The following is a 56,374-nucleotide window of genomic DNA, read 5'->3' on the forward strand; positions in this document are numbered from 1 at the left end:
AATACTTGTGGTAGTCTTTACAAAAAATAAAAAGGAATTGCCATGAAAAACCTAACTAAAGTTCTGTTTTTAAGTCTTGCCGCAAGTACCTTACTGGCTTGCTCAGAACAAGCGTCCGCAGATAAAAAAGACGGTATATCTCTAGAGAAGAAAATTCGTCAAACCGCGGAACAATCGCTGGAAGCTTTTAATATTCCGGGTTTGGCTGTTGTTGCGGTTAAAGACGGCGAAGTGATTTTAGCCGAGGGCTTCGGCGTTCGGGATATCGAGTCGCAGCAACCGGTTACGTCAACAACTCTGTTTGGTATAGCATCGCATACCAAGGCTTTTACTGCTGCGGCTATGGCCACCTTAGTTGAGCAGGGAAAAGTGGAATGGGACGATAAAGTCGTTGAGCATTTGCCGGGCTTTAAATTGGCTGACCCTTATATTACCCGAGAGCTAACTATTCGTGACTTGTTGAGTCACCGCTCTGGTCTTGGGTTGGGTGCCGGCGACTTGATGATTTGGCCGAACACCGACAAAACCACCGACGAGGTGATTGCCGGCTTAGCCAATGTGCCCATTGAGCATGGCTTTCGTGAGCGTTTTGACTACAACAACCTGATGTTCGTCACGGCGGGCGAAGTGATCAGCGAAGTTACGAATATGCCTTACCAGCAGTATGTGGAACAAACGTTGTTTGAACCTATGCAGATGGATGAGAGCACTATCGGCTTTTCGCGCATTGATGAGGGTTACAACAATGTGGCGGTAGGTACCATTGAAGTGGATGGTGAACTGCATCGTTTTCCGCTCGACTTTCTTGAGGACTTTTCGGCGGCTGGCGCAACAGCGGCAAGCGCAGATGACATGAGCCGTTGGTTGCTGACCCTGCTGAATGAAGGCAAGACACCCACAGGAGAGCGTTTGTTTACCGAAGCGTCGTTGCATAACATGTGGCAACTGACCACGCCATTGCCGGTATCAGGCGATGCGGCAGAGCAGGGCACCTATTTCAGAGGTTATGGTTTAGGTTGGTTCGTGAAAGATTATTACGGCGTTAAGCATGTGTCTCATAGTGGCGGTATTCTGGGAATGTTGTCCTTTACAACGGTCATCCCTGAGGAAGAGTTCGCCATTACGGTTATGAGTAACCAGCAGGCGTTCGGTGCCTTAACCGCTATAGTGCAAGAGTCTCTGGAAGAAATTCTGGGTGTGCCTGATCAGGACTGGGTGGCAAAGGAAAGCAAAAAATATCATGAGTTCATTCAGAAAAAGGCCGATTTTAAGGTAGAAGCAGTTGATGATCCGCAGCCTGCGTTGGCGTTGTCTACATACTCGGGAACTTATAAAGATGACTGGTATGGTGATGTCGTTATTTCTGAGCAGGGTGACGCTCTGCGTATAGATTTCACCCATACCAATATGCTGAAAGGTTCGCTGGAGCATTACAACGGCAATACCTTTATTGTGCGCTGGGACGAGCCGCTATTAGAAGCGGATGCCTTTATTGAATTCGATGTGAGTCAGAGCAATCAGGTAGAAGCCGCAACCATGGATGCCGTAGCCGATTTTACCGACTTTAGTTTTGATTTTCATAATCTAAAACTGGAAAAGCAATAGTCGGATAAATGTCGAATAACCGACAGGCAGCCAGAACTTTCTGGCTGCCTGTCTTCAGAAGCTTCAACCCTTACTCAATTCGTCATCAAGTTTCGTTGCTCGCTTGAAAGCGGGGCGCTTCTCAATGCGTTCAACATAACGTTTGAATGAGTCGCGCTCCTCCAGCGTTTTGAACTGCATGCCCCAGCTAATATGACTACCAACGTATACATCTGCCGCGGTAAACTGCTCGCCACAAATGTAAGGTCCTTTAGAAACGGCTAATTCAAGAGCTTTCAGAACATCGTCGTGACTACCAGAGCCAACCATTTGCAGGTTATCTTCAAGGTTCCAGCCACAGGCTTTGGCGCTGTTGGCCATTTCCACCGGGCCGGCCGCAAAGAATAACCAACGGTAGTAAGTTCCCCGTTCCGGGCTGTCCAGCGGTGGGGCTAAGTTTTTTTCCGGAAACTGATCGGCAAGGTAGGCACAAATCGCCGCGGTTTCCGTAACAACCAAATCGCCGTGTTGTATTGCCGGAACCTTCCCTAACGGATTAACTTTCAGATACTCGGGTGTTTTCATCTCGCCATTGTAGTTAAGTACTTTGACCGTATACGGCTCGCCAACCTCTTCCAGCATACGGCGAACAACGCGTGCTCGAGACTCAGGGTTAGTATAGAAAACGATTTCTTTGTTGTTTTTAGACATATTTTCTTTCATAGCTTAGCTCCTTTTTATTATGGGTTTTATTTCTGATAAGAACTATATTGGCTATATAGGTCATAATTAGGCCTATATAAAAATATTTATCTAAATTTATTTTCATCGCCTTTTATCAGGAAAATTATGACCGGCCCAACAACACGAGTACTCGCCTTACTGGAGTTATTGCAGTCCCACAAGCGCTTGAACGGTACTGAAATTGCAGAAATGCTAGGCGTGGATAAACGCACAGTCAGGCGCTATATCAGTGCGCTTGAGGAGTTGGGTATTCCGGTTACCACAGAGCATGGCCCACATGGAGGCTATATGCTGGTTGCCGGTTTTAAGTTGCCGCCGATGATGTTTACTCATGAAGAAACGCTGGCGCTTTCGCTAGGCTTGTTGGCAGCGAAAACTCTTCAACTAACCGATGCATCGCCGGCGTTGACCAGCGTTCAGGCGAAACTTGAGCGCGTTATGCCAGAGCATATTCAGGCAAGAGCTCGTTCCATTACTCAGCATACAAACCTGTTATTGCCCGACTCTGGGCTGCCGCAGGAGCAGTCGTTATTAATGCCGTTAATGGAAGCCATAGAGAGCCAGCGGCGGGTACAAGTTGTGTATGTGGGCAAAGCTGAGCCCGGGCAGCAGCGCGAGCTAGATCCATACGGTATGTTCTATAGGCCAGGGCACTGGTATATAGGCGGATTCTGCCATTTGCGCCGAGCGCTCCGTACCTTTCGATTAGACCGTTTAGCCGAAGTGACATTACTTAAAGCGACCTTTGAAAGGCCTTTAAACTACAACGCCGCCGAACAGTTCAAACAAAGCCTGTGTGCTATGCCAGGCAACCTGAAGGTGCGAGTTTTATTACATACCGACCTGGACACAGCGACCCGCGAGCTAGGCACAAGCGCCAGTATTTTAACCCAGGAAGACAACGCGATATTTATTGAAACCGTGGTAGACAGCACAGATTGGTTTGCCTGGTGGCTGGTTCGCTTACCTTTCGACTTCACCATTATAAGCCCCGACAGCTTGAAACAAGCCTTGCGGCGACGCGCCGAGCAGCTTATGGGTTATTGTTAGTGGTACATGCGCGGTTTGCAGCACTGGACATTGCAGCGGATATTCCCTAAAATCCACGCCTGCTCTGAAGACTCCTAACTACGCGCCCGTAGCTCAGCTGGATAGAGCGCCGCCCTCCGGAGGCGGAGGTCACAGGTTCGACTCCTGTCGGGCGCGCCATCTTTTGAAGTTCTCGCATTGATAGTAACTACTAACTAAATTTCTCTTGTGTCCAAACTGGTGATCTTAGGGGTGCGGCATAGTTATTTTGATCTCTACCTCCTCCTTTTTTATATCAAGCAAAAAGGCCCTATTCTCAAAAGCAGTAACTTCGTTAGTCATCTACAGTAAAATTTTTCTACGATGTCTTTTTTTGTCGTATTTATGAATTAACTGCCAAAGTCATTTCCCGTACATTGGGCCTGTGGAGGAGAGCAATGACAGTTCATCAAGTATTTTTTATCGCAAATGGTTTCCAGGCATTGGACTTATTCGGTCCGCTGGATGCTTTTATGGAAACAAACTCGTTTGTACCTAACGCATATAAAGCCAGCTTATTGGGCTTACAAAAAGGTACGGTGAAAACTGTTTATGGGCAGCAGATGGAAGCTGATTTGTGCTTAGATGACGAGTTTGAACTAGACGACCTGGTCATTTGCGGTGGGAACGGTATGCGTACGCTTTCTTTAAGCGTAAAGCAGCTTGAACAACTGCGTAAAATCGCCAGTAAAGCAAAGCGAGTGTTCAGTATTTGTACCGGTGCGTTTATCCTTGCGCAGCTGTTTCCAGAGCGGACTCTTACGATGACTTCTCATTGGCGGCACTGCAACGACTTGGCGCGTCGCAACCCCGAAATTGATATCCAAAGTGAGCCCCTTTTTGTGAATAGCGGCCACGTGTGGTCGTCGGCAGGAGTACTGTCCGGGGTTGATTTAGCGCTTGCTATCATTCGCCAAGACCATGGTAATGCAATCGCCGCTAAGGTAGCAAAAGAGTTGGTCGTATATGTCCAGCGTGCAGGGTCGCAGAACCAATATTCCGACATGTTACAGCTGCAATCGGGCGAGAGTCTCAAGCTCTCTCCTCTTCTTGACTGGCTCGCTAAAAATGTAGACAGGCCGATAAGAGTTAGTGATATGGCAAGCTTTATTAATCTTAGCGAGAGGCAGATTACTCGTATTTTCAAAGAACACCTGAACTGCACGCCAAGCTCTTTTTTTAAAAAGCTAAAGCTTAACTACGCTCGGGATTTGTTGGGCAATGAAAACATCAGTGTAGAGCAGGTCGCTTACCGTATTGGCTTTAACAGCTACGATAGTTTCCGTAGGGCATTTTATCGACAGTTCTCTGTTTCACCATCAACTTTCACAAAAGGAATTCACTCGTGAAGAAATTACTCAACCTGATGTGCCTATTTGCGATTTTGTGCTCTCAGGCTGTTGCATTGCCCAAGCATCAAGTGACGGAATGGGAAGAAGATATTGATTTTTACGTTGAGCAGGTGAAAACCAAACACATTAAGCCATTCCATACGCTATCTGAAAAAGAATTTGATCTGCGGATTGCAACATTAAAGGCAGAACTCGACACCCTTTCCGAAGTTCAAATAGAAACTAGGTTAATGGGTCTAACATCTTCGCTAAGTGACGGGCATAGTAATTATTTCATGATGTCAGGCCCTCACCGTCATTTCCCTTTGCGGTTTAAGTACTTTGGCGATGAGCTGCGGATAATTGCGGCAGCTGAAGATTATGAGCATCTACTGGGCAGTGAGCTGGTTAGCATCAATGGCGTGCCGACATCAGGCTTGTACAAGCGACTCAAACACTATCTTGCCGGAGTAGATAATGAATTTAGTGAAAAAGTCAGTTTTGAATTTCATCTGACCTTAGCTAAGCTTTTGACTGGTTTGGGAATTGTAGCCGATGGGGAGGAAGCTGAGTTTGTCACTAGAAGCGGTAGCTCACTTTCGACGCATTATATGGAGCCAATTTCGATGGAATTATTTGGCCAAATAGAACCTCCTTATCAAGCACGTAAACCCGCTTTGGCCATGAAGGACATAGCTATGCCGGGGATACAGCTCGATATAGTCAATGAAACCACCGCATATTTTCGCTTTCGGCGCTATCCTGACTTAGAGGATGTGCTTGATAATTGTGCTGCCCTGCAGTCAAAGCTTGAATCCAGCAATGCTCGGCACCTGATCATTGATTTCCGTGGTAACGGTGGTGGTAATTTTTACACGGGACTCGCTTTTTCATCTTGCCTGTTGCCACTGAAGCAATTTGACTGGCTTACTGGCGCTATTCTGCTGACAGATGGACACACTTTTTCAGCAGCTATGAGCAATGTTGTGCAATTTAAACAACTTTTTAATGCAACGATAATAGGTGAACCTACCGGCGGAGACCCAAACACTTTTTCTGAAAGTTACCGTTTTGAATTACCTAATTCTAAACGGAAGCTGAGCCTGTCAATTCGCTACTATCCCTTTTTAGAAAAGCCAACGGACGCGGTGTATCCTGAGGAGTTGGTTACCCAGTCCTGGGCAGAGTATGAAGAAGGCTTAGATATAGTTTTAATGAGGGCGTTGGAACATTTTTAGTTACCGATATAGTGAGTAAAACTGTAATACCCCGGGCACCATTGACACTCTGACGCCTCAAAATCAGTCCCTGTTGAATAACTTCGGCATAAGTTTTACTCTCTCAATTCCCAACGGCCTGAATTACTTACCACCCTATGGACAATTCTATACTGCTGACCCCTCTGCTGGTTGTGGACTTATTCAGTCGCTTTGCCGCTGTAGGCGTGCTATTCAGTTTGCTGCTGAACATCTGTCATCGTGCCGAGCCAAAAATAGCCTTGAGTTATGGGTTTCTGGTAGTTTGTTGTATCGCTTATCTGCTACTCACCGCACCGATAGCTAATCACCACTATGGCTGGCTGCGTCCTCCGCTGCTATTGCTCACAGATCTCACCCCGCTGGTGTTGCTGAACCTTTACTGGTTGCATACTAGAAGCAAATTAATTCTGTCCGCTGTGCCACGGTTGGTACAGCTGTTCGTCATTGTGTGGCTGCTATGGGTGAGTTACTTCTTCTTGTTTGAGGTTGGCAGGGGAATCTATCACGACCTGCATCACGTGTTGGGCTTGTCGATACTGGTATACACTCTTATCGATGCAATTAGAGGCTTTGAAGATGATCTAGTTGAAAGGCGCCGGAGACTTAGGTTGATTATGATCACCGCCATCAGCTTTTATATGGTGATCTTAACGCTGGTTGAGTTGAGTCAGTCGAACTTGAAGGATTACTGGCTTTTCAGTCTTGGCAATGCAATTACGGCGTTGCTGGTGAGTATTTATTTTACCTGGGGATATATCCAGACCTCAAAAGGCGTATCAACGAAGTCGCCGTCTGCGCCGAACAATTCTAGTGCAGCGCAGGAAGCTACTCATATTGAGGATAACCCCCTAGTTACAGTGCTTTCTGAAACCATGAACCGTGGTTTTTACACTCAGAATGGTTTGTCCATAAATCAGTTGGCAAGTGAATTGAAGGTACCGGCGCATCAGATGCGCAAGATAATCAATTCTGAAATGGGTTTTGATAACTTCACTCAGTTCGTGAATAGCTATCGCATACCGGCCGTACGTGAAGCTTTGTCGGATCCAAACCGTGCCAGAGAATCCATACTTACCATTGCGTTGGAAGCTGGGTTTAATTCTATTGCGCCTTTTAACCGCGCCTTCAAACAACAAATGAGCATGACTCCCCGTGAATATCGTGATCGATTTCAAAAATGATCATAAGTTTTCAGTATCAATAAGACATGAGCTTCTGATCTGTCTAGTTTCCTGAACCATCGTCAATTGAATGTTCAGGAGCATGCAATGCGCAAACTTGCCTTATTCACTGTTATTCTTATCGCTAGCTACATAATGTTCGCACCCGTTTATCAGTTTTATGCTCACCGGGGAGAGGCTCCAATGCCGCCGTGGGGCTATGTGACAATTCCAGTGGAAAGCCCCAGCTTTTCCGAGGTAGAAGATGACCGATACATACAAGCCGCAGAGAACGCGACAGACATACTCAAAGCGAATCGACAGAATATCAATAGTCCGGGGATTTCAGCGGCGGTTGCTATAGAAGGTAAGCTGGTTTGGGCGGGAGGCGCAGGCTGGGCCGATATAGAGGCTGACAAGCCGGTTAGCAAACAAACGCAGTTTCGTATCGGCAGTACCTCAAAAGCCCTTACGTCGACATTGTTGGCGCGTCTGGTGCAGGAAAATAATCTGGGTTTAGACACGCCTTTGGGCTCCTTCGATGTGGGCAACCTGAATCCGAACTGGAAAACGATTACTGCGCGGCAACTGGCCTCGCATATGGCGGGACTTCCCCATTACGGTGACAGTACGGAATGGACAGGACTCTACCGGTTTATGACTCTCAACACCCGTTATGAGGATGTACTGGATGCCGTCCATTTATTTGACGACAGCGAGCTGTTATTTGCTCCTGGCGAAGACTTCAGTTATTCCAGCTTAGGCACAGTGTTACTCAGCGCAGTAATACAGGAAGCCGGTAACGCCCCTTATCAGAAATTGATGCAAACCGAAGTATTTACGCCCCTCGGCATGGAGCAAACTTATCCCGAGCCGCCGATAAGTGAAACCACGGCAGATATGGCTCGCTTTTACTGGCGAAGTGACGAGTCGAAGCCTATTGTCAGACCATGGCGGAATGTGGATCTGAGTCATCGCCTAGCCGGAGGTGGTTTTATTTCAACGCCTTCAGATTTGGTTAAGTTAGGGATGGGATTTATCGATAATGGATTTATTTCGGCGGACGTTCGAAAGCAATTCTGGACAGTACAGACGCTCAACAACGGAGAAGAGAATGAGCAGCACTATGCCATTGGCTGGCGCGTGCCCGCATACGATTACGGTGAGGGTATCGGGGAATTGATGATTGCCAATCATGGTGGCGTGTCCCGAGGCTCACAAAGCTGGTTGATGGTTATCCCTCAATACAACATGGCAGTAGCGGTCAATATTAACGCCAAGACAGAGAACTTTTGGGATTTCGGCAGCGTTTCTACGGAACTTGCCCGGACTTTTATAAAGGCTCAGCAACAATTTCAGCCGAAATAAACTGGTATTTTCTCTGAATAGATTAGGCAGTCACGCTGGTATTCTGCATTGACTGCCTTTGCTCCTCATTCTTTACCAAATTTTCCGGCTATCCGCCCTGTTTACTAATTTACTTATTAAGTAAGCAACTAAGAAAAAAGCAGATGTCGCAAAAATGTCTGGATGTATAATCCAGGTTACCAGTCCTAGCAACACGCTTAAGTACTCGACCCAAACGAGCTTATTTCTTCTATTGACGCCAAACAAACTTAATTTGAACCAGACCGGTTGTTGCTTCCAGTATTTAGATTCTTTATCAATCACAGTAATTTCCTCTGTTAGCTTCGACACATCGATTTCGAACACAGAGGCCAGTGATTTAAGAGATTCCATACTTGCTTTATTACCGCTTTCTATACGTTGAATTGTTCTTACACTCAAGCCTGACATTATCGCTAATTGCTCTTGAGACCAATTCTTACGCTCTCGCAATTTTTTAATCATTTAAATTCTCCTGGTATCTGTATTCAGGCTCAATGATGAAGCAACAACGTCGGTGTCGGTCACGAAATATACACGACAGACGGACGACACTAACTGTAGTGGCCAAGAGAAGCTAACCACAGGTTTACGGTCTTCCTGTCCCTTTAGTTTGACTAATGCATTATTCACGTCGATAATTAACGTGTATAAATTATATTGTAAACCAAAAGAGCATCACATGTTAAATCATGAAGCAGGCAAAACGCTAAAGCAAAAACTTCCTCTCGGTATGATAGCAACGAAGCGTTGGCTACAAGAGCAGGGCTTGAGTTTGCACTATATCGACAACTCCGTCCGACGAGGAGCCTTAATCGTTGCTACGCCCGGGGTCTATTATCGCGAAGAAGCTTACCCAACCTGGCAAGGTGTTGTGGTTTCACTGCAGCGAATGGCGACGTTCCCGGTCAATGTGGGTGGCCTGACCGCTCTAGAGTTAAATGGTGTAAGCCATTACGTAAATCAAAGTGGAAAACCTACGATTGGTCTATATTGTCCTGAGAAGCTGCCTGCATGGGTTGATAAAACTGGTGTGGAAGCTACTTTCGAATGGCACGGAACGAAGCGATTGTGGCCAGAATCATTAATGTGCGACCAACGCGTTCTCCGTCATTATGGATGGTCAAAAGGTCTGCCGGAAATAACGTATTCGTGTGTTGAAAAAGCCTATCTGGAAGTGCTCAACGAGGTGCCTAAGCACGTCAGTTTCGAGCATGCTGACGCGCTTCTTCAGGGGTTACATAACTTGTCACCTCGTAAGTTGGATACGCTGTTAAAAGGCTGCCTTAATGTAAAAGTGAAACGGTTATTTTTTTGGTTAGCGGAGCGTAATCAACAGCCTTGGTTTAAATACTTGAGGCCAGAGGAATACGATTTAGGGTCAGGTAAGAGAGTCGTAGCGGTAGATGGGCGTCTGGAAAGCAAATGGCAAATCACGGTACCCAAGGAGATGTAAATTATCATGGATACTGGAGCAAATAGGTAAGAAGCTCACAGCCGAAATTCAGAATGTGACTGTCATACGCTCATTTGAAGTTAAAGAGGAGAGGGCGTTTCTTTTGACGTTTAAATCACGCTAACCGGATTGGTCATTACTCGGGCTTGATGGTATTGATCGGCTACCGGCGGTTAGCTGGAAGCTGAAAAAACTTGGAAAACTTTCGTTGACCTTAGATCCGATTTTGGATAGCTAAGTACGGGGAAGTTTTCATGTGTAAGATGAATAGAGTATCTATTTTATACGCGAATGCGTATAAATGTAAAGTTATACGCACTCGCGTATATATCTTGACTTATACGGAGTTGCGTATAATACTGGTTTCATACGAATTTGCGTATAAGAGAGGATGTAATGAAAATTACTGATCCCAAAGCATTATCGATCTACCTACGGGATGAACGAAGACATCGCGGCCTGAGTCAAGCTAAGGTTGGTGATTTAGTCGGACTTAGGCAGGGGACGGTCTCTAAGTTTGAATCAATGCCAGAGAAAATGCAGCTCGATACGTTGTTTCGCTTGCTGTCCGCTTTAGAGCTCGAGCTGGCAGTGAAACCTAAAGGCACCGTTCTGAAGAAGAACGTTGATTCGTCAACGCCTGGTGATGAATGGACTGAGGAGTGGTAATGAATACGCTCGACGTCTATATGAACGGCTACCGCGTAGGTCACCTGAGTCGAAATGATTCCGGCGCTCACACATTTCGTTATGATGAGATGTGGATTGATAAAGAGGGTGCACGGCCAATCTCTTTGTCTATGCCCTTACGCCATGACGCTTATTCAGGGCGCGAGGTTATTAACTTTTTTGATAACCTGCTGCCTGACAATGAGGAAGTTAGAGACCGGATTGTTGCCCGTTATCAAGCCGACTCCGATCAAGCATTTGATCTACTGGCGGCTATTGGGAAAGATAGTGTTGGTGCATTGCAGTTCGTCCCGGCAGGAGAAAAACCAGGGAATATTCGTGAACTGCGTTATGAAAAACTCACCGAAGAGAAGTTAGAACGTGTTTTAAAAGGCTACCAGTCCAAGGCACCTTTGGGCATGCTTCGGGAGTTGGATGATTTTAGAATATCAATTGCTGGGGCTCAGGAAAAAACAGCCCTGTTAAAAATAGATGGTGCATGGTGTATTCCAAATGGAAACACGCCGACTACTCATATCGTTAAACTTCCGATTGGTAAGATTCAAAGCCACGATCACACAATCGATTTAAGTGACAGCGTCGAAAATGAAATGCTCTGCTTAAAAATTGCACGAGCATTCGGTTTTGAAGCACCGGATTGTGAGGTAATTATCACACCAAATGTTAAAGCCCTCGCCATTGAGCGTTTTGATCGCACATATTCAAGTGATCACTCCTGGTTAATGCGACTCCCTCAAGAAGACTATTGCCAGGTGCTTGGCCTACCATCTGCACGAAAGTACGAATCGGATAATGGGCCATCGATTGCCAGTATTATGAAGCATCTTCAGGGGTCTGCTGAATCTACGTATGACCGTGAGGTTTTTATGGGGGCACAGGTTCTTTTCTTTCTATTAGGCGCGACTGATGGGCACGCAAAGAATTTCTCTGTACATATTGAGCCTTATGGGGCTTTCCGTTTAACGCCTTTGTACGACATTATTTCTGCTTATACTGCTGTGGGTGGAACAGGCCTCAATATTCGCGACTTGAAACTTGCGATGAGCTTGCGGGGGACGGGGGGTAAAAAGTGGAACATCTATCAAATTTTTAAGCGTCATTTTTTAAACGCGGCGAAAGAAGCTGAATTCAGTCCGACCAGAATGAGTGAAATTATCACTGGCCTTTGTGATCAGGTTGATGATGTTATTGAACGAGTAAAAGACGATTTACCCAATGATTTCCCGACAAGGGTTTCGACACCAATCTTTGATGGCATGCAAGAGCGTAAACGCCGACTACTCATCGAATTGTAGTGGTCACTGACCACGAGTTTAGCGGATACTTTCTGGGCGCTACTTTTTGACTTTTAGCCTAAATTTGTTGATATAAGCTATTGATGGTCCCCAAGATCTCTACGATTTTCCTAAGTAAGGCGTAAGGAACTGAGCCACCATTTCAGCACACAGGCCGACCTCAACTTTTATGCCTCCCGCTCTCAGTATTTCTGCTCCTTTACCATTGTTTCTTACGTCCGGGTCAAGCATGGCTATAACCACATGTTTTATACCCGAAGCGAGAAGCGTGCTCGCGCACGCAGCGGTTCTTCCGACAAAAGAACAAGGCTCGAGCGTAACGTAGGCAGTCACCTCGTTGAGGTCACCTGAATGAGCATTTAAAGCCTCTACTTCGGCATGACTTCCGCCAATGGCCTGCGTAAAGCCTTTGGATACTATCTGGTCATTTTTAACCAGTACACATCCGACAGGAGGGTTCGGTTCACAGTGGGGAAGCGCTTGTTTGGAAATTTTCAAAGCTTCCAGCATGAATTTTTCAGACATTTGAAACCTTCAAATTCAGTTTAAAAGACCGCTTTACTTAAGAGTTCCGTCATTAACAGCGGCCTCAAGTTTACCGCGCATGACAGACCAAAGCTCTTTGCTGCCGCTCTCAATCCGTTGGTTTACGGAAAACACCTTATCTTTCGTAATTCCATGTGCCTTCCAGCTGTGCCCGTCACCATGAATATTATGAAGCAGGGGTGGTACCCTATCTATCGCTTTTGCAAACCGGGCGTCTGGAGTTTCACCCGCTTCGAATTCATACCATAACCCCATGAACTCATGTTCCATGCCATCGGGCAAAATGCTCAGAATTCGTTTAATACCGGCTGCTTCCTCGCCTTTTAACTCGTTCGTTTCGCTGGCATAGATAATGGTGTCACCAGCGTCTATTTCACCAAGGTCGTGAATAAGGAGCATCTTGATAACGCGCTCGATATTTACCGGCTCATTGGCAAAATCTTTTAGCATCAAAGCGGAGAGACAAACGTGCCAACTGTGCTCCGCTGAGTTTTCGTAGCGTTCAAATCCCACAGGTTTCGTTTTGCGCTGCACGCCTTTTAGTTTTTCTATCTCAATTATGAAATTTAGGATTTCTTCTATTTTTTTCATTTTGTCACCTAATTGCCTTATGGTGCATGATAGCACCTCTAATTAGGTGACAAAATTAGTTAGCCACCGCACTTTGACTGCGATAGGTGTGAATTGCTTAGCTCTACTCACCGTAATGCCAATACGGTGGCGAGCCAAAAACTTCCACGAAGTAGTCAATTACTGCTCTTACATTGAGCGGTGGGTGCCGGGAGTCAGGATAAATAGCTGCAATGTATTGCGGTGTTGTTCTTATGGCTGTAGGGCGGTCTTTAAGTAGTTTCACTAGTCTGCCATTTTTCAGGTAGTCGCCAATTAGCCAGTCCGGGAAAAGCACAATACCTGTACTATTTAATGCAGAGGTGAGCAGAGTATCTGCGTTATTAGAAGCTAAAATAGGGGTGATTGCCTGTTGGTGCCAGTTGCCATCCGGTTCTTTGAAAAGCCAGCGGTTTGGTCCTGATGTTCCGCTATAGACCAAACAATTATGCTGAGTTAGATCTTCTGGAGTGTGAGGTTCGCCGTGTGTTTTCACATATTCCGGACTGGCTGCCAGATGATAAGTCTGGTTCCCTAAAACTCGCGCATGTAGTGACGAATCATTCAGAGTATCAATTCGAAAAATAACATCCGCAGGCTCCAGGTGCGGGTCAACGTAGTCGTCGGTTAGAGTGAGTTCAACACGAAGTTTAGGATGGCGCAGAAACAGTTCTGGTAACCAGGGTGCAATATGTCGTTGTCCGAAATAAACCGGCGCATTGATTCTGACTATACCTTCCGGCTCATCCTTTCTATCTTGCAGTTTATTGCGCACATCAAGAAATTGTTCCTTGGTTTCGCGAGCAAACTCAATGAATATGCGAGCTGACTCGGTTGGCATAATCGCCCGGGTATTTCGATAAAACAGCTGCTGGCCTAACGAATCTTCTAACTGCTGAATTACCCGCGAAACCATAGAGGGTGACACACCTTCCCGCCGAGCCACGACTGAGAAGCTTTTGCTGTCATATACGTCGATAAAAAACTGAAGTGCTCTGAGGTTTATTGCGTTAATTGAGTTCATTTGTGCAGAATTTGCAAAGGAGTTTAGTGAACTTTCCCATTTTTCGGTTGCTGAGTCTAGGGTAGGCTGCTGTTCTTGAAAAGTAAGAGGTAGCTTATGCAAATTATTATAGTTTTATTAACGGTACTTGCTGGCATGGGCCTTTCAGTTGAGGCTGGGCTGCTTGGACCGCTTGGCTCACAGGTTGGAAAGCTCTGGGCGACATTAAGTATTTTTGGAGTCGGCGCTGCGCTGACCTTCCTTCTCATGCTGTTTTTCAGTCCTCGCAATAGTCCTTCGTTCTCATCACAACCCGCGTGGACACTTACAGGGGGCTTGCTAGGTCCGGTGTATGTAGTTGCACTGACTCTGACCGTTCCGGTCATTGGCATTGCCATGACTATGATCGGAATCTTGGTCGGGCAAATTACCAAGAGCTTTATTATCGACCACTATGGTTTGTTTGGTACGCCATCTCGTAAAGTCGATGGTAGGCGCTTCATTGCACTTTTTTTTATTGTTGTCGCACTCGTTCTCATGGCGCTGGATTAAGGAAGTATTATGACATTATTAATGATTATTATCGCCATTGTGGGCGGTGCTGCACTGAGTATTCAGGCTGCCGTAAACGGTGAGCTTGGCAGTAAAGTTGGTGTTTTTAAAAGTGCTTTTTTGACTTTCTTGCTGGGCGCCATTATTACCGGGTTGCTCATTTTCTATTTCGAACCCAGCTACGCGATGACGCTAGCAGATGTTCCGAAATGGCAATTACTCGGTGCTTTATGTGGCGTTCCTTATATTGTCATTATGGTACTTGCAGTACAGAAGATAGGAACCGCGGTCGCGACTGTGGCGGTTATTTTTGGTCAACTCGCGATGAGTGTTTTAATTGACACCCTTGGTTGGTTTGATAACTCAGAAGTTACTCTCTCGGCCTCTCGAATTGGTGCCGTGCTTTGCCTGGGCGTTGCTCTGTTTTTCATACACTCGAGTATTAAGAACGAGAAAAAGCAACTGGCTTAGGGGGTCGGCGCGTTTCGACCAGGCAGGCCGTTACAGCGCATCAAAATAGCTGCGTAATACCCAGCAAAATAGCGTAGCGGCCAGCTTTACTAATGAAAACCAGAATCAAAAATTGCCAGAAGGTTAATCGCAGCATACCGGCTATAAAGGTGAGAGGGTCACCAATGAAGGGTGCCCAGGCCATCAGCAGCGACCACTTACCAAAGCGTTCAAACCAGCGATGACCACGGGCAAGAGATTTTGGTTTGAACGGGAACCAGCGGCGATCCTGATACCGTACCAAAAAACGACCCAGAACATAGTTGACCACTGACCCCAGCGTATTACCGATTGAGGCCAGCCACCAGATTATCCAGACATCGTAATCCATGCGCTGGGCTGCCACGACCACAAACTCAGACTGAGCTGGCAGTATTGTGGCGGCCAGAAACGCTGTTAGAAATATACTTAAGTACATAAAACCCTATTACGCGGCACAGCTTATAACGGATGTCATCAGCGTACTGGAAATAATGTGTTAATAATTGGATTTCACCTACTATTGGCTATTAAAATTTAAAATCTACCGTAGACTGAAATACTTAGTCGGTTCGTTTACTGAAGGTAATCATTATGGTTATTGATCTGCTGTTACTGCTTTTAGGTGTGGTGCTGTTAACTTTCGGTGGTGAAGCGCTCATTCGTGGTTCGTTGGCTGCGGCCAAGCGCTTCGGCATTTCGCCGTTGCTCAGCGGTCTGGTCATTGTTGGCTTTGGTACCTCCTCTCCGGAATTGGTGGTTTCTATTGACGCAGCTATGACTGGTCAACCTGATATTGCCATTGGTAACGTGGTCGGCAGCAATATCGGTAATATTCTCCTTATTCTGGGTGTTTGTGCGGTTATTATGCCAATGGCCGTTCAGCCTTTGGCGCTGCGCCGCGACGCCGTTACTGTGGTCGGTGCATCGGTACTATTTCTGGTATTAGTAGGTGGCAGTGCCCTCGGACGCACCGATGCCTTTATCCTTCTGATTGCTTTGTTCGCTTATTTGATCTGGGCTTACCGCTCTGAGCGTCAGCATGCTGGACCATCTGCTGACATGCATAAAGCAGAAGCAGAGGAATTAACGGCAGTTCCGAAAACCTCACTGTGGATAGTTATGGCCGTTCTGATTGGGCTGGTTTTTCTAATCGGTGGCTCGCGTGTGATGCTTTCAGGGGCTATTGGACTGGCGGAATCCTTTGGCGTTTCCGAAGCGGTTATTGGTTTAACTCTGGTTGCTGTTGGTACATCCTTGCCGGAGCTCGCTGTGTCGGTAATGGCTGCGCTTCGTCGTCATGCTGACGTCGCTGTGGGTAATATTCTTGGCAGTAATATATTCAACCTGCTTGGTATTTTAGGCATCTCCGCGCTACTTCAGCCACTTCCGGTGCCCGAGCGTATTTTGCAGTTCGATCAATGGATGATGCTGGGTACAGCCGTAGTCCTACTACTGTTCCTGTACACCGGGCGTCGCCTCAGCCGAATGGAAGGCGGTGTATTGTTGGCCGGTTATGTGGCTTATGTGGGGTTAAGTTTTACTGCTTTTGCGTAATTTTTGACTACACTAAACAATGAACACTCATCAATAAAACAGAGAGGTACCTCAATGGCATTTGAAAAATGTCCAAAGTGTGAAGATCAGGTACTGGATAATAACTATAGCTGTCCGGCCTGTGGTTTTGTGAAGAGTGAAAAGTCGGAACAAGAGAACCAACCTGGCGAAAACAGCACGATTACCTCCGAGAACACATCGAAAAGTTTGCAGATACAAGGCGTGTTATCGCTCGTTATTCTTATCGTGGGTGTGCTCTGGTTCTTTTTAACCTCTGAGGAATCTCAGCAAAGTAACGAAATCAATGTGATACCTCTGGTTATGTTTATCGGCGGTCTTATCTGGTACATAGTGACGCGCTTTCGAATCTGGCGTTCGCACTCTTTATCACGCAGCTCAAAGCCTGATAATTCTTAATGACTGCGCGCGTGGGGCTGCTATCCGTTGAGATATCGTTAGATGCTTGCGAAGAGAAAGGAAGAAATACGAAGTTATTTGCGGTAATGGACATACATATCTCTAAGAGCCGTCTACACTTTAAAATAGCGTCATAATTGAATGATGCTGACAAACTCTTTAAGGAGTTGACAATGGATACGCAAAAAAATAAAGGTTCACAAACGCCAAACAAACCAGGCGAACAGAAGCAGGCAGCACCCGGTCAGCAAAAAGACCAAAAGCAATCTGAGCATGCACCTGCTAAAAAAGCGTAATTAATTACGCAATCCCGAGCCCAGTGTGATTTATGCTGGGCTTTTTTGTAGGAGCTAATAAAGTTTTTAGCACAGAAGTTCCCAAGCCTGAATCATCTCTTTCTTCGTGGAACCCCAGCGATCCCCGCCCAAAGCACCACTTTTCTGAATAATGCGGTGACACGGAATTAGCATGGCAACAGGGTTAGAGCCAACAGTATTAAAGATCCTTCTTCTTGCTAATAAGTACTTCTATTTTAAGTTATATTGTAGGCCTTAAAGCTATTTAGAAAATTAGGCACGTTCCGGCGACGTAATTAGAGGTTCTATTAATGCAACTAACAAAAAAAGCTGCAAACAAACGCCAGCACATTCTTGAAACGGGGTACCGGTTGGTACTCAAAAAAGGCTTTGCTGCTGTCGGATTGCAGGAAATTCTTAAGAGTTGTGGTATCCCCAAAGGTTCTTTCTATCATTACTTCCCATCTAAGGAAGCCTTTGGTTGTGAGTTGTTGAAAGAGTATACCGATGATTACGGATGTAAGTTTGATCAGCTGTTTACGGCATCGGGTAGTGGCCGAGACAATTTAATGCGTTACTGGGATGCCTGGATAGCTGACCCTGATGACCCGACACGTGGTTGGGCGGAAGAATGTCTGGTGGTGAAGCTTGCAGCTGAGGTTGCGGATATGTCTGAGACTATGCGGCAAATCCTGGATGATGGCGTGCAGCAGCTCATAGTAAAGATTGCGACTTTGATTGAGAATGGTCGTAATGACGGCTCGCTAGCTGACGGAGTTCAGCCCCTTCAATTGGCTCGGATGCTTTACCAGATGTGGATGGGTGCGGCATTGCTCGCTAAGTTAAGCCAGGACAAGGAACCACTGCATCAAGCGCGGAATTCAACTCTTCTAATGCTGGATTGCAGCGATATCAAGGATTAAAAGCCAGTTATCCGCCATACCCGGGTCCCCGGGTCATCACTCTGAATCGATTTGACAGAATTGCTCATTGTCCGCTACAGTTAAGAATAGACCGGTCGTCTATAGCGCGAGGCGTTAAAACACGTCGATCTAAAACCTGATTGGTTTAGAGAATTTACCAATGTTTATTTATAGACAATGAACGGGAGATAGAATGAGTAACCAAATTACTACGATCAATCCCTCTAACGGCGAACAGCTGAAAAGCTATACGAAAATGGATCTTGCCGAGGCCACTCAAATAATTGAGGAGAGCCACGCTGCATTTTTACAATGGCGTCTTGAGTCGCTGGAGCAGCGTGCTAAGAGTGTGAAAGCTATCGGTAAGGCTCTGCAGGAACACAAGGAAGAGTTTTCCGACCTTATGGTTAAAGAAATGGGCAAGCTGCCGGAACAGGCGCGTCAGGAAATCGACTTATGCGTGGGTATATGCGACTACACCGCTGAACATGGCCCAGAAGAGCTGGCCGATGAAGAACGCAAGCCAAGCAATGGTCAGCGCGGTATTGTCACTTATTCGCCAATTGGTATCGTCTACGGCATTCAGCCATGGAACTTTCCCGCTTATCAAGTCGTGCGCTATTCGATAGCTAATATCATGGCCGGCAACACTGTGCTGCTGAAACATGCTGAAAACGTTACCGGTAGCGGCTTGTTGCTGGAGAAAATTTATCGCGAAGCAGGACTACCCGAAAACGTGTTCCGCACGTTGGTAATTTCCCACGAGACTTCCGATGAAGTCATTGCTAACTCACTGGTACGTGGTGTAACTCTCACCGGGAGCGACGGCGCAGGACGTAAAGTGGCGACTCAGGCTGCTAAGCACCTCAAAAAGACGGTGCTGGAACTTGGCTCTAACGATGCGTACCTGGTGCTCGACGATGCCGACCTCGAGGTTGCGGTGGATACCTGCGTTATGGGACGGGTATTCAACACCGGACAGACTTGTGTGGCTGCCAAGCGGTTCGTGGTGACCGAGGCTAACTACGAGGCATTCAAAGAGCGCTATGTTGAGAAGATGAAAGCTCTGAAAGTTGGTGACCCTACGCAAAGCGATACGGATGTAGGCCCTATGGCCCGTGTTGATCTGCGAGACCAATTGCATAAACAGGTTGAAGAAAGCGTGAGTAAAGGCGCCCGCATACTTTGTGGCGGGGAGAAACCAGACGGCGAAGGCGCTTTTTATCCGGTGACCGTGCTGGAAAATGTCGAGCCGGGTCAGCCCGCTTATGATGACGAGCTGTTCGGCCCAGTTGCCGCATTGATTCGTGCTAAGGATGACGAAGACGCTATGCGCATAGCTAACGACAGCCGTTACGGCCTTGGTGGTGGTATTATCTCAAAAGATGTGCAGCGTGCCACTGAGTTGGCGAGCAAATACTTCGATACCGGTATGGTTTTCATAAACGGCTTCGGCGTTGCAACACCAGAGATGCCCTTTGGTGGCGTTAAGGACTCAGGCTACGGGCGTGAACATGGCGGCTTTGGCATGCATGAGTTTGTTAATGTTAAGGCAATCAACGTGGTTAAGGAGTAACTCCACGCAGGGTTAGCTTTTAACTTTCCGGCCACTCTTCAATGAGTGGCCGTTTATAAACTCTCTTATCGCTTTTTTCTGGTATCAACTACTGCTGGGTCTGATTTAACGCCTGAATAGCAAAGCTGCCTAGCCAGTGACCACCTTCGTAGCTATCACCGATTAGATTAGGGTAGGAGTGCGCCATATGCTTATCGGCTATTTTGCGTAAATGCCTGTACTGCGGGTATTGGTTAGCCAGCGCATAAAGGTTCCAGGCGCGGCTAAAGTTTAATCCGTCCAGATGAACCAGTTTGCCATCGGTTCTGTCGCCAACTTCACCTACCGCCAGGCTGAATTCGGGATCAGCGAGTTGAGGCATAAAATCATCTAGCCAGATTAAAAACTGCTGCTTCGGCAGAACACGCTGCATTAGGCCAATTTCTTCCAGACACGGCGAAAGAAAGTCGTAGCCGCTTGGTTCCCAGCCTATGGGACAGTTTTTATCTTCCAGAAAATAGTCTTTCGCGCGTTTGGCAATTAACTGCTGTAGTTCGGTGTGCTGCTGGTTAACGGCATAGTCGTAGGCAAAACTTAAGCCAAAGGCTGTGTTGGTATGCTCGCCCACACGTACTGGGTAAACTAATCGAGGTAAGAAGTTGATATAGCGTTCAACGATTAAGTCGGCTAATGGCTGCAGATTATTGGCGAGCTCTTTCGCCATAGGGTCCTGCCATGAATGAAGCTCGTCAGAAAGCTTTAACAACCAGGCCCAACCATAAGTGCGCTCAAAGGAGTCATTAATATCTTTACTGAAAAAGTCGACTTCACGAGCCACTTTCTCGGCGGTTAAATTGCGTTTAAGGATGGCTTTGACTTCGTCCGCCTGTTCTAAGTTTGGAAACTGGCGCAGCAAAGTCACCATTGACCAATAACCATGAGCGGCGCTGTGCCAGTCAAAGCAGCCATAAAATACTGGGTGTATAACCGAAGGTTCTTTTAAATCTTCAGCACTACCCAAGGTTATTCCCGTTTTGTACGGATAAGGTGTCTCGACACAATGCAGTGGCAGGGTGACCAGCTTATTAGCCTCGGACAAAGTCAGGCTATGCGATGATGTGTGCTCGGTGTCGGCAGCCTGGGTGAACAGACTAACCGACATGAGTAGGGCGCTGCTTATAATGCCGCGAATATTCATAATGATGCCTTATATGATAGAGATAACACTGAGCTATCCGTTCTTCTGTAGGCCTGGGAAAAATTGTATTCCAGAGCCGTATTCTTTAAACGCTTAAAGATTCTGGTTGTCATGCGATCCAACTGAGGATGGTATTAAAATCTTACCTCGATCTAATCTAATTATACGATTTGCTCGTTCAATTGTAGAAGGACGGTGGCTAATTATTATTGTTGTACAGCCCTCCATAAGATGGTTTAGTGCGGTTTGTATAATATTTTCATTATTCTCATCAAGGGCACTTGTTGCCTCATCAAGAATTAAAATTTTAGCCTTTCTCAATAAAGCTCTGGCAATGGCTATGCGTTGTTTTTGCCCGCCAGATAACTGCATGCCTCGATCACCAAGATCAGTTTCATAGCCTTTAGGTAAAGCGCAAATAAAGTCATGTGCGTTTGCCTGTTTAGCTGCTTCTATGACCTCTTCATTACTTACTAAGCGGTCGGGTATTGCATAACGAATATTATCGGCTATCGATCCTGAAAATAAGCTTGGCTCTTGTTCAACGACGGCTATATTCTTTCGAATATTCGCCAAACTGATTTTTCTAGCGTCTATTCCATCAAACAATAGACTTCCAGAGTCGGGTTGATAGAATCCTAGAATCAAATTGGCAATAGTCGATTTACCAGCTCCAGAGGCTCCAACTAAAGCAACTCGCTCACCTTCCTTAATGTGTAAATTAAATGCATCTAATGCTTTTACATCGGGTCGCTCTGGATACATAAATGATATGTTTTTAAATTCGATTTCACCTCGAAAAACGATAGAATCTGAGGACTGAACATCACCGTCTTTCGTGTCATTGACTTTCAACAATTGAAATACTCGCTCTGTCGCCCCAACGGCCTTCATCCATTCGCCCCAGAACCAACTAACTCCTGTCGCAGACATGGCTACCATTGCCCCGTACAAAACGAAGCTTGTTAATCCGCCAATAGTCATCTCTCCAGATAAAACCAGTCGCCCTCCAAACCAAAGTGTAATTAATAACACCATATACTGAATAAATGTCGTGATACCTTGGTAGCCAGACAACAGCTTAGAACTAGACAAAGAAACTTTTTTCGCTTTCTCTGTGGCTTTTTCGTACTGTTTAATTGAATTTACTTGCTGATTAAATGTGTGAACTAGACGAATATTAGAGAAGTTCTCTTGTGCCATTTGATTGCAATTGGCTAGTTCTTCCTGTACTACTCTTGATTTTTCTTTAAGGTGTTTACCAGTAAAGCGAGCAGCAAGAAAAGACAAAGGAATTATAACAATCATTAATAAGCTTAGTGTAGGTGAAAGAATAAAGAGAAAAGCAACTCCACCAATACAGGTTATAAGCGAACGCAAACCGATTGCTAATCCCATAGTCATGGTGTCTTTTAGTATATCAACGTCGACAGACAGTCGGTTACTTAAGTCTCCGATACGATTCCGATCAAAAAAAGCTATGTTTTGAGAAATGATAGTTTGATACAAGCGTTGGCGAATTGAAGTGACAATAACAGTGCCTGCAGATTCAAATAAATATATACGAAGTGCTGTTGCAACTGCATGGAGAACCAAAACAAATATCATGATAATAGCGACAATTGTGAGCCAGTTATTATCATTCGCTTTGACAGAGTTATCAATGAAGTAAGCTATGGCGGTGGGAATGCTTAATTGTATAACAATTGTGACTATCATCATTATAAAACCAAGGGTCAATCGTCCGAAAGATGGTTTTAAAAATAATAGAGGCTTTACTAGGTAGCGTCGGAATATTCTATTCATGATGTTCAGCTTTGTTCTGTTTTAATATATTTTCCATCTGTTCAATAAAGCTGTTCCAATTGTCATCACCAATCATTCCGCTAGCCTGAAGTTCTTTTTTATGATCGATAAGTAAATAGAATGGCGATGCCGTTCTTGGATTTAGTGTCCTAATTATTTCTTTATCTATTGAAATAGCTTTGTTGATAAGGGGACTTTCAGAAAGGAAGCTATCTTTTGCAGAAACATTATCCACTAAATTGATCCAAAGAGAAACGTCGACTTTTTCGACTGCAGGTAACAAAAACTCTAACTGTGGAACTTTGCTACGACATAATCCGCATTTCTCAGATAAAAATACAATAACACTAGAGTTATTTTCTAGAGCTACTATCTGATTTCCATTTATTAGTCGGGCTTTAAAATCCTCAATAATATACCCTGGAGGTAGTGTTAATGGAGGAGCATCTTGTTTCTCTTTGTTTAGTAATCTAACGTATTTAAATAGGTGTAAGGTAAGTGATAAATTTAGAATTACAGATAGAATTAAACTAAATAAAATTAAGTGTAATAAAAAATAATCCATTAGCTAACCCTGTTAAAATTTATACGAAGGATAGAAGCTATTAAAGGGAGGTTGATTAAAAATTGAACCCAAATAAGCGAGCAGCCAATTACGAGCAGCTTAAGGTTGTAAGGCATGCTTAGGCCTGGGTTATAGTAGAATGCGACAACTAAACATAAACCCAAAATTATAGTATTTCTAATCAAATCCCACCAATTAACCGGATCTTCACTTCTACCGAAACAGTTACATTGTATAATTCTATTTTTTAGTAGGTTAAACAAGAGAAAAACAGAGAAAGCGAGAAATAGAAAAAACGTAGCAATGGATATAATAAAAGCATTTTCTGGCAAAGTTAGAAAAAATATAGCTAAAGCAAATTCTATTGCTATAACGCTAAATGCAAGGATTAAAGTTAACGAGTGTGGCATGTCAATTGAAGAGATTAAGGTTTCACGGAACTGTTTTACGTCGCTAAGTTTTCCGATAGCGCCTATTAAGAGTATTATTGTTACAATATACTTGGATAACAGTGCTATATAACTCATTGTTGGTGTGACTCTTTCCAATCGGCAGATATGTTGTTCTGGTTACGCCAACGACTCATCTGGCAATCTGAAATAGCTATAATGGCGTCGCACCAACTAGCCGTATCGCCGTTTCCTGGCCCTAAAATGCTACGAATTCTCTCAACTAGACGCCAAGCTAGCTCTTCAACAGTGTCGTCTCGCGATACATTTAGACCAAGCTGCAATAATTCTTCCCCGCATATTGCGTAACTATGCGAGTGATAACCATAAATTAAATTATTAACGATTGACGCACGAAACTCAGTAGTTTGCTTGGGTAATGAGAGAGTTAGAAGTTGCATTCCGATCTCCTCAAGCTCTCTTGTCGCACGGTAAAATGATGTCAAAGTTGTAGGAAAAATTCCTTGGCCTATCTGTTGTACGGCCTGAACGCTGGCCTCAGCGTCATTTAATTCAAACCAGTCGCTCATCACTTGGCGAAATAAACGAACATCCTGAGAAGAAATACTTACAGGTGTACTGTGCTCATCTGAACCTTGGCTTTGGAGTTGGGGATCTATGGGTGAAAAAATGGCGGTTGAATTAGCAATAATTTCGTCTCCCGCTAAGCATAGTAACGTCGCTGACGATTCACAGTAATGAGGTACTATAAAAGTCAAATGTTCACAGTACTCTCTTAAAATCATTGCCAGGCGGCGTACGCCATTAACAACACCTCCGCGGCTATAAATTAAAACGTCAAGTCTTTTGACTTTGTCGAGTGAGCGTAATACGCGATAAAGTTCTGGTAACAGTTCAATCTCTAAATTACTGGCGGCAAGCACCAGAACTCGGCTGTTGCGGGTTTTCTCTAACTCAAGTATCGATTCGTTGCTTAACATTCCAACCCTTTTATTAAGCTGTCTGCCAATGTTTCCATCATGTTTAATTCGGGCACTAATTGTTCAACAAACCAAAATTGGCCTCCCGGATTATTCTCCAGGAAGATGTACTCATTATCGTGAGTGACTAGAAAATCAAGTGCGCCGAAAACGAGTCCGTAACTTTTTAAAAATTGTAAACAGCGGTGCTTTATTTCGGCAGGTAAGTCCATTTCTTGATAAGGGATACTCACGCTAAAGTCGCGGTAATCCACTCGTGTTCTTGCATCCGTTTGAGAGTCAATTCGTGCCGCGAAAACGTTGTCTTCAATTACCGTTACGCGAACTTCAAAAGCTTTGTCGATGTACGACTGAAAATAACAAGGCAGTTGCGCTACGGCATCAAGTTCGCTTAAGTCCCCGTCTACAATTGTAGTTCTTAGACCATCAACTTCTCGGTTTTCTGAGGTGATTTTTTCCGCCCCTAGAAGAGGGGAGGATAATGTTTTGAAAACTATCTCACTTGTTGAACTGTTTTTAAAATCTTTTGCTCTGCTAGGGCTATTAGTAATAATTGATGGTGGAATCAGAAAGCCCACATCAACTGCACGCTTCATTTGTTCGCCTTTATATGAAGCATGACGATTGGCTAGTGGATGATTTATCCAGTAACAATCCAAGCCGTAGAATAGGCCAAACAGTGTATGATTAGTTTCTTCCTGAGAAAAAGCTCTTTCTTGTTCACTTAGTTGCTCGTCTAGATAAGAAAACTCGGCACTTTTTCTTAACCAGGCGGCGCCTATTTCCGCGATAGCAACCGAATCTCCGGTTATCAGATCTCTAATTTCACCAGTCCAGTCGCCATCATTGAATTGATGAAAAATTTCGTAATCCCGAGGAAAGGCGTCTAGTTTTAAGAAAAAAGGGGTATGCCCTTTTCGTTCTAATATTGGGGTTAGAATGTCAACGTGGAGGTCATAAGAATGACTGATAATAAGTATTCGTTTTTGACTCATCAAAAGCTCTTATTATTATTTTTTAAATTGTATAAAAAGCCCCAGAAATTACTGGGGCTTTTAAAGGCGTTTTTAGCAATACATACCATTATCGCTGTATCGGACAAGGAATCGTCCTGAAGGATCGGTACAGCCTGCAATAGCGACACCTTCACGAGCCTTAAATTGTTCGGGCTTAGATTTGACCTGATTAGCTTGCTTTTTCGCCAGTTTAAATGCGAACAGTTTCTTGTTGTTTTCCATTGGATCTATTTCCTATTGATTATGTATGGATTAAAAACTACAAGAAGCCTTTGTACTATCGAACTCCGCAAAGCCTTCAGTTTACGAATAGCAAACAAAAAACAAAAATGCAACAATTTATCTAGTGTTATGGCAATACTATAAAAGCAAAAAAGCCCAACAACATTGTTGCCGGGCTTCCGGATTGGTTTACTAATTGTACAAATTAATTAGCTTTTGAGTTCGCCCGATGCTGACTCGATATGAGCGCGGACAAACCACTGGTATTGCTCAAGTTCGGCGAGTTGGCCGGTGAGCATGTCTTCCGAAACAGGGTCTAGTTCAGCGAGCTTATTGAGCGCGTCTCTGTGGTCTTTATTTACACCGTTGTACACTTTATCAAGCGCAACCAAATGTTCAGTTACCAAGCCTCTGCCTATCGAATAGTCTTTCCATGAACGGCGGTCCACAATTGACTGAGGGGTACCGGCGGGTACGCCGCCTAAAGTCGCAATACGCTCTGCGATGGTATCGGTCATTTCACGAATGCTATCAACCTGCGGGTCCAGCATTTCATGTACGCCAATAAAGTTTGGACCAACTACGTTCCAGTGAACATGTTTAAGCGTCAGTTGAAGGTCAAGCAGTGCGACCAGACGGTCGTCGAGCAGCGCTATAGTGTCTTGGGCAGATTCGTTTTTAATCCCAGGGGCGGTGAATTCAGCTGTTTTATCACTTGTATTCATTATTCCTCCTGTTATTTGTTCATCACCCCTTTATACGCGTAAACTGACTTAATGGATCTCGGTGCTTAATAAGCAAAGGCGGCCACCGTATAGAGTGACCGCCTTTGCTTGAGGTGCGAAAAACTTATTGCCTAGTAGCGTTCAAGCCAGTGCGCATAAGGTGCAGGTAATACCCAGGAAGGCTTCTCGACACGCAGTGCTTTGGCGGCGTCGTAAGGCCAGTGAGGGTTCTCCAGATGAGCACGACCCACCATGACCAAATCCAGTTGCCCTTGTGCAATGGTGTGTTCTGCCAGTTGAGGTAAATCAATGCCCCAGGCGGAAGCCACTGGAATATCTGCTTCTTTACGAATGCGCTCCGCAATAGGTGCCATAAAGCCTGGGCCCCAGGGAATGTTGGCGTTTGGTGTCGAGAAACTGATACTGACATTTAAAAAGTCCAGCCCCTCAGCTTTTAGCAACTGAGTCAGCTTAACGGACTCTTGCATTTGCTGTTCGTCATTGCCATCAAATTCAATCACGCCGAAGCGCGCGGTTAGCGGGAAGTTATCTGGCCATACTTGTTTTACCGCACGAACTGTCTCTACCAGGAACCGGGCACGGTTCTCAAACGAGCCACCGTATTCGTCAGTACGCTGGTTCGCATGAGGGGAGAAAAAGCTCTGTCCTAAGTAGCCGTGAGCAAAGTGCAGTTCAAGCCATTCAAATCCTAAGTCACGAGCTCGTTCCGCAGCGGAAACAAAGTCGTTTTGCACGCGTTTTATGTCATCCAGCGACATTTCTTTAGGTTCGCGAGGCAGGTTTGCACCAAAAGCGATAGGAGAAGGCGATATTGGCTGCCAGCCTCTAGTCTCATTTTCAGCTATGTGGTCGTCACCGTCCCACGGACGGTTTGCGCTGGCTTTGCGTCCGGCATGACCAATTTGAATACCGGCGACAGCACCTGCTTTTTTGATATTCTCCACAACAGGCGCAAAAGCTTGTGCCTGCTCGTCGTTCCATAGACCGGTGCAGTTAGGGGTAATGCGCCCTTCAGGTGAAACCGCGGTGGCTTCGACAATGACTAAGCCAGCACCGCCTCGCGCCAGGCTGGTGTAATGGCTTAAATGCCAGTCGTTAACGACACCGTCTTCAGCCATATATTGGCACATTGGGGGAACGGCAATGCGGTTACGCAAACGGACGTCTTTTAACTCGAACGGTTGAAATAGTGCGGACACCTTAAGTACTCCTGTTAATTACTGCACTTGCTGTAAAAGCAATTTTGAAGCACCTATACTAGCTCGGGCACTCGTTTGAGATAATTAGAAATAATCTATCTCAACCATCGAAAAAATGAATCAAACGAAATGTTACCCCGCCAACTGAGCGTAACTGCTTTCAGATGTCACTCGGAATTCATTAATGTCGGCTTTAGGTGACTGTCCAAATAAACGGCTGTATTCACGGCTAAACTGAGATGGGCTTTCATAACCTACCTGATAGCAGGCGGTGCTGACATCGCTTCCTTCAAACAACATAATTCTCCGTGCCTCATCTAGTCGAAGCTTTTTCTGGAATTGAATGGGCGACATTGCCGTCACACTTTTAAACGCCTGATAAAAGGCGGATTCACTTAAATGTACCGCACCCGCTAAATCTTTAACGCGCAGCGGCTCGTGTAACCGACGTTTGATAATATCGATAGCTTGAGCAATACGACTCGCCTGGGTGTCTATGAGGTTAAAGTCCCGCAATAACCCACCCAGCTCTCCGAGTAACAAACGATACATCAATTCGCGTCTAATTAACGGAAACAGCACTTTCGCGTCATCGGGTTTTTCCAGCAATTCAGTTGCGCGCTCCAGTAACTGCATCATTTCGCTGTCGACCTTTCCAACACACAGGCTACTTTGTGATTTTACCGTCGCAGGAATGCGGTCGCCCAATAACAGAATTAATTCACGCAATTCGGCAGTGTCAAAATTAAAGCTTAAGCCCACGTAAGGGCTGTCTGGAGAAGCCTGTGACACCCGGCCAGAAACCGGCAACATGACAGGAATCAAAAGATAATTCATTTGCTCGTAAGTGACTTTGGTATTGCCGACCAGCAACTCTTTTGCTCCTTGCAGCATAAAGCAAACAGCGGGGCGATAAATTATTGGGCGAGCCTGCGATGGATTACTGCGATGCATCAGTGAAATGTCAGCAATGGCGGTTTGCGTCAGGTCTTCTTTTGTAAGTAACGGAAGCAGTCGTTGTGTCAGGTCTGCCATTCGCCGGGCAAGGTACTGATCAGACATAATTGTAATCCTCGAGCTGTGGCTAAGTTCACCCTTTAAATGAGATTCATCAGTATAGGTGTGGGCGTTGTGTTTCGACCAGTAAATGACTCAAGGATTATAGTATTAGGCAAGTATTGAGGAGGATCTTACATGTCTTAGCATGTTTAACCTCGGAACATCACGCTTTTGGAAAATTCTGCAGTACCATATCGGCAACTGCATATAAGTCCTCAGTAGAAGCACCGTTATTAGCTTGTACCGACATGCCCTGCAGTACTGTGCCGATATAGCGCGATAAAGTAGCCGCATCGACATGCTGTGGCAGGTCGCCATCCTGCTGTGCCTGTTCAAAACGTTTCTGCAATTCTTGCTGCCCTTCAAGGCGGCGTTTAATTAGGGCTTCTTTGACCGTTGTCGAAGCTTCGCTACAGGACAGGGCTCCCTGAACCACAACACAGCCTTGCGGATGTTCGCCATTTGCCATGCTGTCGGCTGCTCCGCGCAGCATTGACTGCACGACCAAATAAGCCGTTTTCTGATCCATCGCTGAATAGAAGAAGGCGCCAGGGCGCTTTTCGTAAAGGTCGATAGCCTGTAAAAACAACTGCTCTTTATTACCAAAGGCTGAGTAGAGGCTGGGTTTATTAATACCCATCACTTTTATGAGGTCGCTCAATGAGGTGCCTTCGTAGCCATTACGCCAAAACAGTTCTAGCGCTTTGCCCAGTGCTTCTTCTTTATTAAAAGCACAGGGTCGTCCGCGACAAACAGTTTGAGTTTTCGTTGTCATAGCTATACTCCTCATCGACACTTTAGTGCCCTTGCTGACACGCTCACATAGTAAACAGGCGGGCGAATACTGTCCAGCGATACTCTGTCTGATTCTGCTGTGGCACAAACACCGCTGGCATCAATCGAAAACAGGGAGTTCGTATCGACTCTATAGAAATAGGCAAGTCATCAGCAGTTTTCGGCACGCTAATTTCTACTTGCACTAACTATACTTTACCTCGTATTAAAGGCGGCCTGTTTTTGGTTGCTTCAGTTGTTCTTACGTTGTTTTTCAGTATTTAGTTCAAAATAACCATCAATTTTACCGATCAGTACAAAATTAATTTGACAGCAACTCCGATTCCTATATTCTTACCGAACGGTACATAAATAGCTAGTTTTATTTGATGCTCGTTTCGCAGCATCTGGCAATAGTTTGGAGAGCAAGGCCATGAGTACGACAAACACTGTAAAAGTTCTTTTAGGAGGTATTGCTGCGCTGGTATTAGCCGCGTGCAGCAATCCGGAAGCTGCGGAAGAGACTGCGGCGCCGGCTGCACCGCAAGTTAGCGTAGCGCAGGTGGTTCATGAGCGAATCACCGAATGGGATGAATTCACCGGGCGTTTGCAAGCGCCACAGACGGTTCAGTTGATACCGCGAGTTTCTGGTTATATCGAGGAAGTGCATTTCGACGAGGGAGCTTTGGTAGATAAAGGAGACTTGCTGGTACAGATTGATCCTAAACCTTTCGCTACCGAAGTGGCTCGCTTAAAAGCTGAGCTGCAAAGTGCGCAAAGCGCTGCGATTCAGGCGGAAAAGGAATATCGCCGGGCTGAGAAACTCAGTAGTCAGCGGGCAATTTCTGCTGAATTACTGGACAGCCGTTTAGCCCGGAAACAGCAAACTGCGGCAACCGTTGCTTCGGTTGAAGCGGCACTTGAGCGCGCTGAACTCGATTTAAGCTATACCCGCATTACCGCTCCTATTAGCGGCCGGGTATCTTATGCTCAGGTTACCGCTGGTAACTTTGTGAGCGCGGGGCAAAGTCAAATTACCAGCCTGGTTTCAACCGAGAAGATGTATGCGTACTTCGATGTAGACGAGCAAAGCTACTTAAAATATGCACGTCTGGCTGAAACAGGCAAACGAGCTGATACTCGCGACTCGACCTCGAACCCCGTTTATATGGCACTGGCTAACGACAGCAATTATCAGCACGTAGGCCGGGTCGATTTTGTCGATAACCGCATTGATTCGCAAACTGGCACCATCCGTATACGAGCCAGTTTTCCTAACGAGGACAACAACTTGTTACCCGGTTTATTTGCCCGAATTCGTTTGGTGGGTAGCGACTCTTATGAAGGCATTTTGATTGACGAAAAGGCCGTTGGAACCGATCTGAATAACAAGTTTGTTCTGGTGGTTAATAGTAATAATGAGCTGGAGTATCGGGCGATTGAGCTAGGTGAAAAAGTTAACGGCCTGCGCATAGTGACAGAAGGCTTAACGCCAACAGACAAAATTGTGGTGAACGGTTTGCAGCGGGTTAGAGCGAATATGCAAGTTGACCCTCAAGTCGTACCAATGGCAAGCAGTGAGCAACTGGTCCGGTTGCGTAAAGTGCAACAGTTGCTGGACGAAGCCAATAACGAGTTAACGGCGCAGACATCTACAGAAGATAACCACGGTTAAGGGGTACTGAATGTTTTCTCAATTTTTCATCCGACGGCCGATTTTCGCCGCGGTTATCTCGCTGTTGTTCTTTATTACGGGTGCGATAGCTGTATGGCAATTGCCTATTACCGAATACCCGGAAGTGGTGCCACCAACGGTTGTGGTAACCGCGAACTACCCGGGTGCGAACCCGAAGGTTATTGCTGAAACCGTGGCCTCTCCGCTGGAGCAGGAAATTAATGGTGTGGAGGATATGTTGTATATGTCCTCTCAGGCCACCTCGGATGGTCGTATGACATTGACCGTTACCTTTGCTATCGGTACCGACGTCAATTTAGCGCAAACTCAGGTGCAAAGCCGGGTAGAGCGGGCTAAACCGCGCCTGCCACAGGTGGTGCAGCGCTTGGGGGTAGTGACTGAGAAGTCGTCACCGAATTTAACCATGGTGGTGCATCTAACCTCACCGGATGATCGCTACGACATGCTGTACCTGTCGAATTATGCGAACTTAAATATCAAAGACGAACTGGCGCGTATAGAAGGCGTTGGGGCGGTCAGGTTATTTGGCGCTGGCGAATACAGCATGCGGGTCTGGCTGGATCCAAATAAAGTCTCGGCACTGGGTTTGTCTCCGGCGCAAATTACCGAGGCAATTCGTGAGCAAAACCAACAGGCGGCAGCTGGCAGTTTGGGTTCTCAGCCAAGCGGTGACGCTGATTTTCAGTTGCTTATCAACGTGAAAGGCCGTCTGACAGACGTCGAAGAGTTTGAAGACATTATTATCAAGGTGGGCGAGAACGGCGAAATCAGTCGCTTAAAAGATGTCGCCCGTGTCGAGCTCGGCGCTTCAACGTATGCATTGCGCTCGTTGCTGAACAATAAAGACGCGGTAGCGCTTCCTATTTTCCAGGCATCCGGCTCAAACGCCATTCAAATTTCTGACGATGTCCGCGCCAAAATGGCGGAATTGTCGAAAGGTTTTCCGGACGGTTTAACTTACGACATTGTGTACGACCCAACTGTTTTTGTACGTGGCTCTATTGATGCGGTAGTGAAAACTCTGCTTGAAGCCGTATTGCTGGTGGTACTGGTTGTGGTGCTGTTTCTGCAAACCTGGCGCGCCTCAATTATTCCTTTGGTCGCCGTGCCGGTGTCGCTGGTTGGGACTTTTGCCTTCATGCACCTGCTGGGCTTTTCGTTAAATGCCTTGTCGCTGTTTGGGCTGGTGCTAGCCATTGGCATAGTCGTGGATGACGCCATTGTGGTGGTGGAAAACGTAGAACGGAATATTAGCGAAGGTTTGTCCCCTATTGCTGCCACACAAAAAGCCATGAAAGAGGTGACTGGTCCTATTGTCGCGACGACACTGGTGCTGGCAGCGGTATTTATTCCAACCGCCTTTATGTCGGGCTTAACCGGTCAGTTTTATAAGCAGTTTGCTTTAACCATTACCATTTCCACTTTTATTTCAGCTATTAACTCACTAACGCTGAGCCCTGCATTGGCAGCGCTTCTGTTAAAAGGCCATGGCGAGAAAAAAGACATACTGACCCGTGGTATGGATAAGCTGTTAGGTCGTTGGTTATTCGACCCCTTTAACCGCTTTTTTGCCCGTTTGTCTAAAGGTTACGGCTGGCTGGTTAAAAAAGTGATCCGCTATGGCGTCATTGTAGGCGTTCTGTATGTGGCTTTATTAGGGTTAACCGGTCTGCAGTTTGCGACGACTCCTACTGGTTATGTGCCCAGTCAGGACAAGCAATACCTGGTGGCTTTTGCACAATTACCGGATGCCGCTTCGCTGGATCGCACCGCTGCGGTCATTAAAGAAATGTCGAGTATTGCCTTGGATCATCCTGGTGTGGCGAACTCAATTGCCTTTCCGGGTCTGAGTATTAACGGTTTCACTAACAGTCCGAATTCCGGAATTGTGTTTGTGTCGCTAACTGACTTTGATGAGCGAACGGATTCTTCAATGTCGGCTAATGCAATAGCGAGTGCATTGAACCAGAAGTTCGCCGCTATTGATGAAGCTTACATTGCCATATTCCCGCCCCCGCCAGTGCAAGGGTTAGGGACTATTGGTGGTTTCCGTCTGCAAATACAAGACCGTGCTAATCATGGTTACGAAGAGCTGTATAAGGTCAACATGGAGGTTATGCAAAAGGCCTGGGCGACGCCTGAACTGACCGGTGTATTTTCCAGTTATCAGGTGAATGTGCCGCAGCTCGATATCGATGTCGACCGTACGAAAGCTAAGCAACAAGATGTGAGCCTGGATGAGGTATTCCAGACTTTGCAGGCTTATATGGGCTCAGTGTATGTGAATGACTTTAACCGGTTCGGGCGTACCTATCAGGTGAATATGCAGGCAGATGAGCAGTTTCGGCAAACGCCTGAGCAGATCAGTCAGCTGAAAGTGCGTAACGGCAGTGGTGAAATGGTTCCTGTGGGCTCCTTTATGAACATTACCAACACCGCAGGACCGGATAGAGTCATGCATTACAACGGCTTTACCACCGCTGAAATTAACGGTGGTCCTGCGCCGAGTTACAGCACCGGGGAAGCGCAGGCGGCTATTGAAAAAATTCTCGCTGAAACGCTGCCGAATGGCATGACCTACGAGTGGACAGAACTGACCTATCAGCAAATTCTGGCCGGTAATGCGGGCATGTTCATTTACCCGCTGGTGATCCTGCTGGTCTTTATGGTGCTGGCTGCGCAGTACGAAAGCTTAACTTTGCCGTTGGCCATCATTCTGATTATTCCGATGACTCTGTTGTCGGCGTTAAGCGGTGTGCTTATCTACGGCGGGGATAACAACATTCTTACCCAGATAGGCTTAATTGTGCTGGTGGGGCTGGCGACGAAGAACGCCATATTAATAGTCGAGTTTGCCAAAGAGCTGCAGGATCACGGTATGAGTACCATGGAAGCCATTTTGGAAGCCGGTCGTCTGCGTTTACGCCCCATACTGATGACGTCTATTGCCTTTATTATGGGTGTCGTACCGATGGTGTTCTCAAGTGGTGCCGGTGCTGAAATGCGTCAGGCCATGGGTGTTGCCGTATTCTCGGGAATGATAGGTGTCACCATTTTCGGTCTGATTCTAACCCCGCTGTTCTACTATATGCTGGCTAAACGCGGCGAGAAAAAGACGCTATCAGAGCCGACAGAAAGCTCTTCGGAGGAAACTAATCATGCGTAATACAGTGAAGCTATCAACCCTGGCTCTACTCGTAGCGTCGCTAAGCGCCTGCTCTGCTGGACCGGATTACCAAAGGCCGGAGAAGGTAGAAAGCATTAACCTAAGCCAGCCCTACCAGCAGGCCGAGCAGGCTTTGAGCTGGTGGCAAGCGTTTGACGACGCTGAGCTTAATCAGTTGGTTGAACGTGCTCTGGAGCAGAATCGCACCCTGGCGCAAGCCAGGGCAAATGTCGACCGGGCTTATGCAGTCTTCCGTGATGCCGACAACGATTCATGGCCGAAAGGGACGTTGGAAGCAGGTTATCAGGCAAGTGAGAACGGTACTTTGTCGGCAGACGATGATGACGTTATTACTCGCGGATACAGTGGTGGTGCTAATTTAAGCTGGGATCTGGATTTGTTCGGTAAATTACGCCGAGCCAGTGAAGCGGCAGAAGCTCAGGCGCAGCAAGCCGATATTTTATGGCGCGACGCGCAAGTGCGACTGATTAGTCAGGTGGCAACCAGTTACGGCGAATACCGCGGGGCGCAGCTGCGTCTGAAAGTTGCCGAGGAAAACCTGGAAAACCTGCAGCAAAGTCGTGCCATAGTGATGGCCAGATTGGAAGTCGGCATGGCCTCAGAGCTGGAGTTAGCACAAATTGACGTGCAGTTGCACCGGGTGAAGGCGTCAGTGCCTGCTTACCGGGAGGCACTGTCGGCAGCGGATGCGACCTTGTCAGCACTGCTGGCATTAGAACCGGGCCAGCTAGAGTTGAGTGCTGAGCCGCAATTGCCTGGGCTGAAGCGGCCGGTGGCTGTCGTCGAGGGTGAGAACTATCTGCGCCACCGGGCGGACGTGGCAAGTAGCGAGCGGTTACTAGCTGCCCGTACGGCAAATATTGGCGTGGCTACGGCAGATTTATATCCGAACCTGTCGGTGAGCGGGTTTCTGGGGTTTTTATCCGGTCCTGGACTAACGTTGGGTAGTGAAACACAAAGCTGGTCGGTGGCACCGAGTTTAAGTTGGCAGGCTGCCGATTTAGGTTCGGTAAAAGCACGCATTCGGCAGGCTGAAGCCAGTGCGCAAATGGCACTGGCTCAGTTCGAGCAACAGGTATTTGACGCCATTAACGAAATGCAGTTATCGCTTAACAGTTACAACCTGAGCCGCGAGCAGCAACTTAATACCGAGCAACAGTGGCAGGCCAGTAAAAAGGCCGTGAAAATTGCCCGTCAGCGATACGAAGCGGGTAGCAACGAGTTTCTGGATTTACTTGATGCCGAACGCGAACTGCTGAGCAGCCGTGACCAGCTGGCGCAATTACAACAACAGAGTTTTATACGCTTAGTCGACATTTACCGGAACTTTGGCGGCGGTATCCAGTTAAGGTAATTCGGACTCTGGCCTGAGCTTTCAATAAACGTGATTTCGGTAAGTGATACGTAAGTCTTGTACTAGATGATAGAGGATCACGCGCTAGTAGTTAACAGAAGTGTCAGTCTGTGGTGTTAGTTGCTAGCGCACGTCTCTCCAGGAATAATTTTTTGGTGAACAAAAATGTATAAGTATCTACTCATTAACAGTCAAACACTTTTAGCAAAGCAATTTACAAGCGGCCTTAAATCTCCAGCAACTGAGGTCTGGGAATTAAGCTTCACTGATGAACATGTAACTACATCAAACAACAATAAACACTCTTTCAGTGGTATTTGTGACCCCAAAGATGACTGGAGTCTGAACTATGAGCTTGAAAGAGCCTTTTCGGAGTCTGGTTCTTTTGATGAAGTGATTCTATTTCCGGGGGACCTGAAGTTTGGTGCCATTGAAGCTATACCTTCACGAATTATTGATGAACAGGTTTCCCGGCAAATAGTGTCTGTCATGCAAATATACCGAATACTGGCTGACAGACTGAGGTCTCAAAAATCCTGTTGTGTCACTCAGTTTTTGTACGAAGAGTCCTATGAATTCAGCGCCTTGTCGTCTCTGCCTATGGCAGTAAACGGGGCGCTTCGTGGACTCGTGAATGGTTTGCGAAAAGAGTTTTCCGAGATTAACGTTGATGTTGGCGTTAAAACTTTGAAACCCATTTATAAAGATTTTATCAATGACGAGTATTCTTTTTTAAACGACCTAAAGCTCGACCATTACCAGCCATTAGTTAATCGACATTTAGAAGGCGTCGATATGCTATTTCTCGGTAGAGAAAGAATAATGAATCGGTAAATTCATTTGTTCAACAGAGATACTCGCTGTAAAAGTGGTTTTAACCAACGCGCGGCATCATCGATATAGCTATAAACCACGGGTATAACCAATAAGCTGAGAAAAGTTGACGTAAGTAGTCCGCCAATCACAACAATGGCCATTGGCGAGCGAAAGCTTGGATCTCCACCCATTCCCAGTGCTATTGGTGTCATCCCGGCGGTCATTGCAACGGTGGTCATTATAATAGGTCTGGCACGCTTGCGGCAGGCATCAATGACAGCATCGTAGCGCTCCAGGTCGTGGTCTCGTCGTGCAATGATGATGTAATCGATTAGCAAGATAGAGTTCTTGGTTGCGATACCCATTAACATGACCAAACCAATTATCGCGGGTAATGACAATGCGGAGTTGGTCAGAAATAGTGCGAGAAAGGCGCCGGGAACGGATAACGCGAGCGCTGTAAGTATTGTGACGGGCTGAACAACGTCTTTCAGTAACAGTATCAGCACAACATAAATACAGATAATACCGGTTAACATGGCGTTAGCGAAGCCTGTGCCCAATTCACCCATCATCTCGGCGTCGCCTAAGGTTGTCTGTGATACTCCGGGAGGTAACAGCTGTAAACTTGGTAGTTCCAGTGCTGCCTGCTCAACCACGCCCAACGGCATATTGTTCAGCTCTACTTCAAAGTTAACATTGCGCATTCGGTCAAAACGAGTGATTTCTGCAGGTCCGCTGGCTATTTCAAGGCTGGCTACACTTTCCAGCGGAACCGGTCCTCGTGCGCCAGGTATCGGTAAGCGTTTATAGGTATCAATATCTTTACGGGCTATGTCATTAAGGCGCACAACGACGGGTACCTGACGGTCACTCAAGTTTAGTTTTGCCAGTTCCTCAACATAGTCACCAGAGGTTGCAATTCTGAGAGTCTCGGCTATTGCTGATGAGGTAACGCCGAGATCAGCAGCGCGTGAAAAATCTGGTGTTATCAGTAATTCAGGCCTGACAAGACTGGCACTTGAGGTAACCGTTCCTATTCCGGGGATGCCGCGTAACTCCTGCTCAACTTGATACGCATGTTGCTGTAAAACGCGGCTGTCTTCGCCGGCAAGCACCAGCAAATAGTTTTCGTCCAAGCCCACTTTAACTCTGGCACCGGGCAGAGCTTTCATCGTTTCACGCAATTGCTGTTCAATTTGCTGTTTGTGCAAACCCGGTCTTTCATTTCTATGGGTAAGGCTAAGTGTTAGTACTGCAGAGCGAACATTTGCCGTGGTACTGCCGCCTTCCCCGGGCTTACCAGAACTTCCGTCACCGATAGCCGTATAGATTTGTTTGACGTGTGGGTTCTCCTGAAGCATCTGACGAGCTTGTTCCGCTAATTCTATGGTGTCGTGTATTTTGGTACCCGGTTGCTGCGTAATCGTGACTTGTGTTTGCTGATAGTCTTCGGCGGGCATAAAGGTACCCGGTAGCGTCGCTGCCAGCATGATTCCCACACCGAAAAAAACACCTGTAGCAATAATCGTTTTGCCTTTATGACGTAAACACCAAGCCACAATTTTCAGGTAATAGCGTATCCAGCCAGGTTCGGGTTTGACCTTTTGTTTTGGTGCTCGTAGTAGATAAGCTGCCATCATCGGCGTCAGCATCCGGGCAACGAGTAATGAGAACAGCACGGCTACCGCTGCTGTCCAACCGAACTGAACGAAAAACATACCAACTACGCCGCTCATAAACGCGGTAGGCAGGAACACTGCGATGATTGTGAAAGTCGTTGCAACTACTGCCAGACCAATTTCGTCGGCTGCTTCCATAGCTGCTTGCAAGGGGGTCTTCCCCATAAGCAGGTGACGCTCGATATTCTCGACTTCCACAATGGCATCATCTACGAGAACACCGATAACCAGTGACAGCGCCAGTAAAGTGACGCCATTCAGAGAGAAGCCCATAAGATGTATGACAGCAAAAGTGGGAATGATGGATAATGGCAAAGCCACCGCTGAAATGAATGTTGACCGCCAGTTTCGCAAAAACGCAAATACCACCAGCACGGCTAACAGAGCACCTTCATACAATAGTTGCATGGAACCAGCGTAATTCTCTGCAACGGGTTCAGTCAGGTTAAAGACTTCGGTTATGTTAATATCGGGGCGGGTTTCTTGCAGTTTTTGTAATGCTTCACTTACCCCTTTAGCAACTTCAATTTCACCGTAACCTATCGCGCGAGTTATCTCGAAACCCACGACTGGCTTGCCGTTAAGGAAAGCCGCGGAACGCTTCTCTGCAACTGTGTCGGACACTGTGGCTATCTGGTTCAGGCGAACATGCCGACCATCACTTAAGGTTATTTCCATGCTGGCAAAATCTTCCGCTGACTGCACGGTGGCGATGGTTCTTATCGACTGCTCCATATCGCCCAAATGAGCCCGTCCGCCGGAGGCTTCCTGCTGCACCAAACGTAGCTGGCGTGAGATATCGGCTGCGGTGGTATTGAAGGCGAGTAGTTGGTCAAAATTCAGGTCAACGCGAATTTCACGGTTTACGCCGCCGACTCTGCTAACGGCTCCTACGCCTCTGACCGCAAGTAATGCTTTACTGATATCGTTGTCGACGAACCAGGACAGTGCTTCGTCATCCATCTGCTTTGAGCTAAGTGTATAGGTCAAAATAGGCGAGCCTGAAAGCTGATCTTTTCTAATTACCGGGTCGCGCAGATCCGCAGGTAAATCAGCCCGAATACGCGATACGGCGTCCCGAACATCATCAAGTGCTTCCTGCACAGAGCGTTCGAGCATGAACTCAACCGAAATAGTGGCTTCACCGTCGGTGAGGTTGCTGTAGATGTGTTTCACTCCCTGAACTGTGGACAGTGAACTTTCAATTTTGCGAACGACATCGGTTTCTAACTGTGCCGGGGAGGCTCCGGGTAGCGAAATTCCAATATTGACTGTGGGTATATCTAAGTCGGGCAAATCCTGAATTTTCATTGCGCGAAAGCTTATAATTCCCGCTAATGTCAGCAGGATAAATAGCATGATAGCCGGAGTGGGATTGCGTATAGCCCATGCGGAAATATTCAGATTCATCTTTTACTCCGGTTTGTTTGAGAGAGATTCGCGCTGGTGTCCGACTGGTCTGGAGCAATTTGGACTAAATCGCCATCACCAAGAAACGCACTACCATTTATCACCACTCGATCAAGCGATGTAATACCGCTGACAATCTCTACCAGATCGGCAGATCGCTGCCCTGTTATGACTTTGGTTTGCCACACGCGCTCATTATCGTCGACACGCATCACATAGCTAAAACCATCCCGCATTTGTACGGCACTTTGTGGCAGAGTTAGCGCCTCTTTGGTGCCAAGCTCGAATTGTCCGTGGGCAAAGGAACCTGCGCGGGCAGTACTATTGGAAGGAAGGTCGACATAAACTAAACCGGAACGAGTCTGTGTATTTACTATAGGCGCAACCGTGCGAACCTTAGCCGTAATGGACTCACCGCCTACAGGTGTGACCTGGGCTTTTAGGCCCGGCTGGAGCTTATTCAGGTCCTGGACTGACACTTCAGCACGCCATTCAAGCCTATTGCCTCTAATGAGGCGGAACAGTTCCTCACCGCGAGGCAGAACGGCGCCGACGGTTGCTGTTCTGGAGGAAATAATGCCGTCGTCCGGAGCCAGAACGCGAGTTTGTTTCAGGCTTAATTTTTGTGAGTCCTGATAAGCCTGAGCAGATTTAAGCCGGGCGAGAGCCGTTTTCTCAACAGTACTATATTGCTGAACTTGTTGAGCTGTAAGCGCTCCGTTAGTTTGCAATCCAACCGCGCGTTGTACGTCTTCTCTGGCTTCAGCCAGCAAAGCTTCTGCTTCTGCGACAGCAGCCTCACTTTGCGCTAACTCTGCTTTAACAGCATCTTCAGAAAAAGTAGCCAGTAATTCTCCGCGCTTTACTTTATCACCGACATTAACGGCTACTTCCGCCAACCTGAGTCCGTCGGTTTCATTTCCGACAATAGCTTCTTGCCAGGCACTGATATCGCCATTAGCTGATAAAGTTACTGGTAACACGGAAGGTTGTGGCGTGGCCACGCTAACTGTAAGTACGGGGCTAGGGGAGACGGTTGCCGCATCGGCTTTTGAATTATCTGCACTCTTAATCGCGACTATTGCACCGGTAACTGCCACCACAAAAATTGTGGCAGTTAATACAACCTGATGTGACCTTTTCATTTCCTGATTCCTTTTATTCAGCGTTAGCTCTATCTGAACGCCGATGCACTATCTACCGGCCTGTCTTTCAGGAAACTTACTGACTGAAAAAGAATAAAAATGTGTTTTGGTAAGTTTTAGGTAAGTCGAGGTTGTGGATGATGCAGGCTCTAATAAATCTGTCTTACCTGAAAGGAACTTATTTATGCGCTTTGTAATATCAACACGGGCTGGTTTCAAAACGAAAGTAATTAATCCCCTGGTCTTTGGGTCTTTTCTGCTTGGAGCAGGGCTTCCCCTGAATGTTGCAGCAGATAATGAGTTTGGTGATGATTCACCTGGCTCTTCCTGGGGAATAGGAGTCGGAGTCAGTAGTAGTCAAAAGCCTTATACTGATATTGACCGTGACAATAAATTGTTACCGATATTGACGTACGAAAACGAATACATTCGGCTGGCAGGCCCTGAACTGGCCTTCAAATTACCCAGTTATAAGCTGAATGAATCGAATCAGTTTAACTTTGGTTTTGTCGGAAAATACGACTTTACTGACTACGAGCAAAGCGATGCGCCTATACTGAACGGTATGGAAGATCGCGATGGTGGTTTCTGGGCTGGCTTTAGAGCAGAATGGCAAAACAACTATGCTGATATCAGTGCTGAATATGTTACCGAAGTTTCCGGTGACAGCGAAGGCAGCGTGATTAATTTTGGTATAGAGAGAACGTGGCATTTCCAGGAGCAGTTTCTATTTACTCCCCGGATCGTGGTGAGCTGGCTGGATAAGGAATATGTTGATTACTATTACGGAGTCCGCGCAACTGAAGTTAATGCTGAGCGCTCCTTCTACCAGGGGGACGCTGGCGTGAATATTGAGGTCGGTGCACGTGGGGGCTATATGTTTAAGCAAAAGCACTTTGTGTTTCTCGATGCCAGCGTTACCAGCTTAGCGTCAGAAATAAAGGACAGCCCGTTAGTCGATAGCTCCACTGAAAACCGGATCGTTTTCGGTTATATCTACAGCTTCTGATGAGCCGCATACTGTTACTTGAAGACCATGAACGGTTAGCCCGCCTGATATCCGAGGGGCTCGCCTCTGCAGGGATTATGGTTGATACTTTTAATCATATTTCTCACGCGGAGACAGCGCTGCAGCGAATGCCTTATCAGGCTCTTGTTATTGATCGTGGCGTGCCTGACGGTGACGGACTTTCTCTGCTTCGGTCTCTGCGGGAAGCCGGGAATAGTATTCCTTGCCTTGTCCTGACTGCGCGCACAGCTTTAAACGACCGCGTTGAAGGGCTGGATGCCGGAGCGGAGGATTATCTTGCTAAGCCTTTTGCAATGGAAGAAATGGTTGCGCGGGTACGCGCGTTGTTGCGCAGACCCGCAGAGGTTCGTTCACTGGAGCCGCAATGCGGTGATTTAACTCTACGACCTGAAGACAGCCTCATTGTTTGCGGAGGAAAAAGCGAAACTCTGGCGCAAGCCGAACTGCAAATTATGTTGTTATTGATGGAAAAATGTAACGGGTCGGTACGCCACAGTGCGCTCGAGGCTGCGGGTTGGGGGTTCAGTGATGCAGTGACACCTAACGCACTGGATGTGGCTTTACATCGTATTCGACGAAAGTTGTCAGCTATTGGTTCAACGCAGCGGATAGTAAATATAAGGGGCATAGGCTATGCGCTTCAGGATAGCGGACCGACTGAATAGTTTAAGTTTTAAAGTCTTGCTGGCGTTTATTGTTGGTATGGTGCTTAGTGTCAGTTTTATCGCTGTGGTGCTGATAACGGTGCTAGTTTTTAAAAATAATATTTTTTCACAACTTGAAGTTAATGACGCTTCTCAGCATTTGGCTGAAGAATTGTTGTTTAATAGCGAAGGAGTTCCGGTACAACTTGGGTTGAGTGATGAGTATAACTGGTTATTTGAAAGCCTGGATCAAGAATTAGCATACCGGGTACTGGATCAATCTGGAGCTGTAGTATTTTACTCTGCCGCCGGAGAGTCATTCTGGGCCGATGTTGATGTTAAAAATCCGACATTAACCAGCTCTTTTGAGTTTGAGCGTAACGGCATGCCGATGGATGCTGCTACAGGTGTATTTGAGCATGACGGTAAAAACTGGTTTGTTCAAATAGCGGTAAGCAGGCGATTTATCTATTTTGCTCATGACGCTTTTGGCTTAACCTTTTTAGAGGGTGGGCTGGCGGTACTATCTTTAGTGCTGTTTCTCGTTTTTGGCGCTTGTGCTCACTTTACTATCAGACACACCTTAAAACCCTTACGCGAATTGTCTCAATCGGCTTCAGCAATATCTCCTCGTTCGTTGCAGGCGCGACTGAAACAGGACAATGTTCCTCTCGAAATTGCACCTTTAGTGACCAGTTTCAACGAGGTTCTGGAACGTCTGGAGCGCGGTTATCGCGTGCAACAGGCGTTTTTGGCGACCACGGCGCATGAGCTAAAAACACCCTTATCGTTAATTCGTGCTCAGTTGGAGTTGATGGAGGGAACTGAAGAGCGCAATTGGTTGCTGCACGATGTGTGTTATATGTCGCGACAGGTCCAGCAATTACTTCTGTTAGCAGAAACCAGTGAACCACATAACTATAGTTTTGCTGTTGTTGAAATAAAGTCTGTAGTTGAAGAAGCAAAAAACTATTTACTGAGAATGGCGGAAACAGCCAATGTGCACCTCGTTGTGGAGGATCAGAGTTTAGGTGAAGAGTGGCTTGCAGACCGAGGTGCATTTTTCACTTTATTAAAAAATTTGCTGGAAAATGCGATACAACATGCGCCACCGGATACGAATATTCTTATACGACTTTACCCTCATGAGATTACGATTAGAGACCGAGGTCCTGGCGTTAAAGAGGAAGAGCTGCCGTTGTTATTTACACGTTTTTGGCGCGGTGAGCATAGGCGCGACTTTGGAGCTGGCTTAGGTTTAGCAATATGTCAGGAAATAGCATTAACTCATAACTGGGAGCTTTCGGCTCAAAGAATGGAGCCTGGATTGCTTTTTAAATTATTAAAAACTGACCCGCCAGCGTCACCTGATTGAGGAAAAACCGGGCGGAGTTCGCCCGGCACAAGCCACACCTATTATTCTCAATACGAACTAACCTTTCTGCTCCCGCGTCTCGACATCCAGTTTGAAGTCGACGACTTTCGTTTCGCCGCGATACCAGAGCTCAATACTTTCAGGCTGCCCGTAATAATAGAACACATGCACCGGTTCGCCGTCTTCGCGCTCAAGTAGAATAACGTTTTCAAAGGGCTGCAGGTATTTTTGTTCTGCGTTCTTTGCGAAAAATCGGTTGCGAAGCTTTGTGTTTAACCGCGTGCCGTCCAGGGTCTCTTCGGGAATAAACACGCTGTAGTCAACAACAAGTCGGTTGTCGTCTAAGCGTATACCATCGGGTAAATTGTCGGCACTGTAGCTTTTTTTGACAATATCCGGTGCCGTTAATACCGGAATGCGGGCTTCGATACGGGCGGGCGATTCCGGCATATACTCAGGGGTATATGCAAAGCCATATGTGGTGAAACTGAATACCTCATCTTTATCGCGTGTTAGCTCAATGGTTTCGTCTGCGTCATCGAAAAATTTCACCATTTCGGTCAGTATCACTCGCTTAAATTTTGGCTCTAAGTTGAAATGGTAGCGGTCTGAACTGCTGATAAAAAGCTGGCTTTGTACCGGCGGGTATTTCAGATAGATTCGTTCTGTGTGTTGATACTCCGGAAGGTGACGACTTTTTTCATAGCGAATATCAATAAGCTGTTTCATTTCTTCTTCGGTTAAATCGACTCGTCGTTTTGGCCTTTCATCGTACACCGGGCCTTCCAGGCCGATATCAGGCAAAGTGCTCAAATCAATCTCATCACTATTGCCTTGCTGACCAAGGAAATGAATTGGAATTTCAATTTTGTGAGTTACTTTATCGCGGGTTTTCTTACGAGGTAGCAAAGTCACTCGTGCGGTAGCCACAGGTCCCATGAAGGAAAAGGCTTTATGCAGAATGCGGCCTTCGCCCACTGAAAGTTTGTCATGTAAGTTATTGCCCTCGGTGCGTACGGTTTCTGCATCAACTTCGCCCCGCATGGATCGTTCTATAATTTCGTCAAGCCATTCACCCATTCGTTCGTGATAATCAGGCTGTAGTGTCGTATCCATTCGCAGTTGAAGTTCGCGCTCTGTCGGAGAGAGGGCTTCGCCGATAATGTCTTCGTCTCGCAGCGGCATTGCCTGGTCATCCGGTACTTCAATTTTTATGTCGTAGTTAAAATCACCGGCCTTAACCAGAGTGACAGAGTATCCGCGCCGCTCTATAGTTTTGCCGACATCGCTTGCTTTAAACTCGAACTGAAGCACATCTTTTGGTAACTCAGTTTCAACGTCGCCGAGCAGTTTAACGGGTTGTGGGTCGTCTTCGGTACGCGGCTCTTTGAAATAAAAGCGTTCCGGGTCGTAACGAATTTCATCGGTTTGGGCAACCCAGTCTAATAGGTCTGGTAGGGCTTTAACGTCTCCGTTATCCATAACTACCTGGGTAAACTGCAGCTGACTTCTAAAGGGAAAAGCAAAAGGTTCACGGACCTGAAACCACTGACCCTCGCGTGAAGCGGTGGAAGCCACAAAGTTGTTACGGTAAATATCCAGAAGCTTTTGCGGGCTCTCGTAGTCTTTTAGTCGTTTAAAGCGGTCGGCGGTGTAGGGGCGACCTAAAGGGCCAATATAAGAAGCCTTGAAAGGCTCAACATAAAAGTACTGCGCAGGTTTTTCATCGAATTTTATCGTTCTGTAAATGTTCCGGTGGGCTATAAATTCTTCACCTTCCAGAGCTTCAAACAGAGCTTTATCCTCAATGGTTTGGATCTTTTCCTTACGCTCTTTTCTCTTTTGCTGTAATTCAGCTAAAGCCGCCTCTTTTTGCTCCACACTCAGTACCTCTCTTGCTGAATAACTGTCGTTACTGTTGCAGCCCAGCGTAATAGCGCCCGCTGAAAGCGCACCAATAAGCAACAAAATTCCTTTTTTATTCATAACAGTACCTAATCTGTTTTACTGATAGCTGTACCAGTTGGCGCTAAAAGTTCTGCTCGTTTAAAGCATGGTCTTTAAGGGTACCTGTTAAAGCGCACAATTTTAAGTTAAGGCTTTGTAAAAACACAGGCCAGCGGTGGGTTTTACCCGTTAACCGGCTGATGAGCGCTATAGAGTTGTCGTATACTGGCAAATATGAGACTACTGCTACAAAAATAGACCGGAGATAACCATGCTGAAGTTGAAAACGATACTCATCAGTTTTGTATTGTGTTTATTGAGTACCTCCGCGCAGGCCGAAATTCTCTACAAAGTCATGAAGGAAGACCAGATTATTTGGGTTTACGGAACGCTGCATGCGGCGAAAAAAGACGCGATAGTCCTGTCTGAAACGGCAAAAAACGCACTGAAAAACAGTGAAGCGGTATGGTTTGAAGTGCATCCTGAAAAGCTGGGAAGTGCTCAGTCCTCGTTTATGCAGCATGCGCGCCGCTCCGAGGGTAAGTTATCTGACTCGGTTGATAGTGAAACCTGGCAGCAGCTCACTACGTTGGCAGAAAAGTATGGTATGAACGTCAGTGCGCTAGAACAGCTCAATGCCTGGTTTGCACAAATTGTCATTGTTTCGCAAGCCATTGCGCAATCGGGTTACACCGCCGAAGGTGGTTCTGAAGGAAAGCTGTTTGAGTTGGCAAAAAGCTCGGACATACCGGTTAAAGGGCTGGAAACCGTCGAGCGGCAAATTGATGCGTTACGCGCAGCTCAAAGTGAATCTGGTGAGGGGGAATTGCTGGAGCAGACGCTTGCAGAAGTGGAAAAAATTGAAGAGGTTTTTGCCGATATCCAGGAGACCTGGCTAGAGGGCGATCTGGATAAACTCACCCACTACTTAAACCAGAACCTACCTCCGAAGGCGTTAGACGAGCTGATCACTAAACGTAATAATGAATGGATCACAAAGCTCGCTAAGGTAAATGAGTCTGATACCGTATTCGTGGCGGTTGGGGCGGGGCACCTTGGTGGTCAGCAAGGCGTACTTGAGCAATTTGAAAAGCAGGGCGCCGATATTAAAAAAATGTAGTAAATAGACGTTATTAAAGCAGATCGCCTACGTAATCAAACTGTCATTTAAAGTCAGTACTATTGCCTGTTCGAAAATATAACGCTGAGCTTGTTAAGCCAGAGGTTTCAGAACGGGGAAGACGGCATGACCACGAAAGAGAAAAAGCTGAAGATTGATATTTCAGGTGTTGATCCAATTTGTAATGAGTCAAAAGGTGATGACTTTTACGATGTGGTGAACCGTCAGTTAAGCCGTCGCTCTTTTCTAAAAGGAGGCCTTGGCGTTGCCGTCAGCTCCTTTATGTTATCGCCTTTAATGGCGGGTTGTACGTCCCCTAAAGGCTCTGCCAGTTCATCCGCGGGGCTTGGTTTTCAGGCCGTTGCCGGCAACCGAACCGATGTTGTTGATGTACCCGTTGGGTATCGTGCTCAGCCTTTTCTGCCCTGGGGCACGCCACTTGTGCCAGGTGCCGGCGAGTTTAAACCTGACGCTAGCAATTCGGCGTTAGATCAGGCACGGCAAGTTGGCTCGCATCACGACGGTATGCATTTTTTTCCCATAGACGTGAAAGAAGGTGGCGACTCCTCGAAAGAAGGGCTGCTGGTGATGAACCATGAATACGTTGATCCACAAATTCTGCACGCCAATTTTTCCCCTAACGCACCACGCCCGCAGCAGGAAGTATTGAAAGAGATGATGGCACATGGTGTGTCAGTGGCTCATATTATTCGTAAACCGGATGGAGAATGGCAGCTGATTGAAGGCAGCCCCTACAACCGCCGAATTACCGCTAGCACCCCAATGCAAATGAGTGGGCCGGTTGCCGGTCATGACAAGCTGATAACCCGCTTTAGCCCTGACGGCACCAAGACTCGCGGAACCATTAATAACTGTTCGCATGGGCATACGCCTTGGGGTACTTACTTAACCTGCGAAGAAAACTGGGCGGGCTGCTTCATGAACGATGACGAGACTCATCCTCGTGAGCATGAACGGTACGGTGTGAGCCGCGAGAACAGTCGTTATTACTGGGAAACGGCAATGCCGGGTCTTGACGAAACCGCGCGCTTTAATGCTTCTTCTACCGGAGCTACGGCCGCGGAAGACTACCGGAATGAACCGAACCACTTTGGCTGGATTGTTGAAATAGACCCTTTCAATGCTAAAAGCACACCAGTTAAACGAAGCATGCTGGGTCGCTTTGCTCATGAAGGTATTGTGTTTGCTCCGGCAGTGGAAGGTGAGCCGCTGGTGGCTTATTCCGGCGACGATTCGCGTTTTGAATATATTTATAAGTTTGTTTCGGCGAAACCTTATTACAAAGCAACTGCTTCAGGCGAGCTGCTGAATGAAGGTACGCTCTATGTTGCACACTTTAATGATGACGGAACTGGTCGCTGGCTGCCGTTAGATATTGAAAACTCAGAGTTTCAGGCAAAGGCCAGCGAAGCGGGCGTCGAGTTCCATTCTCAGGCCGATGTGCTGTTAAATACTCGGCTTGCGGCCGACGTTATGGGTGCGACGAAAATGGATCGCCCGGAATGGGGCGCTGTGCACCCAACGACCAAAGAAGTCTATTTCAGCTTAACCAATAACACTCGCCGCACCGAAGTGCAGACAAATGCCATGAACCCGCGTGCAGAGAACGCTTACGGTCATATTGTGCGCTGGAGCGAAGACAACCAGCAAAGCGCTGAATCTTTTCACTGGGACATTTTCTTAATGGGCGGCGAAGCGGGTACCCGCACTCCAAATGCCGAAGGGAAAGACCTGACCCTAACGGCCGATAATCAGTTCGCCTGCCCGGATGGCCTGTGGTTTGATCATAGAGGCACGCTCTGGATCCAAACCGATATGAGTGGTGAGCTGTTAAGTGAGGGCAGTTTTGGTAATAACGGCATGTACGCTGCGAATCCGGAATCTGGCGAGTTGAAACGCTTTTTGGTGGGGCCTGTGGATTGCGAAATTACCGGGGTTGTTACCACGCCCGATGGCAAAACCATGTTCGTGAATGTTCAGCACCCTGGTGACCGACTGGCGCCCGGTAAGTTTAGTAGTAGCTGGCCTGCCGGTAACGGTGCGCGTCCGCGTTCGGCGACGGTCATTGTTACCCGTGAAGACGGTGGGATAGTTGGAGCCTGAAATAGCCAGCCGATCAGTTAAGCTGATCGGCTGACACTATTAACACCACTGTTGTTAATAACGGTTACACCGTGACGTTCAAGCGTACGTCGATGTTATTACGCGTCGCATTTGAATACGGGCACACCTGGTGTGCTTTTTCAGCAATAGATTCCGCTTCGTCCTGGCTCATGCCCGGTAAATGAATGTTCAGCGTGGCATCAATACCAAACCCGCCTTCAATCTGACCAATACCTATTTCGGCTTTAACTTCAGTGTCTTTGGGCAGTTTCACTTTTTCCTGACCCGCAGCGAACTTCAATGCGCCGATAAAACAGGCTGAGTAACCTGCTGCAAATAATTGCTCAGGGTTGGTACCATCACCGCCTGCGCCACCCAGTTCTTTAGGCGTTGTCAGTTTTACTTTCAGTTGGCCGTCGTCAGACTCTGACTGACCATCGCGTCCGCCGGTTGATGTTGCTACTGCTTTGTACAGAATATCCATAACGATTACCTTACTAGTTGGTGTGTTGGGAACTAACACGCATAATGTTAGTGCAATAATAGTTATCGCGATAACAGTATTTTCCGAACGAAGTTATCGATATTTTCGATACATCGGACTTGGCTAGTGGTCGGGCTTGTCTTGTAACTGCGCCCGCAGTGATTCAAGGGTGTGTTTTAAGGCAAGGGCCTCATCAGGCTCAAGTTGAGTGGCACAGAAAACCTGCTCCGGAACATCGCAGGCAGACTGTTCCAGTTGCCGACCTTGTTCGGTGAGGTATAAATGCAGTTGACGTTCATCGTCGGTATTGCGCTTTCTGGTTATTAACCCGCGTTGCTCCAGCCGCTTAATAACCGGGCTTAACGCACCTTTTTCCTGAAACAACTTGCGGCTTATTTCAGTAATGGTCACGCCATCGCGCTCCCATAAAAGCAGTAAAATAAGGTATTGCGGATAGGTCAAATCAAGCTTCGAGAGCAGAGGCTTGTAGAGCTTATTCATTGCCAGCGAGGTTGAGTACAACGCAAAGCAAAGCTGGTTATCCAGCCTGAGCGCTTTATTACTGTTATTGTCTGCCATGCGTTGCTCCTGTGTCGTTTGTCTCAATGATACGCAAAGTCAGCTTACAAACAAAGCTTAGGGTTTGTAGTTAAACAAGCTAATGTCTTATAGTAATACAAATTAAATTTGTGCGAATTAAGTTCGGGGTAGTCTCGAAAGCTATCCCCCGAATACCTTAAACCAGGAATCATGTTATATGCCGAATAAATTACTTACCATGCTCGGGGGCTTTGTGCTGGCGGCTTCAGCTATTGGCTCTGCTGTGGCCGGAAACCCTATTATTAAAGAACGCTTCACCGCTGATCCGGCAACCTTAGTTCATGACGGTGTGGTCTATCTGTATGTAGGCCATGACGAAGCTAAAGAAGACGGCGATTTTTTTGTCCTTCGCGAGTGGTCTATCTATTCGTCCGATAACTTAAAGGACTGGACGCTGGAAGGCGCTTTTCCCCGCACTGAATTTGAGTGGGCAAAAGGCGATACCGCCTGGGCTGCCCAGGCGACTGAACGAGACGGTAAGTTTTACTGGTATGTAACCGTGCTAAACGATGACCCCGCTCCGGAAAAGCAAGGTTTTGCGATAGGAGTGGCAGTGTCGGATGACCCGGTTAATGGCTGGAAAGACGCAATAGGCGGTCCACTGGTTACCCCGGATATGACCGAGTCTCCGGAATTTATGGCGCCGGAGCCGTGGGACAATATCGACCCGACTGTATTTATTGATGATAATGGCCAGGCGTATTTGTATTGGGGGAACACGCACCTCTACTACGCACGTCTGAAAGACAATATGACCGAACTGGACAGCGAAATTCATAAAGTTGATATCAATAACATGCCAGGTACCTTCACTGAGGCGCCGTGGCTGCATAAATATCAGGATAAGTATTACCTGACATTTGCAATGAATTATCCTGAAGAGCTGGCGTATGCGGTAAGTGACTCGCCTGAAGGACCGTGGGAATATCAGGGGCTGATAATGGATGTGTTACCTGATAGCGGAACTAGCCATCAGGCTGTTCTTGAGTTTGAAGAACAGTGGTATTTGGTTTATCACACCGCCGCGCTGCCAACGGGTGGGAACTACCGCCGTTCGGTTTCTATAGAGCATCTTGAGTATGATGAAGACGGCAGCATCCAGAAAATCACGCCAACGGCGTCGGGTATTCACTACAATGCGAAACAATTGCAGGCCTTTTCAACTAAAGAGTTTCTGACTTATCAGGGTGACAGCGACGTTGTTGCTGCTACAGGTGAGAAAGAAAACTATAGCCAGCTGTGGCATCTGAAGTCGTTAAGCGGTGAGGAGAATACTGTTTCTTTTCAGCCTGAAGCGTCACCTGGTTTTTACCTTGTTTCGGAAAACGGTGAGTTAACCGTAAGCAAGCATGATGGCTCAGACAGTTTTATCGCCAACGCGACCTTTAAGCAGGTTGAAGGCCTTGCCAATAGTGAGTGGTCTTCTTATCATTTGGCAGATAATCCAGAGGTCTATCTGGTATTGTATGAAGGCAGCCTGAAGCTGAGTAAAGCTTCGTCTGATATTGAAAAAGAGGCGGCGACTTTTCGGCCTTCTGCACCTTGAATATAATAAAAAGAGTCCCATGTTTTCCTTAATAAGCCGTGCGTTCATAGTTTTTCTATGTAGCACGGGTATTCAGAAAAAAGGAGCAGCTTATGCACATTGATCTGAACGGAAAACACGCCATTATTACCGGTTCTACTGCGGGTATTGGTTTTGCAATTGCTGAGGGGCTCGCCAAGGCTGGCGCTAATGTAGTGGTTACCGGGCGTACTCAACAGCGGGTCGATGAAGCTATTGCCAGTATTAAAAAGGCGGCTCCGAATGTTTCCGTTGAGGGTGTCGCTGCGGATCTTGGAACCGCCGAAGGTTGCAAAACTCTGACTGAACAGCAACCAGATACTGATATTTTGGTTAATAATGTCGGCATTTTCGGACCTGAGGACTTCTTTGAGGTGGGCGATGATACCTGGCAGCAGTTTTTCGATGTGAACGTGATGAGTGCAGTGAGGCTCTCACGCCATTATGCGAAAGGCATGAAGGCGCGAGACTGGGGTCGTATTCAGTTTATATCGAGTGAATCGGGCATTAATATTCCTAGTGAAATGGTGCATTACGGCATGACAAAATCAGCGCTGTTGTCCATTTCCCGGGGGTTGGCGAAAGTACTTAGCGGCACTCAAGTGACAGTTAACGCCATACTGCCCGGACCCACACGCTCAGAAGGCGTGCTTAACATGATTCGTGATATGGCTGAGGAAGAGGGCGTCTCTCAGGAAACAATAGAGTCCCGCTTTGTTCAGGAGAACCGGCCATCGTCCATTATTCAGCGCTTAGCAACGCCTGAAGAGGTTGCTAATATGAGTGTTTACGTGGCATCGCCGCAGGCCAGCGCCACTACCGGCGCAGCGCTGCGAGTCGAAGGCGGTATTGTCGATACCTTAACTTAGCCTTTAGGCCGCGTTGTTATAGGCGCGACGGCGCCGACGAAAGCGACTTAAGCGAGCTGGCTGAGCATCCGAGAATGTGTATTTCATCAGCGACAGCTCGCCGTCTTGGCTTTCGAACAGAGCCGTGCAGTTTTCCACCCAGTCACCTGTGTTGGCGTACAATAAGCCGTCAGACTCGACCAGTTCCGGGTGATGAATGTGTCCACAAACAATACCGTCTAAACCACGCTTTTTAGTTTCGCGGAATGAGGCCGCCCGATAGCGGCCAATGACTTCTTCGGCTTTACCAATTTGGCTTTTCACGTAGGCCGACAATGACCAGTAATTGTGGCCAAACAGGTTGCGAATGCGGTTTGTTGTTCGGTTAAGCCACAGTAAGAAGTCATAAAGATGGTCACCAACAAACGACAGCCAGCGGCTGTGGCAGGTTTCTGCATCAAACGCGTCGCCGTGCGTGACCAGCAAACGTTTGTTGTCAGCGGTAGTATGAATAGCCTGACGTTGAATGCGAATACTGGCCACATCCGGGTGGCGATATTTACGCATAACTTCGTCATGGTTGCCGGGAATGTAGATAACTTCGACACCGTTACGTGCCATAGCCAGTATTTGCTGAAGTACCTTATGATGCCGATCCGGCCAAAATATCTGCCGTTTCATTGCCCAAAAGTCGACAATGTCACCAACCAGATACAACCGTTCAACGTCAACGCGTTTGAGTAAGTGAAGCAGAAATTCGGCTTTGCAATCTTTAGAGCCAAGGTGTACGTCGGAAATAAACAAAGTTCGGGCGTTCAAGCGAGCCTGAGGCATAACGATCTCCCACTGTGGGTTTCGTCCATACTCCTCTGCTTAAATGAACCGCCGTTGACAGTTCATTTAAGCTTTTGTGACATCGGTAGGTTATTTACACTTTGTATCGTTTCAACTGGTCGTCCACCTGCTGAATCAGGCCGCTGAGCGTATTACTGGAGCTGGCTGTCTCTTCTGCCTGTTCTGCAACGTTTGTACTTTGCTCTTTAAGTCGCTCTAAGCGCACACTGACATCTGAGGATACGGCATTTTGTTCCTCGGCTGCACTGGCGACCTGAGCGTTTTGACTGGTAATATTTTCAACCGCCTGACTCACTGTGTTGCTCATTCCCGACACCTCTTCTACAGCGGAAAGGCTTTGCTGTGACTGCTCGGCCTGAGCCACAATGACGCCGCCAACGGCTTCGACACCATCGTGCAAACTACGTAATAAATGAGCGATGTCTTCCGTGGATTTCTGCGTTCTCGACGCCAAAGCTCTGACTTCATCTGCAACTACGGCAAAGCCTCGTCCGGCTTCTCCGGCTCGCGCAGCTTCTATAGCCGCGTTCAGAGCCAGCAGATTAGTTTGTTCCGCCACCGCATTTATCACTTCCATAACACGCGCGATATCATCAGAAGCTTTGGTCAGTGAAGCGAGCTCCTGTTGTGCTCGTTCCGATTCAGTAGCTAAACCAACCTGTTGTTTGCGCAGCTGGTTAATCATGTCCTGCATTGATTGAACCTGCTGGCTAATCTCTACTGCGGATGTTTCGGCTAAACTGGTGTTGTCGGCCACGTTACGTGCCGTTGTGGCAAGTTCATGTACCGCCGCTGAAATGGTTTCAACTTCCATAGCCTGCTCGCCAGCTAGCTCATCGGAGTGGCGCGCTATCTGAGCCAATTTAGCCGACTCGTCATGTGACTGCTTACTCAAGGTTGCCACCGACCCTATGGTTAAGCGCATACGCTCAAGCAAAGCATCGAACTGGCGTGCCATATCTCCAAGCTCGTCCGGAGAATCTGAGTTCATGCGCTGAAGCAAGTCACCTTCCTCTTCAACAATACGGCGTATCATCGAATTCATGCGGTTTATACGCTTAAGTACAACGCTGTGAACCAGCCATAAAATCAAGCCCAGCAGGAGCAGGCCGGATACGATAATAATGACAATCATCTTAACGGCTTGTTCGAGCACCAGAGCATGTATTTCCTCCTCATCCACGCCAACTAAAACGTCATACCGCCAGTTGGGGAAAGGAGTCTCTGAAATTTGCCAGTCAGACGTATTTCCATCGACAATACGGGTAATTTCATCCGGGTTCAGGTGTGAAGAGTGCAAACGAATAGTGCCGCGGTCGTCACGTAGGGCAACGAAACCATTCTCTAAAATGCGGGAATCTGCAATGTAGCGCTTTAACTCGTCAAAATTAGCCAGGTAGCCAACATATAAAATACCAATTATTCGGTTTGCACTATTTATAATGGGTTGATACGCCGTAATGTACGATTGACCGAGAATGTTGACCTGCCCCCGGTAGGTTTCGCCGCGCATAACGGTTTGGTATGCCTGAGTAGAACTATCTAAGCGGGTGCCCGTAGCGCGATTACCTTGTGCGTTCTTCACATTGGTGGTGATACGAATAAACTCGTCGCCGTTACGTGAAAATATCGTTGCGGTTCCACCCTGAAGCTGACTCTGGAGATCTACCAGCTCCTTACTGTTGGCCAGTGGTCTACCGTCTAATAAAAGGTCTGGTACATTTTCTTCGCCTACTCGCGTCGTATCGCCAACGCTGAGCCCGCCACGGGTATTTACTAAATGATTCAGTACCGACAAGCTGGCATCTACCTCATCACGCATTAAGCGATCAGTGATAGTCAGCATATCTTGAACGGTGCTGGCAATTAGTGCCGTTTCATTATCAAGATCGGCTCTTATCTTATTACTCGTTTGAGTGGCCGCAATGATAACTGCAAGGACTGTAAGAGAAAGGATACTGAGGCTGAGCCATAAGCTCATACGTTTGAGAATAGTCATATTTTAAAGCGCCACTAATGTTAGTGGCGCGATCCTATGTTAGACATCGATCTTTGGCAACGAAAAACTCTAAAACGTGTAAGTGACGTTCGCTGCCAGGGTATTACCGCCACCCCAGTCACTGCTTAAAGTGGTGTGATTATAGGAAACCATGAAGTTCCACTGCTGCCAGTTTCTGTCATAAGCTATCCAGGCATGGTTGTAGTGGTCACGGGTATCCCACTGAAAATCTTCAGAATCCAAGGAGCGCGACTGGTTAAATCCTACATTCACACCATTTTCACCATCGCTGTACACCTGATAAGAAACCGCTGCAACCAGATGTTTGGCGTCGGTGCCGGCGTAATCCCAGGCGTACCAGAGTTGAAAGCGAAAGTCGCTGATATCGAGAGCTGCCGTGGTTTCTGCGTAGTTTATGTCACTGCCGTCACCATAATAACTGTAATATAAAGCCCCCAGCTCGACGCCAATCTCATCATTAATTTGCCAGTAGCGGCCGCCAAACGCGTCCAGTTCCAGCCAGGTGTCATCGCCAAAATCGACATTGGAAGCAAAGCCTCCGGCGTACCAGCCGTTATCAAAGTTTTTATTGGCAATAA

General features: G+C 46.9%; 52 protein-coding genes, 1 tRNA gene and 2 pseudogenes (1 of these 55 only partly in view). 28 read left to right on the forward strand and 27 right to left on the reverse strand.

Annotation, left to right across the window (positions count from 1 at the left end; translation table 11 throughout):
• Window positions 1-42 precede the first annotated feature (42 nt).
• Window positions 43-1,605, forward strand: a complete 1,563-nt coding sequence (locus ACN0TF_RS06065) for a serine hydrolase (RefSeq protein ID WP_417441187.1) — start codon at window positions 43-45, stop codon at window positions 1,603-1,605.
• Between the two features lie 63 nt (window positions 1,606-1,668).
• Here ACN0TF_RS06065 and ACN0TF_RS06070 read toward each other — a convergent pair whose 3' ends face one another.
• Complete coding sequence (locus ACN0TF_RS06070) at window positions 1,669-2,307, reverse strand: glutathione S-transferase family protein (RefSeq protein WP_417441188.1); 639 nt, start codon at window positions 2,305-2,307, stop codon at window positions 1,669-1,671.
• Window positions 2,308-2,433: 126 nt separating this feature from the next.
• Here ACN0TF_RS06070 and ACN0TF_RS06075 point away from each other — a divergent pair, with 126 nt between their 5' ends.
• From ACN0TF_RS06075 to ACN0TF_RS06100, 6 genes are all read left to right on the forward strand, one after another.
• Complete coding sequence (locus tag ACN0TF_RS06075; protein WP_417441189.1) at window positions 2,434-3,378, forward strand: helix-turn-helix transcriptional regulator; 945 nt, start codon at window positions 2,434-2,436, stop codon at window positions 3,376-3,378.
• Between the two features lie 82 nt (window positions 3,379-3,460).
• A tRNA-Arg gene (locus ACN0TF_RS06080) sits at window positions 3,461-3,537 on the forward strand.
• A gap of 257 nt (window positions 3,538-3,794) precedes the next feature.
• On the forward strand, window positions 3,795-4,745 hold the full coding sequence (locus ACN0TF_RS06085) for a GlxA family transcriptional regulator (protein ID WP_417441190.1): 951 nt from the start codon (window positions 3,795-3,797) through the stop codon (window positions 4,743-4,745).
• Window positions 4,742-5,965, forward strand: a complete 1,224-nt coding sequence (locus ACN0TF_RS06090; RefSeq protein ID WP_417441191.1) for a peptidase S41 — start codon at window positions 4,742-4,744, stop codon at window positions 5,963-5,965. Before ACN0TF_RS06085 ends, ACN0TF_RS06090 begins: the two co-directional genes overlap by 4 nt.
• Before the next feature lie 137 nt (window positions 5,966-6,102).
• Window positions 6,103-7,167, forward strand: coding sequence for a helix-turn-helix domain-containing protein (locus ACN0TF_RS06095; protein WP_417441192.1), 1,065 nt, complete (start codon window positions 6,103-6,105; stop codon window positions 7,165-7,167).
• An 87-nt stretch (window positions 7,168-7,254) separates the two neighbouring features.
• Entirely contained in the window at window positions 7,255-8,514 is a 1,260-nt protein-coding gene (locus ACN0TF_RS06100) for a serine hydrolase domain-containing protein (protein ID WP_417441193.1), read from the forward strand.
• Window positions 8,515-8,586: 72 nt separating this feature from the next.
• Here the strand turns inward: ACN0TF_RS06100 and ACN0TF_RS06105 are convergent, their stop codons facing one another.
• Window positions 8,587-8,997 carry a helix-turn-helix domain-containing protein gene (locus ACN0TF_RS06105; RefSeq protein ID WP_417441194.1) on the reverse strand — a complete coding sequence of 137 codons (411 nt, stop codon included), beginning with the start codon at window positions 8,995-8,997 and terminating at the stop codon, window positions 8,587-8,589.
• Between the two features lie 217 nt (window positions 8,998-9,214).
• Here ACN0TF_RS06105 and ACN0TF_RS06110 point away from each other — a divergent pair, with 217 nt between their 5' ends.
• The 3 genes from ACN0TF_RS06110 (at window position 9,215) to ACN0TF_RS06120 (ending at window position 11,973) form a co-directional block, all read left to right on the forward strand.
• A complete protein-coding gene (locus ACN0TF_RS06110) occupies window positions 9,215-9,988 on the forward strand; it encodes a type IV toxin-antitoxin system AbiEi family antitoxin domain-containing protein (RefSeq protein ID WP_417441195.1) in 774 nt (257 codons plus the stop codon).
• 396 nt (window positions 9,989-10,384) lie between these two features.
• Window positions 10,385-10,657 (forward strand): helix-turn-helix domain-containing protein, encoded by a 273-nt coding sequence (locus ACN0TF_RS06115; protein WP_417441196.1) that lies wholly within the window; start codon window positions 10,385-10,387, stop codon window positions 10,655-10,657.
• Window positions 10,657-11,973 carry a type II toxin-antitoxin system HipA family toxin gene (locus tag ACN0TF_RS06120; protein ID WP_417441197.1) on the forward strand — a complete coding sequence of 439 codons (1,317 nt, stop codon included), beginning with the start codon at window positions 10,657-10,659 and terminating at the stop codon, window positions 11,971-11,973. The genes ACN0TF_RS06115 and ACN0TF_RS06120 overlap by 1 nt, the downstream gene beginning before the upstream one ends.
• Before the next feature lie 99 nt (window positions 11,974-12,072).
• On the opposite strand, the gene ACN0TF_RS06125 is transcribed toward ACN0TF_RS06120, so the two are convergent.
• The 3 genes from ACN0TF_RS06125 to ACN0TF_RS06135 form a co-directional block, all read right to left on the reverse strand.
• Window positions 12,073-12,498 carry a bifunctional diaminohydroxyphosphoribosylaminopyrimidine deaminase/5-amino-6-(5-phosphoribosylamino)uracil reductase RibD gene (locus ACN0TF_RS06125; RefSeq protein WP_417441198.1) on the reverse strand — a complete coding sequence of 142 codons (426 nt, stop codon included), beginning with the start codon at window positions 12,496-12,498 and terminating at the stop codon, window positions 12,073-12,075.
• A 33-nt stretch (window positions 12,499-12,531) separates the two neighbouring features.
• On the reverse strand, window positions 12,532-13,110 hold the full coding sequence (locus ACN0TF_RS06130) for an HD domain-containing protein (protein ID WP_417441199.1): 579 nt from the start codon (window positions 13,108-13,110) through the stop codon (window positions 12,532-12,534).
• 103 nt (window positions 13,111-13,213) lie between these two features.
• Window positions 13,214-14,152 (reverse strand): LysR substrate-binding domain-containing protein, encoded by a 939-nt coding sequence (locus ACN0TF_RS06135; protein WP_417441200.1) that lies wholly within the window; start codon window positions 14,150-14,152, stop codon window positions 13,214-13,216.
• Window positions 14,153-14,248: 96 nt separating this feature from the next.
• Here ACN0TF_RS06135 and ACN0TF_RS06140 point away from each other — a divergent pair, with 96 nt between their 5' ends.
• Complete coding sequence (locus tag ACN0TF_RS06140; protein WP_417441201.1) at window positions 14,249-14,683, forward strand: DMT family transporter; 435 nt, start codon at window positions 14,249-14,251, stop codon at window positions 14,681-14,683.
• 9 nt (window positions 14,684-14,692) lie between these two features.
• Window positions 14,693-15,154 carry a DMT family transporter gene (locus tag ACN0TF_RS06145; protein WP_417441202.1) on the forward strand — a complete coding sequence of 154 codons (462 nt, stop codon included), beginning with the start codon at window positions 14,693-14,695 and terminating at the stop codon, window positions 15,152-15,154.
• 40 nt (window positions 15,155-15,194) lie between these two features.
• Here the strand turns inward: ACN0TF_RS06145 and ACN0TF_RS06150 are convergent, their stop codons facing one another.
• Window positions 15,195-15,611, reverse strand: coding sequence for a YqaA family protein (locus tag ACN0TF_RS06150; protein WP_011233330.1), 417 nt, complete (start codon window positions 15,609-15,611; stop codon window positions 15,195-15,197).
• Window positions 15,612-15,766: 155 nt separating this feature from the next.
• Between ACN0TF_RS06150 and ACN0TF_RS06155 the strand changes: the two genes are divergently transcribed.
• The 3 genes from ACN0TF_RS06155 to ACN0TF_RS06165 all read left to right on the forward strand — a co-directional run bounded on the left by ACN0TF_RS06155 (window position 15,767) and on the right by ACN0TF_RS06165 (window position 17,442).
• The gene (locus tag ACN0TF_RS06155) at window positions 15,767-16,729 is read left to right on the forward strand and encodes a calcium/sodium antiporter (RefSeq protein ID WP_417441203.1); all 963 of its coding nucleotides are present in this window, start codon (window positions 15,767-15,769) and stop codon (window positions 16,727-16,729) included.
• A gap of 54 nt (window positions 16,730-16,783) precedes the next feature.
• Window positions 16,784-17,146 (forward strand): zinc ribbon domain-containing protein, encoded by a 363-nt coding sequence (locus ACN0TF_RS06160; protein WP_417441204.1) that lies wholly within the window; start codon window positions 16,784-16,786, stop codon window positions 17,144-17,146.
• Between the two features lie 173 nt (window positions 17,147-17,319).
• Window positions 17,320-17,442 carry a hypothetical protein gene (locus ACN0TF_RS06165; RefSeq protein WP_255801540.1) on the forward strand — a complete coding sequence of 41 codons (123 nt, stop codon included), beginning with the start codon at window positions 17,320-17,322 and terminating at the stop codon, window positions 17,440-17,442.
• 66 nt (window positions 17,443-17,508) lie between these two features.
• Here ACN0TF_RS06165 and ACN0TF_RS06170 read toward each other — a convergent pair.
• Window positions 17,509-17,646, reverse strand: a pseudogene (locus ACN0TF_RS06170) (MGMT family protein); the annotation flags it as partial.
• A 107-nt stretch (window positions 17,647-17,753) separates the two neighbouring features.
• Here ACN0TF_RS06170 and ACN0TF_RS06175 point away from each other — a divergent pair.
• Entirely contained in the window at window positions 17,754-18,365 is a 612-nt protein-coding gene (locus ACN0TF_RS06175) for a TetR/AcrR family transcriptional regulator (protein WP_417441205.1), read from the forward strand.
• Window positions 18,366-18,558: 193 nt separating this feature from the next.
• Window positions 18,559-19,941, forward strand: coding sequence for an NAD-dependent succinate-semialdehyde dehydrogenase (locus ACN0TF_RS06180; protein WP_417441206.1), 1,383 nt, complete (start codon window positions 18,559-18,561; stop codon window positions 19,939-19,941).
• Between the two features lie 88 nt (window positions 19,942-20,029).
• Here ACN0TF_RS06180 and ACN0TF_RS06185 read toward each other — a convergent pair whose 3' ends face one another.
• The 12 genes and pseudogenes from ACN0TF_RS06185 to ACN0TF_RS06240 form a co-directional block, all read right to left on the reverse strand.
• The gene (locus ACN0TF_RS06185) at window positions 20,030-21,118 is read right to left on the reverse strand and encodes a DUF2891 domain-containing protein (protein WP_417441207.1); all 1,089 of its coding nucleotides are present in this window, start codon (window positions 21,116-21,118) and stop codon (window positions 20,030-20,032) included.
• A 93-nt stretch (window positions 21,119-21,211) separates the two neighbouring features.
• Window positions 21,212-22,924, reverse strand: a complete 1,713-nt coding sequence (locus tag ACN0TF_RS06190) for an ABC transporter ATP-binding protein (protein WP_417441208.1) — start codon at window positions 22,922-22,924, stop codon at window positions 21,212-21,214.
• Window positions 22,917-23,489, reverse strand: coding sequence for a hypothetical protein (locus ACN0TF_RS06195; protein WP_417441209.1), 573 nt, complete (start codon window positions 23,487-23,489; stop codon window positions 22,917-22,919). Before ACN0TF_RS06195 ends, ACN0TF_RS06190 begins: the two co-directional genes overlap by 8 nt.
• Window positions 23,489-24,016 carry a MauE/DoxX family redox-associated membrane protein gene (locus tag ACN0TF_RS06200; protein WP_417441210.1) on the reverse strand — a complete coding sequence of 176 codons (528 nt, stop codon included), beginning with the start codon at window positions 24,014-24,016 and terminating at the stop codon, window positions 23,489-23,491. The genes ACN0TF_RS06195 and ACN0TF_RS06200 overlap by 1 nt, the downstream gene beginning before the upstream one ends.
• On the reverse strand, window positions 24,013-24,879 hold the full coding sequence (locus ACN0TF_RS06205) for an SDH family Clp fold serine proteinase (protein WP_417441211.1): 867 nt from the start codon (window positions 24,877-24,879) through the stop codon (window positions 24,013-24,015). Before ACN0TF_RS06205 ends, ACN0TF_RS06200 begins: the two co-directional genes overlap by 4 nt.
• Window positions 24,873-25,874 (reverse strand): MvdC/MvdD family ATP grasp protein, encoded by a 1,002-nt coding sequence (locus ACN0TF_RS06210; protein WP_417441212.1) that lies wholly within the window; start codon window positions 25,872-25,874, stop codon window positions 24,873-24,875. Before ACN0TF_RS06210 ends, ACN0TF_RS06205 begins: the two co-directional genes overlap by 7 nt.
• A 72-nt stretch (window positions 25,875-25,946) precedes the next feature.
• Window positions 25,947-26,117 carry a hypothetical protein gene (locus ACN0TF_RS06215; RefSeq protein ID WP_253617286.1) on the reverse strand — a complete coding sequence of 57 codons (171 nt, stop codon included), beginning with the start codon at window positions 26,115-26,117 and terminating at the stop codon, window positions 25,947-25,949.
• A 209-nt stretch (window positions 26,118-26,326) separates the two neighbouring features.
• Window positions 26,327-26,842 (reverse strand): DNA starvation/stationary phase protection protein Dps, encoded by a 516-nt coding sequence (gene dps / locus ACN0TF_RS06220; RefSeq protein WP_417441213.1) that lies wholly within the window; start codon window positions 26,840-26,842, stop codon window positions 26,327-26,329.
• Window positions 26,843-27,048: 206 nt separating this feature from the next.
• Window positions 27,049-28,062 (reverse strand): annotated as a pseudogene (locus tag ACN0TF_RS06225) (NADH:flavin oxidoreductase/NADH oxidase); the annotation flags it as partial.
• Window positions 28,063-28,194: 132 nt separating this feature from the next.
• A complete protein-coding gene (locus ACN0TF_RS06230) occupies window positions 28,195-29,124 on the reverse strand; it encodes an AraC family transcriptional regulator N-terminal domain-containing protein (RefSeq protein ID WP_417441214.1) in 930 nt (309 codons plus the stop codon).
• A 160-nt stretch (window positions 29,125-29,284) separates the two neighbouring features.
• Window positions 29,285-29,896: a TetR/AcrR family transcriptional regulator gene (locus tag ACN0TF_RS06235; RefSeq protein WP_153849379.1), complete on the reverse strand. Its 612-nt coding sequence runs from the start codon at window positions 29,894-29,896 to the stop codon at window positions 29,285-29,287.
• Between the two features lie 43 nt (window positions 29,897-29,939).
• Window positions 29,940-30,083 (reverse strand): hypothetical protein, encoded by a 144-nt coding sequence (locus ACN0TF_RS06240; protein WP_417441215.1) that lies wholly within the window; start codon window positions 30,081-30,083, stop codon window positions 29,940-29,942.
• Window positions 30,084-30,328: 245 nt separating this feature from the next.
• Between ACN0TF_RS06240 and ACN0TF_RS06245 the strand changes: the two genes are divergently transcribed.
• The 4 genes from ACN0TF_RS06245 (at window position 30,329) to ACN0TF_RS06260 (ending at window position 36,966) form a co-directional block, all read left to right on the forward strand.
• Complete coding sequence (locus ACN0TF_RS06245; RefSeq protein WP_417441216.1) at window positions 30,329-31,570, forward strand: efflux RND transporter periplasmic adaptor subunit; 1,242 nt, start codon at window positions 30,329-30,331, stop codon at window positions 31,568-31,570.
• Between the two features lie 10 nt (window positions 31,571-31,580).
• A complete protein-coding gene (locus tag ACN0TF_RS06250) occupies window positions 31,581-34,757 on the forward strand; it encodes an efflux RND transporter permease subunit (protein WP_417441217.1) in 3,177 nt (1,058 codons plus the stop codon).
• Window positions 34,750-36,132 carry an efflux transporter outer membrane subunit gene (locus ACN0TF_RS06255; protein ID WP_417441218.1) on the forward strand — a complete coding sequence of 461 codons (1,383 nt, stop codon included), beginning with the start codon at window positions 34,750-34,752 and terminating at the stop codon, window positions 36,130-36,132. Before ACN0TF_RS06250 ends, ACN0TF_RS06255 begins: the two co-directional genes overlap by 8 nt.
• A gap of 165 nt (window positions 36,133-36,297) precedes the next feature.
• Window positions 36,298-36,966, forward strand: coding sequence for a hypothetical protein (locus tag ACN0TF_RS06260; protein ID WP_153849383.1), 669 nt, complete (start codon window positions 36,298-36,300; stop codon window positions 36,964-36,966).
• Between the two features lie 2 nt (window positions 36,967-36,968).
• Here the strand turns inward: ACN0TF_RS06260 and ACN0TF_RS06265 are convergent, their stop codons facing one another.
• Entirely contained in the window at window positions 36,969-40,040 is a 3,072-nt protein-coding gene (locus ACN0TF_RS06265) for an efflux RND transporter permease subunit (RefSeq protein WP_417441219.1), read from the reverse strand.
• On the reverse strand, window positions 40,037-41,185 hold the full coding sequence (locus ACN0TF_RS06270) for an efflux RND transporter periplasmic adaptor subunit (protein ID WP_417441220.1): 1,149 nt from the start codon (window positions 41,183-41,185) through the stop codon (window positions 40,037-40,039). Before ACN0TF_RS06270 ends, ACN0TF_RS06265 begins: the two co-directional genes overlap by 4 nt.
• Window positions 41,186-41,369: 184 nt before the next feature.
• Here ACN0TF_RS06270 and ACN0TF_RS06275 point away from each other — a divergent pair, with 184 nt between their 5' ends.
• From ACN0TF_RS06275 to ACN0TF_RS06285, 3 genes are read left to right on the forward strand one after another with little or no spacing between them, the layout of a single operon-like run.
• Window positions 41,370-42,194 carry a MipA/OmpV family protein gene (locus ACN0TF_RS06275; protein ID WP_417441221.1) on the forward strand — a complete coding sequence of 275 codons (825 nt, stop codon included), beginning with the start codon at window positions 41,370-41,372 and terminating at the stop codon, window positions 42,192-42,194.
• Entirely contained in the window at window positions 42,194-42,880 is a 687-nt protein-coding gene (locus ACN0TF_RS06280) for a response regulator transcription factor (RefSeq protein WP_417441222.1), read from the forward strand. The genes ACN0TF_RS06275 and ACN0TF_RS06280 overlap by 1 nt, the downstream gene beginning before the upstream one ends.
• On the forward strand, window positions 42,849-44,234 hold the full coding sequence (locus ACN0TF_RS06285; RefSeq protein WP_417441223.1) for a HAMP domain-containing sensor histidine kinase: 1,386 nt from the start codon (window positions 42,849-42,851) through the stop codon (window positions 44,232-44,234). Before ACN0TF_RS06280 ends, ACN0TF_RS06285 begins: the two co-directional genes overlap by 32 nt.
• 57 nt (window positions 44,235-44,291) lie before the next feature.
• Here ACN0TF_RS06285 and ACN0TF_RS06290 read toward each other — a convergent pair whose 3' ends face one another.
• Window positions 44,292-46,220, reverse strand: coding sequence for a hypothetical protein (locus ACN0TF_RS06290; protein ID WP_417441224.1), 1,929 nt, complete (start codon window positions 46,218-46,220; stop codon window positions 44,292-44,294).
• Window positions 46,221-46,452: 232 nt separating this feature from the next.
• Here ACN0TF_RS06290 and ACN0TF_RS06295 point away from each other — a divergent pair, with 232 nt between their 5' ends.
• Together ACN0TF_RS06295 and ACN0TF_RS06300 are read left to right on the forward strand one after the other, a co-directional pair.
• Window positions 46,453-47,301 (forward strand): TraB/GumN family protein, encoded by an 849-nt coding sequence (locus ACN0TF_RS06295; RefSeq protein ID WP_417441225.1) that lies wholly within the window; start codon window positions 46,453-46,455, stop codon window positions 47,299-47,301.
• A gap of 126 nt (window positions 47,302-47,427) precedes the next feature.
• Window positions 47,428-49,425: a PhoX family protein gene (locus ACN0TF_RS06300; RefSeq protein ID WP_417441226.1), complete on the forward strand. Its 1,998-nt coding sequence runs from the start codon at window positions 47,428-47,430 to the stop codon at window positions 49,423-49,425.
• Window positions 49,426-49,489: 64 nt separating this feature from the next.
• Here the strand turns inward: ACN0TF_RS06300 and ACN0TF_RS06305 are convergent, their stop codons facing one another.
• Together ACN0TF_RS06305 and ACN0TF_RS06310 are read right to left on the reverse strand one after the other, a co-directional pair.
• Window positions 49,490-49,909: an organic hydroperoxide resistance protein gene (locus tag ACN0TF_RS06305; RefSeq protein ID WP_286823151.1), complete on the reverse strand. Its 420-nt coding sequence runs from the start codon at window positions 49,907-49,909 to the stop codon at window positions 49,490-49,492.
• Between the two features lie 123 nt (window positions 49,910-50,032).
• Window positions 50,033-50,488 carry a MarR family winged helix-turn-helix transcriptional regulator gene (locus tag ACN0TF_RS06310; protein ID WP_153849391.1) on the reverse strand — a complete coding sequence of 152 codons (456 nt, stop codon included), beginning with the start codon at window positions 50,486-50,488 and terminating at the stop codon, window positions 50,033-50,035.
• Between the two features lie 178 nt (window positions 50,489-50,666).
• Here ACN0TF_RS06310 and ACN0TF_RS06315 point away from each other — a divergent pair, with 178 nt between their 5' ends.
• Entirely contained in the window at window positions 50,667-52,055 is a 1,389-nt protein-coding gene (locus ACN0TF_RS06315; RefSeq protein ID WP_417441227.1) for a family 43 glycosylhydrolase, read from the forward strand.
• A 92-nt stretch (window positions 52,056-52,147) separates the two neighbouring features.
• Window positions 52,148-52,942: an SDR family NAD(P)-dependent oxidoreductase gene (locus ACN0TF_RS06320; protein ID WP_417441228.1), complete on the forward strand. Its 795-nt coding sequence runs from the start codon at window positions 52,148-52,150 to the stop codon at window positions 52,940-52,942.
• Between the two features lie 3 nt (window positions 52,943-52,945).
• On the opposite strand, the gene ACN0TF_RS06325 is transcribed toward ACN0TF_RS06320, so the two are convergent.
• The 3 genes from ACN0TF_RS06325 to ACN0TF_RS06335 form a co-directional block, all read right to left on the reverse strand.
• On the reverse strand, window positions 52,946-53,755 hold the full coding sequence (locus ACN0TF_RS06325) for a UDP-2,3-diacylglucosamine diphosphatase (protein ID WP_417441229.1): 810 nt from the start codon (window positions 53,753-53,755) through the stop codon (window positions 52,946-52,948).
• Window positions 53,756-53,849: 94 nt separating this feature from the next.
• On the reverse strand, window positions 53,850-55,775 hold the full coding sequence (locus tag ACN0TF_RS06330) for a methyl-accepting chemotaxis protein (protein WP_417441230.1): 1,926 nt from the start codon (window positions 55,773-55,775) through the stop codon (window positions 53,850-53,852).
• Between the two features lie 69 nt (window positions 55,776-55,844).
• Window positions 55,845-56,374 carry the 3' portion of a TorF family putative porin gene (locus ACN0TF_RS06335; RefSeq protein ID WP_417441231.1) on the reverse strand. It continues 148 nt past the right edge of the window, so 530 of the gene's 678 nt are visible here — the last part of the coding sequence; the start codon falls outside the window, past its right edge; its stop codon occupies window positions 55,845-55,847.

Origin of the sequence: Idiomarina sp. (genome assembly GCF_048265525.1) — a bacterium.
Lineage (GTDB): Bacteria > Pseudomonadota > Gammaproteobacteria > Enterobacterales > Alteromonadaceae > Idiomarina.

What these genes read in the sequence shown, in the direction of transcription:
- ACN0TF_RS06285 (WP_417441223.1), top strand. Translation starts at nt 42,849, where the DNA reads ATGCGCTTCAGGATAGCGGACCGACTGAATAGTTTAAGTTTTAAAGTC.
- ACN0TF_RS06175 (WP_417441205.1), top strand. Translation starts at nt 17,754, where the DNA reads ATGCAACTAACAAAAAAAGCTGCAAACAAACGCCAGCACATTCTTGAA.
- ACN0TF_RS06230 (WP_417441214.1), bottom strand. Translation starts at nt 29,124, where the DNA reads ATGTCTGATCAGTACCTTGCCCGGCGAATGGCAGACCTGACACAACGA.
- ACN0TF_RS06120 (WP_417441197.1), top strand. Translation starts at nt 10,657, where the DNA reads ATGAATACGCTCGACGTCTATATGAACGGCTACCGCGTAGGTCACCTG.
- ACN0TF_RS06250 (WP_417441217.1), top strand. Translation starts at nt 31,581, where the DNA reads ATGTTTTCTCAATTTTTCATCCGACGGCCGATTTTCGCCGCGGTTATC.
- ACN0TF_RS06100 (WP_417441193.1), top strand. Translation starts at nt 7,255, where the DNA reads ATGCGCAAACTTGCCTTATTCACTGTTATTCTTATCGCTAGCTACATA.
- ACN0TF_RS06235 (WP_153849379.1), bottom strand. Translation starts at nt 29,896, where the DNA reads ATGACAACGAAAACTCAAACTGTTTGTCGCGGACGACCCTGTGCTTTT.
- ACN0TF_RS06105 (WP_417441194.1), bottom strand. Translation starts at nt 8,997, where the DNA reads ATGATTAAAAAATTGCGAGAGCGTAAGAATTGGTCTCAAGAGCAATTA.
- ACN0TF_RS06075 (WP_417441189.1), top strand. Translation starts at nt 2,434, where the DNA reads ATGACCGGCCCAACAACACGAGTACTCGCCTTACTGGAGTTATTGCAG.
- ACN0TF_RS06260 (WP_153849383.1), top strand. Translation starts at nt 36,298, where the DNA reads ATGTATAAGTATCTACTCATTAACAGTCAAACACTTTTAGCAAAGCAA.
- ACN0TF_RS06280 (WP_417441222.1), top strand. Translation starts at nt 42,194, where the DNA reads ATGAGCCGCATACTGTTACTTGAAGACCATGAACGGTTAGCCCGCCTG.
- ACN0TF_RS06310 (WP_153849391.1), bottom strand. Translation starts at nt 50,488, where the DNA reads ATGGCAGACAATAACAGTAATAAAGCGCTCAGGCTGGATAACCAGCTT.
- ACN0TF_RS06315 (WP_417441227.1), top strand. Translation starts at nt 50,667, where the DNA reads ATGCCGAATAAATTACTTACCATGCTCGGGGGCTTTGTGCTGGCGGCT.
- ACN0TF_RS06255 (WP_417441218.1), top strand. Translation starts at nt 34,750, where the DNA reads ATGCGTAATACAGTGAAGCTATCAACCCTGGCTCTACTCGTAGCGTCG.
- dps (WP_417441213.1), bottom strand. Translation starts at nt 26,842, where the DNA reads ATGAATACAAGTGATAAAACAGCTGAATTCACCGCCCCTGGGATTAAA.
- ACN0TF_RS06185 (WP_417441207.1), bottom strand. Translation starts at nt 21,118, where the DNA reads ATGAATATTCGCGGCATTATAAGCAGCGCCCTACTCATGTCGGTTAGT.
- ACN0TF_RS06125 (WP_417441198.1), bottom strand. Translation starts at nt 12,498, where the DNA reads ATGTCTGAAAAATTCATGCTGGAAGCTTTGAAAATTTCCAAACAAGCG.
- ACN0TF_RS06115 (WP_417441196.1), top strand. Translation starts at nt 10,385, where the DNA reads ATGAAAATTACTGATCCCAAAGCATTATCGATCTACCTACGGGATGAA.
- ACN0TF_RS06130 (WP_417441199.1), bottom strand. Translation starts at nt 13,110, where the DNA reads ATGAAAAAAATAGAAGAAATCCTAAATTTCATAATTGAGATAGAAAAA.
- ACN0TF_RS06265 (WP_417441219.1), bottom strand. Translation starts at nt 40,040, where the DNA reads ATGAATCTGAATATTTCCGCATGGGCTATACGCAATCCCACTCCGGCT.
- ACN0TF_RS06160 (WP_417441204.1), top strand. Translation starts at nt 16,784, where the DNA reads ATGGCATTTGAAAAATGTCCAAAGTGTGAAGATCAGGTACTGGATAAT.
- ACN0TF_RS06305 (WP_286823151.1), bottom strand. Translation starts at nt 49,909, where the DNA reads ATGGATATTCTGTACAAAGCAGTAGCAACATCAACCGGCGGACGCGAT.
- ACN0TF_RS06190 (WP_417441208.1), bottom strand. Translation starts at nt 22,924, where the DNA reads ATGAATAGAATATTCCGACGCTACCTAGTAAAGCCTCTATTATTTTTA.
- ACN0TF_RS06270 (WP_417441220.1), bottom strand. Translation starts at nt 41,185, where the DNA reads ATGAAAAGGTCACATCAGGTTGTATTAACTGCCACAATTTTTGTGGTG.
- ACN0TF_RS06135 (WP_417441200.1), bottom strand. Translation starts at nt 14,152, where the DNA reads ATGAACTCAATTAACGCAATAAACCTCAGAGCACTTCAGTTTTTTATC.
- ACN0TF_RS06155 (WP_417441203.1), top strand. Translation starts at nt 15,767, where the DNA reads ATGGTTATTGATCTGCTGTTACTGCTTTTAGGTGTGGTGCTGTTAACT.
- ACN0TF_RS06165 (WP_255801540.1), top strand. Translation starts at nt 17,320, where the DNA reads ATGGATACGCAAAAAAATAAAGGTTCACAAACGCCAAACAAACCAGGC.
- ACN0TF_RS06210 (WP_417441212.1), bottom strand. Translation starts at nt 25,874, where the DNA reads ATGAGTCAAAAACGAATACTTATTATCAGTCATTCTTATGACCTCCAC.
- ACN0TF_RS06200 (WP_417441210.1), bottom strand. Translation starts at nt 24,016, where the DNA reads ATGAGTTATATAGCACTGTTATCCAAGTATATTGTAACAATAATACTC.
- ACN0TF_RS06300 (WP_417441226.1), top strand. Translation starts at nt 47,428, where the DNA reads ATGACCACGAAAGAGAAAAAGCTGAAGATTGATATTTCAGGTGTTGAT.
- ACN0TF_RS06140 (WP_417441201.1), top strand. Translation starts at nt 14,249, where the DNA reads ATGCAAATTATTATAGTTTTATTAACGGTACTTGCTGGCATGGGCCTT.
- ACN0TF_RS06245 (WP_417441216.1), top strand. Translation starts at nt 30,329, where the DNA reads ATGAGTACGACAAACACTGTAAAAGTTCTTTTAGGAGGTATTGCTGCG.
- ACN0TF_RS06180 (WP_417441206.1), top strand. Translation starts at nt 18,559, where the DNA reads ATGAGTAACCAAATTACTACGATCAATCCCTCTAACGGCGAACAGCTG.
- ACN0TF_RS06290 (WP_417441224.1), bottom strand. Translation starts at nt 46,220, where the DNA reads ATGAATAAAAAAGGAATTTTGTTGCTTATTGGTGCGCTTTCAGCGGGC.
- ACN0TF_RS06275 (WP_417441221.1), top strand. Translation starts at nt 41,370, where the DNA reads ATGCGCTTTGTAATATCAACACGGGCTGGTTTCAAAACGAAAGTAATT.
- ACN0TF_RS06085 (WP_417441190.1), top strand. Translation starts at nt 3,795, where the DNA reads ATGACAGTTCATCAAGTATTTTTTATCGCAAATGGTTTCCAGGCATTG.
- ACN0TF_RS06150 (WP_011233330.1), bottom strand. Translation starts at nt 15,611, where the DNA reads ATGTACTTAAGTATATTTCTAACAGCGTTTCTGGCCGCCACAATACTG.
- ACN0TF_RS06065 (WP_417441187.1), top strand. Translation starts at nt 43, where the DNA reads ATGAAAAACCTAACTAAAGTTCTGTTTTTAAGTCTTGCCGCAAGTACC.
- ACN0TF_RS06330 (WP_417441230.1), bottom strand. Translation starts at nt 55,775, where the DNA reads ATGACTATTCTCAAACGTATGAGCTTATGGCTCAGCCTCAGTATCCTT.
- ACN0TF_RS06295 (WP_417441225.1), top strand. Translation starts at nt 46,453, where the DNA reads ATGCTGAAGTTGAAAACGATACTCATCAGTTTTGTATTGTGTTTATTG.
- ACN0TF_RS06325 (WP_417441229.1), bottom strand. Translation starts at nt 53,755, where the DNA reads ATGCCTCAGGCTCGCTTGAACGCCCGAACTTTGTTTATTTCCGACGTA.
- ACN0TF_RS06145 (WP_417441202.1), top strand. Translation starts at nt 14,693, where the DNA reads ATGACATTATTAATGATTATTATCGCCATTGTGGGCGGTGCTGCACTG.
- ACN0TF_RS06110 (WP_417441195.1), top strand. Translation starts at nt 9,215, where the DNA reads ATGTTAAATCATGAAGCAGGCAAAACGCTAAAGCAAAAACTTCCTCTC.
- ACN0TF_RS06215 (WP_253617286.1), bottom strand. Translation starts at nt 26,117, where the DNA reads ATGGAAAACAACAAGAAACTGTTCGCATTTAAACTGGCGAAAAAGCAA.
- ACN0TF_RS06195 (WP_417441209.1), bottom strand. Translation starts at nt 23,489, where the DNA reads ATGGATTATTTTTTATTACACTTAATTTTATTTAGTTTAATTCTATCT.
- ACN0TF_RS06205 (WP_417441211.1), bottom strand. Translation starts at nt 24,879, where the DNA reads ATGTTAAGCAACGAATCGATACTTGAGTTAGAGAAAACCCGCAACAGC.
- ACN0TF_RS06070 (WP_417441188.1), bottom strand. Translation starts at nt 2,307, where the DNA reads ATGAAAGAAAATATGTCTAAAAACAACAAAGAAATCGTTTTCTATACT.
- ACN0TF_RS06320 (WP_417441228.1), top strand. Translation starts at nt 52,148, where the DNA reads ATGCACATTGATCTGAACGGAAAACACGCCATTATTACCGGTTCTACT.
- ACN0TF_RS06095 (WP_417441192.1), top strand. Translation starts at nt 6,103, where the DNA reads ATGGACAATTCTATACTGCTGACCCCTCTGCTGGTTGTGGACTTATTC.